The sequence below is a fragment of the Bartonella sp. AD24XZML genome (genome assembly GCF_042196485.1).
Taxonomy (GTDB): domain Bacteria; phylum Pseudomonadota; class Alphaproteobacteria; order Rhizobiales; family Rhizobiaceae; genus Bartonella.
On sequence record NZ_JBHIQH010000113.1, the window covers coordinates 1 to 42,263 of the forward strand.

Annotated in this window: 31 protein-coding genes, 3 pseudogenes and 1 riboswitch; of the genes and pseudogenes, 14 read left to right on the top strand and 20 right to left on the bottom strand. The window is 37.5% G+C overall.

The features are described 5' to 3' along the window. Both ACFIMX_RS10090 and ACFIMX_RS10095 read left to right on the top strand, forming a co-directional pair. Window positions 1-406: autotransporter outer membrane beta-barrel domain-containing protein (locus ACFIMX_RS10090; protein WP_375694429.1), on the top strand; the 406-nt coding region annotated here is incomplete at its 5' end. 169 nt (window positions 407-575) lie between these two features. Continuing rightward, window positions 576-3,956 carry an autotransporter outer membrane beta-barrel domain-containing protein gene (locus tag ACFIMX_RS10095; RefSeq protein ID WP_375694430.1) on the top strand — a complete coding sequence of 1,127 codons (3,381 nt, stop codon included), beginning with the start codon at window positions 576-578 and terminating at the stop codon, window positions 3,954-3,956. 486 nt (window positions 3,957-4,442) lie between these two features. Here the strand turns inward: ACFIMX_RS10095 and ACFIMX_RS10100 are convergent, their stop codons facing one another. The 5 genes and pseudogenes from ACFIMX_RS10100 to ACFIMX_RS10120 form a co-directional block, all read right to left on the bottom strand. Continuing rightward, a complete protein-coding gene (locus tag ACFIMX_RS10100; RefSeq protein ID WP_375640774.1) occupies window positions 4,443-4,625 on the bottom strand; it encodes a hypothetical protein in 183 nt (60 codons plus the stop codon). Window positions 4,626-4,769: 144 nt separating this feature from the next. After that, window positions 4,770-5,603 (bottom strand): annotated as a pseudogene (locus ACFIMX_RS10105) (autotransporter outer membrane beta-barrel domain-containing protein); the annotation flags it as partial. A gap of 533 nt (window positions 5,604-6,136) precedes the next feature. Beyond that, window positions 6,137-7,108 carry a WD40 repeat domain-containing protein gene (locus tag ACFIMX_RS10110; protein ID WP_375694431.1) on the bottom strand — a complete coding sequence of 324 codons (972 nt, stop codon included), beginning with the start codon at window positions 7,106-7,108 and terminating at the stop codon, window positions 6,137-6,139. 10 nt (window positions 7,109-7,118) lie between these two features. Then, the gene (locus tag ACFIMX_RS10115; protein ID WP_375694432.1) at window positions 7,119-8,126 is read right to left on the bottom strand and encodes a CobW family GTP-binding protein; all 1,008 of its coding nucleotides are present in this window, start codon (window positions 8,124-8,126) and stop codon (window positions 7,119-7,121) included. Between the two features lie 21 nt (window positions 8,127-8,147). Beyond that, on the bottom strand, window positions 8,148-8,891 hold the full coding sequence (locus ACFIMX_RS10120) for a creatininase family protein (protein WP_375633823.1): 744 nt from the start codon (window positions 8,889-8,891) through the stop codon (window positions 8,148-8,150). A 1,479-nt stretch (window positions 8,892-10,370) separates the two neighbouring features. On the opposite strand from ACFIMX_RS10120, the gene ACFIMX_RS10125 reads away from it, so the two are divergent. Then, entirely contained in the window at window positions 10,371-10,727 is a 357-nt protein-coding gene (locus tag ACFIMX_RS10125) for a hypothetical protein (RefSeq protein WP_375694433.1), read from the top strand. Window positions 10,728-11,514: 787 nt separating this feature from the next. Here the strand turns inward: ACFIMX_RS10125 and ACFIMX_RS10130 are convergent. Continuing rightward, entirely contained in the window at window positions 11,515-12,849 is a 1,335-nt protein-coding gene (locus tag ACFIMX_RS10130; RefSeq protein WP_375618541.1) for an NAD(P)H-dependent oxidoreductase, read from the bottom strand. Between the two features lie 162 nt (window positions 12,850-13,011). Between ACFIMX_RS10130 and ACFIMX_RS10135 the strand changes: the two genes are divergently transcribed. Then, window positions 13,012-13,491 carry a MaoC family dehydratase gene (locus ACFIMX_RS10135; protein WP_375694434.1) on the top strand — a complete coding sequence of 160 codons (480 nt, stop codon included), beginning with the start codon at window positions 13,012-13,014 and terminating at the stop codon, window positions 13,489-13,491. 172 nt (window positions 13,492-13,663) lie between these two features. Here ACFIMX_RS10135 and ACFIMX_RS10140 read toward each other — a convergent pair. From ACFIMX_RS10140 to ACFIMX_RS10155, 4 genes and pseudogenes are all read right to left on the bottom strand, one after another. Further along, window positions 13,664-13,961, bottom strand: a pseudogene (locus tag ACFIMX_RS10140) (integrase); the annotation flags it as partial. A 442-nt stretch (window positions 13,962-14,403) separates the two neighbouring features. Beyond that, entirely contained in the window at window positions 14,404-15,063 is a 660-nt protein-coding gene (locus tag ACFIMX_RS10145; RefSeq protein ID WP_375609233.1) for a methionine ABC transporter permease, read from the bottom strand. Then, window positions 15,056-16,090 (bottom strand): methionine ABC transporter ATP-binding protein, encoded by a 1,035-nt coding sequence (locus ACFIMX_RS10150; RefSeq protein WP_375694435.1) that lies wholly within the window; start codon window positions 16,088-16,090, stop codon window positions 15,056-15,058. Before ACFIMX_RS10150 ends, ACFIMX_RS10145 begins: the two co-directional genes overlap by 8 nt. A gap of 48 nt (window positions 16,091-16,138) precedes the next feature. Beyond that, window positions 16,139-16,957: a MetQ/NlpA family ABC transporter substrate-binding protein gene (locus ACFIMX_RS10155; protein ID WP_375618539.1), complete on the bottom strand. Its 819-nt coding sequence runs from the start codon at window positions 16,955-16,957 to the stop codon at window positions 16,139-16,141. Between the two features lie 450 nt (window positions 16,958-17,407). On the opposite strand from ACFIMX_RS10155, the gene ACFIMX_RS10160 reads away from it, so the two are divergent. Further along, window positions 17,408-18,046 carry an SH3 domain-containing protein gene (locus ACFIMX_RS10160; RefSeq protein ID WP_375694436.1) on the top strand — a complete coding sequence of 213 codons (639 nt, stop codon included), beginning with the start codon at window positions 17,408-17,410 and terminating at the stop codon, window positions 18,044-18,046. Window positions 18,047-18,330: 284 nt separating this feature from the next. Here ACFIMX_RS10160 and ACFIMX_RS10165 read toward each other — a convergent pair whose 3' ends face one another. The 4 genes from ACFIMX_RS10165 to ACFIMX_RS10180 all read right to left on the bottom strand — a co-directional run bounded on the left by ACFIMX_RS10165 (window position 18,331) and on the right by ACFIMX_RS10180 (window position 22,724). Beyond that, window positions 18,331-19,362: an aspartate-semialdehyde dehydrogenase gene (locus ACFIMX_RS10165; RefSeq protein ID WP_375694437.1), complete on the bottom strand. Its 1,032-nt coding sequence runs from the start codon at window positions 19,360-19,362 to the stop codon at window positions 18,331-18,333. Between the two features lie 1,265 nt (window positions 19,363-20,627). Then, entirely contained in the window at window positions 20,628-21,008 is a 381-nt protein-coding gene (locus ACFIMX_RS10170; RefSeq protein WP_375612292.1) for a helix-turn-helix domain-containing protein, read from the bottom strand. An 833-nt stretch (window positions 21,009-21,841) separates the two neighbouring features. Then, window positions 21,842-22,048 (bottom strand): Trm112 family protein, encoded by a 207-nt coding sequence (locus tag ACFIMX_RS10175; RefSeq protein ID WP_273791466.1) that lies wholly within the window; start codon window positions 22,046-22,048, stop codon window positions 21,842-21,844. A gap of 13 nt (window positions 22,049-22,061) precedes the next feature. Then, window positions 22,062-22,724, bottom strand: coding sequence for an LON peptidase substrate-binding domain-containing protein (locus tag ACFIMX_RS10180; protein ID WP_375640764.1), 663 nt, complete (start codon window positions 22,722-22,724; stop codon window positions 22,062-22,064). Window positions 22,725-23,170: 446 nt separating this feature from the next. Beyond that, window positions 23,171-23,268, top strand: a riboswitch (glycine riboswitch). A 136-nt stretch (window positions 23,269-23,404) separates the two neighbouring features. On the opposite strand from ACFIMX_RS10180, the gene gcvT reads away from it, so the two are divergent. The 4 genes from gcvT to ACFIMX_RS10200 all read left to right on the top strand — a co-directional run bounded on the left by gcvT (window position 23,405) and on the right by ACFIMX_RS10200 (window position 28,564). After that, window positions 23,405-24,517, top strand: a complete 1,113-nt coding sequence (gene gcvT / locus ACFIMX_RS10185) for a glycine cleavage system aminomethyltransferase GcvT (RefSeq protein WP_375618536.1) — start codon at window positions 23,405-23,407, stop codon at window positions 24,515-24,517. Between the two features lie 6 nt (window positions 24,518-24,523). After that, complete coding sequence (gene gcvH / locus ACFIMX_RS10190) at window positions 24,524-24,892, top strand: glycine cleavage system protein GcvH (RefSeq protein ID WP_375618535.1); 369 nt, start codon at window positions 24,524-24,526, stop codon at window positions 24,890-24,892. Window positions 24,893-24,897: 5 nt separating this feature from the next. Continuing rightward, window positions 24,898-27,693: an aminomethyl-transferring glycine dehydrogenase gene (gene gcvP, locus ACFIMX_RS10195; RefSeq protein ID WP_375694443.1), complete on the top strand. Its 2,796-nt coding sequence runs from the start codon at window positions 24,898-24,900 to the stop codon at window positions 27,691-27,693. Between the two features lie 721 nt (window positions 27,694-28,414). After that, the gene (locus ACFIMX_RS10200) at window positions 28,415-28,564 is read left to right on the top strand and encodes a hypothetical protein (protein ID WP_375618534.1); all 150 of its coding nucleotides are present in this window, start codon (window positions 28,415-28,417) and stop codon (window positions 28,562-28,564) included. Between the two features lie 668 nt (window positions 28,565-29,232). Here the strand turns inward: ACFIMX_RS10200 and alr are convergent. Further along, window positions 29,233-30,348: an alanine racemase gene (gene alr, locus ACFIMX_RS10205; RefSeq protein WP_375694438.1), complete on the bottom strand. Its 1,116-nt coding sequence runs from the start codon at window positions 30,346-30,348 to the stop codon at window positions 29,233-29,235. Window positions 30,349-31,153: 805 nt separating this feature from the next. Between alr and ACFIMX_RS10210 the strand changes: the two genes are divergently transcribed. Together ACFIMX_RS10210 and ACFIMX_RS10215 are read left to right on the top strand one after the other, a co-directional pair. After that, window positions 31,154-31,981 (top strand): ferredoxin--NADP reductase, encoded by an 828-nt coding sequence (locus ACFIMX_RS10210; RefSeq protein ID WP_375618532.1) that lies wholly within the window; start codon window positions 31,154-31,156, stop codon window positions 31,979-31,981. A gap of 18 nt (window positions 31,982-31,999) precedes the next feature. Beyond that, window positions 32,000-32,438: pseudogene (locus ACFIMX_RS10215) on the top strand (ferredoxin--NADP reductase); the annotation flags it as partial. Here ACFIMX_RS10215 and eda read toward each other — a convergent pair. After that, complete coding sequence (eda, locus tag ACFIMX_RS10220; RefSeq protein WP_375640758.1) at window positions 32,423-33,103, bottom strand: bifunctional 4-hydroxy-2-oxoglutarate aldolase/2-dehydro-3-deoxy-phosphogluconate aldolase; 681 nt, start codon at window positions 33,101-33,103, stop codon at window positions 32,423-32,425. The pseudogene ACFIMX_RS10215 and the gene eda overlap by 16 nt on opposite strands. A 115-nt stretch (window positions 33,104-33,218) precedes the next feature. Between eda and ACFIMX_RS10225 the strand changes: the two genes are divergently transcribed. Further along, window positions 33,219-34,136 (top strand): rhodanese-related sulfurtransferase, encoded by a 918-nt coding sequence (locus ACFIMX_RS10225; protein WP_375618546.1) that lies wholly within the window; start codon window positions 33,219-33,221, stop codon window positions 34,134-34,136. A gap of 1,355 nt (window positions 34,137-35,491) precedes the next feature. Here ACFIMX_RS10225 and ACFIMX_RS10230 read toward each other — a convergent pair. Further along, the gene (locus ACFIMX_RS10230; protein WP_375694439.1) at window positions 35,492-35,803 is read right to left on the bottom strand and encodes a hypothetical protein; all 312 of its coding nucleotides are present in this window, start codon (window positions 35,801-35,803) and stop codon (window positions 35,492-35,494) included. 35 nt (window positions 35,804-35,838) lie between these two features. Between ACFIMX_RS10230 and ACFIMX_RS10235 the strand changes: the two genes are divergently transcribed. Together ACFIMX_RS10235 and ACFIMX_RS10240 are read left to right on the top strand one after the other, a co-directional pair. Further along, window positions 35,839-36,972, top strand: a complete 1,134-nt coding sequence (locus tag ACFIMX_RS10235; protein WP_375618529.1) for a type III PLP-dependent enzyme — start codon at window positions 35,839-35,841, stop codon at window positions 36,970-36,972. Between the two features lie 75 nt (window positions 36,973-37,047). Further along, complete coding sequence (locus ACFIMX_RS10240; protein ID WP_375694440.1) at window positions 37,048-37,632, top strand: GNAT family N-acetyltransferase; 585 nt, start codon at window positions 37,048-37,050, stop codon at window positions 37,630-37,632. A gap of 1,072 nt (window positions 37,633-38,704) precedes the next feature. Here ACFIMX_RS10240 and ACFIMX_RS10245 read toward each other — a convergent pair. The 3 genes from ACFIMX_RS10245 to ACFIMX_RS10255 all read right to left on the bottom strand — a co-directional run bounded on the left by ACFIMX_RS10245 (window position 38,705) and on the right by ACFIMX_RS10255 (window position 41,960). Beyond that, window positions 38,705-40,276: a DHA2 family efflux MFS transporter permease subunit gene (locus ACFIMX_RS10245; protein WP_375694441.1), complete on the bottom strand. Its 1,572-nt coding sequence runs from the start codon at window positions 40,274-40,276 to the stop codon at window positions 38,705-38,707. Window positions 40,277-40,300: 24 nt separating this feature from the next. After that, window positions 40,301-41,395: an HlyD family secretion protein gene (locus ACFIMX_RS10250; protein ID WP_375694442.1), complete on the bottom strand. Its 1,095-nt coding sequence runs from the start codon at window positions 41,393-41,395 to the stop codon at window positions 40,301-40,303. Window positions 41,396-41,567: 172 nt separating this feature from the next. Then, window positions 41,568-41,960: a Fur family transcriptional regulator gene (locus tag ACFIMX_RS10255; RefSeq protein ID WP_375612302.1), complete on the bottom strand. Its 393-nt coding sequence runs from the start codon at window positions 41,958-41,960 to the stop codon at window positions 41,568-41,570. Between the last annotated feature and the right edge of the window lie 303 nt (window positions 41,961-42,263).

Sequence of the window (42,263 nt, forward strand, 5' to 3'; positions counted from 1 at the left end):
AGGTGTTGTTTTTGATCCGCAGATTCAGGTTGTTTATCAGCATCTTCAGTTTAATCAGGCGCGTGATATTGATAACCTTGACGTGGATTTAGGAAAATTTCATCAATGGGTGGGGCGTGTTGGTGGGTGTTTAAGCAAGACGTTAGGTGTTGTGGAAGAGGGACGTGAAGTTTCTTTTTATAGTAAGCTTTCTTATTTGCATAGTTTTGAAGATAAGCAATTCGTTTCTTTTAAAAACGATTTTCAGTTAGGTTCCTTTGGTTCTTCTTTGGAAGCAGGGGTTGGGTTTAATGCCCGTCTCTCATCAAAACTTTCTTTTCATGGAGATGTTACTTATCAGCATAGATTTAAGAAAACTGGTTTTTCTGGAGCCAGTTTCTCTGCTGGATTGCATTATCATTTTTAGCTATATATAAACTATATAGTAACTTATATATAAGTATATATAGTGTTATATTAAGTATTAAAGTAGCTCTTTAGTTTTATATTTATTGTATTTTGAGAAATTGATTAGCTTAAATATAGATATTATTCTTCAATGAATAGAAGTAGGGGAATAGGAGGCGGCAAGAGTTATGATTTATGTATTTCATAAATATGTATTTTTATGCAACGTTACAACAGCTATTCTTTATTTTTTGCAGGTTACGTATGTTAATGCTGCAGGATCTTCAAGTGATGCAGGAGGGGCATTTTATAAATGCGATGATAGAAAAACACACTTTCTTGCAGATAAAGTCTATTACTTAAAAAGCTCTCAAGAGACGTCTGCTCATATTGCACCTATTGCAGCTATATATGTAGAAAAAGCAGGCACTATTGTTAATGCCTCTCAGATAACAGTTTTTGGCGATGATCCAGATAAAATATCTGCGTATGGGGCGTATGTAAGAAATGGTGGAAAAATTAATCTAATGGCTTCAGATTTTAAGAATATACCTGCTCTTCGTGCTCAGAATGCAGTTATTAGCATGGCAGTAGGGGAAATTAAGGGGACTTCACATGCTATTTATGCATGGGGGAGAGGAACGGATATTGCTTTAGTGAGTGTGAATATCAATATTGAGCCAGATAATTTGAATGTAAAAGGGATCGGTATTATGAGTGGTTTTGATGCAATGGTTAAAATGACAGACGGTACCGTTAATTTTAACCAGATTGGCTCATTTTCAACTCGATTTGGGGGGCGCTATCTTCTTGATACTATGGGGATTACGGGGCAAGGAAGGAGGGAGGAAACTTTAACAGATGGTGATGGAGCTATGGGGGTATTGCCAGAAGCTTTTGAGGTTTTTCAAGGTGGTGACGTTCATTTGAAAAACAATTTTATTCAGCTGAACCATATGCATGCATTCTTGATGAAAAACTTTTCAGGTTATGTAAATGATAATGGTAAGTTAATTCAAAAATATATTTCACCAGATGGCTTTAAGAATACAAGTATTAAGATAGAAAAAAACAATATTTCTGTTCAGGGTGAGGGAGTATATGGACTGTGCTTTAATGTTTTAGCTCCAGAAGAACTTGCTAAAATGTTGAGGCAACGAGATGATGAAAAAATTTTAGAAACCAAAAAAGTTATCACGGGGAGGGCATTTGTTTATTTATCAGAGACAAATATGACAGTTCCAGACGGGATTGCGATTTATGCGAAGGGGAATAAAGACTATGAAGTAAAAGGCACTCTAGAATTATCGGATGAAACAAAAATCTCTGGTGATTTGTTGCTAAAAGCTGAAAATAATGCTTCTCTATTGGTGAAAGCAAATGCTTCCTCTCTTACAGGAGGTACGCGTGTTGAGGATAGATCGGTTATTGATTTAGAGTTAATTCGTTATTCAAAATGGTATCTTACTAAAAGTAAATACAACGGTTTACAGGAATCTGTTTCATCGCTTTCTTCTCTAAGTCTTTCCAATAGCACATTGATCTTTGATGAAGATAGTGGTTATCAAACGCTACGCATTGGAAAAAAAGCAGATATAGGTGCAGGAGATAAAATTCTCGCATCAAAAGATAAAAAAGTCTATAGTGCTGAGGGAAACGCTCAGATTAGGTTGAATACATTTTTGAATGATGAGGGTTTGTTTGATCCCCAAAAGACGGATCGCATATTGATCTATGGGGATGTTTCTGGAACGACATTCATTCATATGCGAAATTTTCCAAAATATTCAAGTAAAGAAGTCTATGAGGGAAGAGATCAAAGCATTTCAATCGTTCAAGTTGCAGGAACAGCGCAGGCAGGTTCTTTTCGACTCGCCAATGGTTATGATGGTTATACTACGGTGAAAGGTTTTCCTTATCAATATCGTATTCGTGGTTATGGTCCGGGTTCGCCTTTTGGAGAAGCGAATGCTAAGCAAAGATTAGTGGAAGGTGAGGGGGATTTTTGGGATTTCCGACTCGAAGGGATTTATATTTCTTCTAGAATAGGTTCTTATAATGGTCCATTTGGTAAACCTTCTTCGTTTTCATTATCTCATCCTGTTAATCCTCCATCTTCTCCCCCCAATTCACTTTCTACGTCGTTGATATCTGACTCTCCTTCTTCTACGTTCTCTGGTCCTGTTGATCCTCCCCCTCCCGATCCACTTTCTACGTCGTTTATGTCTGACCCTCCTTCTTTTACGTCCTCTGATCCTGTCGATCCTCCTCCTCCCAATCCACTTTCTACGTCGTTTGTGTCTGACCCTCCTTCTTCTACGTCCTCTGATCCTGTTGATCCTCCCCCTCCCGATCCACTTTCTACGTCGTTTGTGTCTGATCCTCCTTCTTCTACGTCCTCTGATCCTGTTGATCCTCCACGCCCCAATCCACTTTCTATGTCGTTGCCATCTGAGCCTTCTGCTCCGGAGGACACTTCATCTCCGGATTCTGTTCCTTCTCCTTCTGCCCCTGTTGAACCAAAGCCTTCTGAGTCCTCTGAGGCTTTGGAACCTTCATCTAATCTTCCTATGTCGCTTGATGTTCCGCTTGAGCTAGGTATTAGAGCTGTTGTTCCTCAATTGCCAACTTATCTCCTTTTACCAAATACTTTGTTCTATGTTGGTTTGATGGATACGACCACGCAAAATAAGACGTTGGAGACAATGCGGAATGCTTTTCATTCTTCTTGGAAAGAGGATGAAAACACAGCCTTTTTTCTGCGTGCTTATGGGGGGAGCCACCATTATGCTTCCAATTTATCTGCTTTTGAATATGGTTATGGCGCTGAGCTCGATTATAATGCACTTGAAGCAGGTGTTTTATTGAACGAGATTGAGAATTTATATACTCGTATATTCTTTGGTGCTTTGGGGAACTATGGAAACCTTTCTCTACACCCTCAGGATGTTGAACAAAGCAAAAAAAGCGCATTTAATAAATGGTCTGTTGGGGCTTATGGAAGTTTGCAGCATGATACCGGTTTTTATATGGATGGGGTGTTATCGTATGGTCTTTTTAAGGGTGATGTTTTGACCCTTGCACGAGGCAAAGTTGTTGCATTAAAGGGTAAACAGTTTAGCGGTTCTTTAACGAGTGGTAGAACGTTTGCAACAGGGTATAAAGGTGTTGTTTTTGATCCGCAGATTCAGGTTGTTTATCAGCATCTTCAGTTTAATCAGGCGCGTGATATTGATAACCTTGATGTTGATTTGGGCAAATTTCATCAATGGGTGGGGCGTGTTGGTGGGTGTTTAAGCAAGACGTTTAATGTTGCTGAAGAGGGACGAGTCGTTTCATTTTATAGTAAGCTTTCTTATTTGCATAGTTTTGAAGATAAGCAATTTGTTTCTTTTAAAAAAGATTTTCAGTTAGGTTCCTTTGGTTCTTCTTTGGAAGCAGGAGTTGGGTTTAATGCCCGTCTCTCATCAAAACTTTCTCTTCATGGAGATGTCACTTATCAGCATAGATTTAAGAAAATTGGTTTTTCTGGAGCCAGTTTCTCTGCTGGATTGCGCCACCTTTTTTGAAGAGCTGCAATATGTATTTTTAGTTGAAAGGCAGAAGATTTTCGGCCTTTTAATGTATTGAAATTTATTTTGCTTCATCAATATGGTTATTTTTTTGATATAAAAGATTACAATAGATGCCTTCTTCTATGCGATGAGGAATTTTTCTAAAATTTTTGATATTAAGATATGAGGACAGATTTCATTGTGAATGTGAGAAGATTAAACGCTAAATGCTTTCGGTATAATCTTTCAAAAGAGACGATATTGATGATTGTTTTTGTCCGTTTCTTTATTAATTTTTATAGATCATAAGTTTAGTCTTTATGAGCTTTATGCATTGTTTTGAATTTTGTTTTAGAACTTTATTGACGTTTATATCATTTAATACGCATATTATTTGTTCCCTTTTTTAGGATATTTACTTAAGAATTTTGGATAAAATATTTATTTTTAGAACAAACAGAGGGAGTTTGAGGTCAAATTATAATAAAAGTAAAGTATGTTTTATCGTGTTGTTATGGTTGTTGTTTTGTAAATGATAGGTACCAGAGAAATTTCGATAAGATACAGGATATTATTTTTATTGCGGTCATGCGCGGATATCACCATTCTTTTTTCAGCATTCAATATTTGCGCAGATTTTAGCACTCGAGAATGTTCATAAGAAGCTAATTCACCTTTTTTCAAAAGTCCTTCTTTGCATGCCAGCTTCGTTTGTGATGGACAAGGGGTTAATTGATTAAATATAAACAGGTTTGAAATGAAAGAAATTTATAATATTCAGTTTTTATTCAATATGTAAAATGATGAATGAGCATTCTGAATTATTGCATGAAATTTTCCTAAATCAATATCACGCGCCTGATTAAACTGAAGATGCTGATAAACAACCTGAATCTGCGGATCAAAAACAACACCTTTATACCCTGTTGCAAACGTTCTACCACTCGTTAAAGAACTGCTAAACTGTTTACCCTTTAACGCCACAACCTTGCCCCGTGAAAGGGTCAAAACATCACCCTTAAAAAGACCATACGATACCACCCCATCTATATAAAAACCGGTATCATGCTGCAAATTTCCATAAGCCCCAACAGACCATTTATCAAATGCGCTTTTTTTGCTTTGTTCAACATCCTGAGGGTGTAGAGAAAGGTTTCCATAGTTTCCCAAAACTCCAAAGAATGTACGACCATATAAACTCTCAATCTCGTTTAACAAAACACCTGCTTGAAATGCATTATAATCGAGCTCAGCACCATAGCCATATTCAAAAGCAGATAAATTGGAAGCATAATGATGGCTCCCCCCATAAGCACGCAGAAAAAAGGCTGTCTTTTTATCATCTTTCTAAGAGGAATGAAAAGCATTCCGTATTGTCTCAAACGACTTATTTTGCGTGGTCATATCCACTAAACCAGCATGAAATAAGGCATTTGGCAAAAGAAGATAAGTTGGAACCTGTGGAACANCATTTGGCAAAAGAAGATAAGTTGGAACCTGTGGAACAACCGCTCTAATTTGGAGATTAGACTGAACATCAAGCGGTATAGAGAGATTAGATGAAGGATCTAAAGGATCAGAGGACTCAGAAGGCTTTGGTTCGACAGGGACAGAAGGAGAAGGAACAGAATCCGGAGATGAAGGAGATACCATAACAGAGGGCGGTAATAGAAGCTCCATGAAATGATTATTAGATGGAATTTTCTAGGTAAGAAACTGAAGTGTAGAAGGCTGCTCGTAGGAAACTTTGCTCTTTAGAAGGGGAAATCAAAAAATTTTTTATTTAGGAAAATAGTGTTGAATTCCCTTCTTCTGATCGTAGGAATAAATCGTTGTTTTAATGATGATATCAGCTATTTTTTGCCGAATTTTTAAGAAAAATGCTTTTGTGGAAGTATGTAGCCTATATAGATGTTTATAGGGAGATGGGGGACGGTCTTGAGGGTGATGTTTTTATTCTTGTATGGGGGTAGCAATGTTAAAAGATCAAAAAACATGTTTAAGGTATTTTCTTGTCTAAAGGGGGGGAGAAAAGGAAGAGGGAAGATTTAATGATTACGAAGATTTTAGGAGATTTTTGGGGGGGAGATTAGGGAGATAGGATTTCTGAGAGCTCTGGAGATGCACGGGGATAAGATTTCTGGAGGATTGTGTGGGCATTTTTTATCGGCGATAATTGCGCTTGTCGGTGTAATTTAATCAGTGATATTGATTATACCACATTCACCATTTTCGCTACCGAAGGAGAGGTTTTGCCCTGCTTGATCCCAGTTAAGTGCTGAGATAGCGCTTTTCCCACAACCTTTTAGAAGGACTTCTTTTCCATCATGAAAATGTGCCGCTAAAATCATTCCATCATTGAAGCCTATTGCTACAATTTCTTTGTTTGGGTGGCATGAAACGGTGCTAACAAGTGCATTTGCTCGTGTGCCTAGTTCTAGTGGTGTTTTTCTTATGGGGCCATCTTTTGTATGAAAGGGCCAAACAATTGCGGCAGAGGCACCTGATGTTGCTAGCCATTTTCCTTTTGCGCTCCAAGACCAGCTTTTTACTTTGCTTGGGTAGCCACTCATGTGGAGATGCTGATTATCAGTGAGACGCCAGCCATGCAAGGCGTTTTCTTGCATGGTGGAAATGACATAGCGGTTGTCTGGTGAAAAGGTGACACCACAATGAGCTCCTTTCCATACCAATGTGGTAGGAGATATTTGCGTTGATAGCCAATGAAGAGTGACTCCATTGTAATGGGCAACGGCAAGTCGCAAACCTTTTGGGGCAAAAGCAAGGCCTTCTACACTGTGTTCATGTGTGAGCTCTTGTCGTTTTTTTCCACTATGCGCAAATGCGAGGCGTGAAGAGGAAAAAGCAAAAGCTTTTTGTGGACCAAAAGCAACGTTGTTTATCCATTTGCGTTCTTTTTGGCTTAACAATTCCGTGTGATCTGCTGCGGTTGTTTGACAGACTTTTCCATCTTCTCCACCGGTGATGATCGCGGTATTGTCATGGGAAAAATGGCTTGAAATTATTCCTTGGTGAACTTCAACGATTTGTGGGGTTGGATTAAAAAAAACAATGAGACCTTCTACGGAAACAAAGGCTGGTTTATTGCCTATAAAACCGCAGGAAAGGCAGTAACTTTTGAGATCATAATGGGTAATGTTTGGCATTATCACTCACTTATGCGCAATTTTCAAAACCAGTTTTTAATTTTTCAGCATCAAGAGAGCGTCCTATAAAGACAAGGCGGCTTTCTCGTTTTTCATCTTCACGCCATGGGCGTTGATGTTGTCCTTCAAGAAGCATATGTATCCCTTGAATGACGTAACGATCATCGTCTCCTTGAAAGGCGATAATGCCTTTAAGACGCAAGATATCAGGCCCTTGTTGCTGTGTAACCTGCTGGATCCAAGGGAAAAACTTTTCTGGTTGCAGAGCATCTGTTTTTAAACTTACAGAAGTGATGGTAATATCATGAATGGTGGATGCGTGATGATGGTCATGATGACAATCGGGACCGCACACATGGTTGGCATGTTGGTGTGTATGTTCATGATCGAGAGTCCGTTGGAGATCAAAAAAACCACGATTAAGAAGTGTCTCAAGAGGGATATTGGTGCGCTGTGTTGTATAGAGTATAGCGCGAGGATTAATGGCCAGAATAAGGGATTCAGCATGGCTGCGTTCTTGTGGGGTGACAAGATCAATCTTATTTAAAAGAATAATATCCGCGAAAGCAATTTGGTCTTCAGCTTCACGACTTGTTTTTAATTGAGAGGGAAAATGCTTTGCATCAACGACTGCTATGACACTGTCGAGAGCTGTTTTTTCATGGATAGTATCATCCATGAAAAAGGTCTGTGCTACGGGAACGGGATCAGCAAGCCCTGTCGTTTCTATAATGATCGCATCAAATCGATGAGAACGTTGCATCAGACTTTCCAGAATGCGAATGAGATCACCACGCACGGTGCAGCAAACACAGCCATTATTCATTTCATAAATTTCTTCGTCTGATTCAATGATCAGGTCATTATCAATACCAATTTCACCAAATTCATTGACAATGACGGTATAACGTTTGCCATGATTTTCATTGAGAATGCGGTTGAGAAGGGTGGTTTTCCCAGCACCAAGATAGCCTGTGAGAACCGTAACGGGAAGTTTTTTGGGGTGTATCGTTTCCATGGAGAGACCTTTTATTGTTCTTTATTGCCATGTGTTTATGTTAAATCGATTGATATCATCAAGTAAATCACGAAGCTGAGACAGAACATGAGAAAAGATTGCTTCACCGGCTTGTGGTGTTGCTTTGCTTGCATTTCCTGCTGCACCTTGCGTGTTCAGATCTCGCATTGTCCAACCAAAGGCATGAGGACCATAAGCACGTAAATACCGATAATTGGCAATCATATCCGCTTGTTTATTATGAAAATTTTCTGCCTTTTCCATATGGACTTTTTCTGGTGCTAAATAGAGCATGAGAGAGGTTTCGATAAAGCCTCCATGGATATCAAGATGTTGTTGAGATGGCTCCATGAGACCTTGTGGTAAACCAAAACGGCTCCAGCTTGTTGCTACAGCGAGCATGGAAAGGCGCCTTCGTAATTCGGTGATAACAATGCTCATTAAAGGTGAATTTCCTCCGTGAGCATTGAGAAGAAGAAGACGGTTGATCCCTTTGTGATAACAGTTTTCACCAATCTTTATCCATCGCTTAATCGCATCAGAAAAGGTAAGGGTTTGTGTACCTGTAACATCCATATGTTCTATAGAATAGCCAATCTTTTCAACCGGTAAAAGTGCGATATGAAACTGCTCTTTTGTTTGTAAAGTGAGGGCTTTTGCAAAAGCTTCAGCTATAATCCAGTCGGTTTCGAAAGGAAGGTGCTCTCCGTGATATTCGTGTGCGCCCAAAGGTAAAAGAGCGAGAAAAGGCCTGTTAGATACCATAAATTATTGCCTAAAAGAGAAGTTAACATAGACAAAGTGATCGAAGGTGCTGTCACTATTTAATCTATCTATAAGAGAAACGCAAATAGGCGTCTTTTTACATCACATATGGATGCATAAAAATGAGAGCTTTGTTAAAAATAGAGAAACTTTTATTGAGCAAAGCCAACGCAATTTTTCTGTAATATTAGGCAAACTTTCTCAAGATAGTTATCTTTTGTAATTATTTCTGATGTATATTCTCATTTTTAATAAGTAAATATTCATACATATTAAATTCTTATACATCAAATAATGAAAAATATTTTCATTATTTATTGAAATATAATTTTTTAGTGAGTTTATCTATTACTTTTATTTAAAGCATTTGATTAATTCTTTATTATTATTATTTATTTTGCACAAATTGCAGACAGTTATGTGAATATTGCCAAAAATTTCTTTCAAAGAGAATTATTTTTTACTAATACAGAGTAAATATAATTACTCAAAATATAAATAAGGCTGCGCTCTACAATATTGACGAAAAATATGGAATAACTTTTATGAAAATTAAGAAAGAAAGTTGTTTTTCAGTATTTTTGGGATCATTTCATTTTTCATGACTCTCTTTTTATTTAATTTTAGGTAGTTTGTTGGAGCTCTAGTATTGCTTATAATGTTTTTGTAAATCTGATAGATTTACTTATTTTATGCGTTTGTTTTGTTAGGTTTGAAAGTCAATATTTTGTGTTCTTTATGCTGTATGAGATAAAGGGGGCTGAATTACCTCTTTGAAGATGCTATGCGATATTTTTTTCTTTATATATCAGTAAAAGTTGAGAATCATTTTATTAATGTCTTTTCCATTTTAAAATAGAGATCTTAATTGCTTTTTTACATTTTTATACCTATTTTATAGAAAATGAGTACACTATTTTAAGGTTGTTTTATTAGGATAAATTTGTTTTAGATCAAGTTTTTATTCGCTACCAATTTTATTTTTCAATATTACTGATAAGTGTTATAATAAAAATCCATTAAGTACTATTTCATTTTTATGTTTATTGAAATAATAGACAATCATATATCATTATATTGGCAGTTTTAAATTTTATAGTTCTTTAAAATTAATTACATTTTAAATTATTTATAAAAGCTCTACTATATAATTTTTTTAAATTAATTTGTTTCGTAATATTTCTTATAATAAGAAATTTAACAAATTCTTATTATTTTTAATTATAGCAATAAAAATGACAAAATAATATTACTGTTAGTATCTTGATTTATTATGGTTTAAAAGTAATAAATTATTTTATCATTTATTGTTTTTTTATCTTTACATGTAATACATAATGTGTTATGTTATAATAACAAAATTACATATAATATTTTATTATGTGTAATTATATAAATGATTAAATATAAGTTTTGGTTTTTATATATGTGAATATTCTTTCATTTTTTCAGTGAAGAAAAAGAGGAGCAAAGAAAGCTATGTTTAAAATATTTAAAAATCGTGTATGTTCATTTACTTTTACACTATTTATTCTTTTTTTTGTACAAACTATAGAGGGAAATGCAAGTTTTGTAAAAAATAAAGTTCAAGAGAGAATAGCAATTACTATTCCTACACTAGAAAAAAATGTAGCTATTAAAGCTGTGGATAGAGTTATTATTCAAGGCGTTGAGAAACAAGATGTTATTGCTTTAGGGAAAGCTGAAAAAGCTGCTGCCTTTTCAGGTTCAGCCTTTTGGGGGGGGATAGGTATTTTATCACTTCTTGCTTCTTTATGTATTGGGGATGTATTAGGTGCTGTTGTATCTCTTTTGGGAATATTCATTACACTTTAGTAGAAAGCTCATCGACAGAGTCGAGGATTTTTTGTTCACTTCATTATTTAAAAAAATAAATATTTTAAATTATTTATACTGCAATAGATAATAAAATCACTACTATTAATACTAAATGTAGCTTTTATTAACATTATTAAAGTTCAAGATCCTACATTTATGTTTTTTTTACAAATTAGTGTAACCTGATTTTTTTACAGTTTATGATTATTATTCTAGTAATAAGGTTAGTATAATTACTATTTTTATCAGTCTTTTAATATTGTCTGCCTTTTCTCATATGAAGATTATTCATCAAAGGTATATTTTATCCTTCATAAGGGGATAAAATAAAAAATATCCCTATATCCATGGCTCTCATGCAATAAGAAAAATGAGAAATTATTATTTATCATTTTAAATTTGTTTATGTTAAATCCATCAAAAGTATTTTTATGTATAACAAGTTGTGTTCGTGTATGGACAAAATTATTAAAAAAAGAGTAAAAATTCTTCTTATGAATTATCTCTAAGGTTCAAGGACTGTTGTACTATTGGCAAATAAATGATGGTGCTGGTTTGTATCTTCATAGAGTAAAGATAGTAATACACAATGAATCTTATGCCATCTCATGGGGTGGTTTATACTGTCGCATTTACCGGACATATTGTGAGAGGGAAGTGGTGATGTGCATCGTTGGAAAATGCTTTTATTAAAACATAAACCTGTATTTGCGATAGAAGTGTATTCTGGGTTATTCTGTTGCCTAAGGGAAGGATACTGTTAAGTAAGGTAATTCAGGAGTGTTTATAGTTTAGCGGAAGAAGGGCAATGAAGTAAAAGGTCTTGTTTAGCACGAAGACGTGCAATCCATTGATCTTCACGAATAGCAGTATTATGTACTGTAATGAGTTCGTTTTTTTTAATTGCAGCTGTTACTGTTGCTTTTTCTAAAAGACCACAAGGAATGGCGTGGTGAGCGCGTGCTTCTGAAATGTTCATTATCCAAGCACGATAAGTATAAAGACCGATAAAGTCTAGCTGATCACCTGGATGTAAATCTTTTTTAGCAACAGCACAGACTTCTACTACGGGATGGCTAAGAGGGACCATATCTTTTTTGCCATAAAGCATAATACGTGCGCAGGTGAGGGGAACTTCCATTGCTGTTAAATGATAGGGGCGATGAAAGGTGAAGTAAGGCCCCTGACCAATTTTTAAATCTTCCATACGTTCGCGTAAACGTGGGTGTGCTATTTCGGCAATGACAAAGACACCTGGTGAAACACCTTGACCTATTGAATAATCTACAACACCATATTGCTGTAAAATGCCCCCATCTTGTTTTGGAATAAGCACTTTGTTTAAATCTTGTAGTGCTGCTCGTGGTCCATGCATTCCTGGGCAATCGGGGAGAAGTCCGGTGGCATTGGAAATGGCTGCCATTTCAACCATCGTTTTAGAACCATCAATAAATTCAACCAACATGCGCACATTCATATTACGCCGAAATGCTTCTTCTTCGTAAGCGTCAGGTGTAGCATCAAAGAGTAGAGGATTATTTTTTCCTTTACCCGCTGCAACAATCTTATGTCCAAGGGCTGAAACAAATTCTATGAGTTCCATACAAGAAGTAGGTTCATCGCCGGCACCAAGTGTATAAATGAGCCCTCGTTTTTCTGCTTCATGTTTGAGATAAGCGCCAATTGTAACATCTGCTTCAACATTCATCATGACAAGATGTTTGTTATTCTTAAGCGCTTTGATACCAATTTCTGCTCCTGCTTCGGGATAGCCTGTTGCATCAACGATAATATCAATTTGTTCATGACGCAAAACAAGGTTAATATCATCTGTTGCTGCAATCAAATTTTTTTCAATGCTTTGCGTGAGAGCATAAGTATTTTCAACTTCACAGACATGTCCATCCTCGCCATAGGCTAGTGTAGCGGCATCAAAAATACGTGACGGTGTCCTCGTGGCTACAGCAGCGACTGTTATACCATCCATATGCGCAATACTTGATAATAAATCTGTGCCCATTTCACCACAACCAATCAGTCCAATACGGATGGGGGGATGGTTTTCTGCACGTTGTTTCAAATCATGCGCTAAACCTGTTAGGTTCACATTGCTTGCCATTCTTTTTTCCTATTTGAAAACTATTCTGCTAAAGAACTTTTCTCATTCATAAGGTGCATTTGTTTTTAAGACAATTAATCTTTTATTCTTGATGCTCTAATCAATGGATTTTATAAAAGCAAGAGGGGTGGTTTTTTTATCAAATAAAATAGGAATAGCGTTATGCAGCAAAAAATAACAGTACAAGATGTCACCAGTTTTATTGGGAAAGAAGTGGGATTATCGGAGTGGCGTCTTGTTACACAGGATATGATTAATCAGTTTGCATGTGCTACAGATGATCATCAATGGATACACGTTGATGAGGAAAAGGCTAAAAAAACACCTTTTGGCGGCACGATTGCTCATGGTTTTTTAACATTATCGCTTTTGTCTACGCTCGCTTATGAAGCTCTTCCAGAGTTGGAAGGGAGCACAATGGGGATTAATTATGGTTTCGATAAAGTACGCTTCATGAGTCCTGTGAAAACAGGGGTACGGATACGTGCGCGTTTTGTGTTAAAAGACGTAGAAATTCGCCCTTCTGGTCGAGTGGTTTTCCATTATGGGGTTACGGTGGAAATTGAAAAGTTAAAAAAACCAGCTCTTACAGCTCAATGGCTTATTGTTGCTGTTGTGGAAGAAAAACCTTCCAATATCTAGATTATTTGAGTGCTTTATTTTATAAAATTTTTATACTAATTCTATTAGAAGTTTCTTCAATGATGATATTGAGAATAATCTATAGAATGATAGATATGCTGGAGCTATCATAGCGTTGATAGCCATAGCGGGTTGCTATCTTTCCTAGATCATTTTGAAGAGGAGTTTCCTAATGAAGATAGTGCATTGCTTCACGCTTTTGTTTATAGCGTTCTTTAATGGGATCATACCCATCACGTAAAACAGAACGCTTCAAATGGAATATACTTGCGTTGCCAATTCACGGGCTTATTTTAAAGCAACATCTTCAACGCTCGTCACACCTATTTCGCAATGGCGCCTGTGAATAGTATAACGATAAAGCCATTGAGCACCCCTATCTTGATGCTTGTGAAGAAGAAAGTCGACACCATCATATTATATGCTAGCCGCCAATGTTAAGACAGGTCTTGGCGCTTGAGATAATTCATAAGAGGCATGCCTTTCTTTCTTGTATAGTTTTTACTCACACGGCTCTTCCCGCTTGTAACGTGCAAGCGAGAGGTTTTGGTTGATTCTATATGGAACAAATTGGGAATAAGAGGATCTTACGGTATTTAGAGTTCTCATTCAATATGAATAACGCCATATTATTATTATAAATTCAATGTGTTATCTAAGGTTGGGAAAGGTCGTGACCAATGTCTTAATTTAAAGAGAGTCTCACATACTGTGAGATCTCTTATTTTATCCCCTTTTATATTAAAGCCATTAAAACTATTTTCTTTCATGTTACAAACGGATGGGGAGAGATAAAAACTGTTTAAGAAAAAAGTTCCTAATCTCTTATGAGTGTTTTTGATAGGCAAGGGTTGTTGCACTTGGAAAGTGGCAAAGAGGATGATGGTATTGGCATGTGAAATTCTAAGTCTTTTAATGTTTTGTTTTATCAAGTTTTTGTACGATTTTATCAGAAGTCCATTGGGTTGTAATATTAAGCACGATCAAAAGGATGATGACGATGGTCATGATGAAGGTATTGTAGCGTTGGTAGCCATAGCGGATTGCCATATCCCCTAAACCGCCTCCACCAAGATATCCAGCAAGTGAGGTGGCTCCTATAAGAGAAATGACCATGACTGTAAAACCTGTAATCAGGCTAGGGAGAGCTTCAGGAATAAGGACATGTCTGATAATTTGAAGACGACTTGCACCCATCGAGCGGATCGCTTCAATGAGACCGTTTTCAACGGTTTTAAAAGAGAGTTCCGCCATGCGAGCATAAAAAGGGATAGCTGAAATGGTTAGTATAAAAATTACAGCAGGCATTCCTATCCCTCTTCCTACAACGATACGCGTAACGGGAAGAAGATAAAATGCAAGAATGATAAAGGGAATGGCACGAATACTGTCAATGATCATGCTTAAAGGGCGATTGATGAGAGATGAGGAAAAAATCCCTCCGCGTGCTGTTGTGTGAAGAAGAAGACCAAGGGGAAGCCCTATAATAAATGCCATAACAGAAGCACTAAGTGTCATCAATATTGTATCAATAACAGCTTGGGGAAGTTCATGAGACAGAACATTAAACATAGCCTAAGACCTCACAATATCGTCCTTTTTTCGTTAACCATTGAACAGCTTTTTCTAAAGCTTCTTTATCTTCTCCAGGAAGAGCCAAGAAGAGTCTCCCGATGGTTTCATCTTGAACTGTATCAATGCCACCATGCAAAATACGTGCTTTTAAACCACTCTCATTTTCTAGAAGATGAAGAAAAGGCTGCTGGGCAATTTCACCGGCAATATTAATTTCAATGACAGCTTCTCGTCCGATTGGTTTGAGATTTTTCGCAAATTTTTCAGGAAGTTGCGGGGTTACAAGCTTGAGCATGGCTATGGTTGTATCGTCTTGCGGTGATGTAAAGATGTCTTTCACACGTCCTTCCTCTACAATGTTTCCCTGATTAAGAACAACAACGCGATGCGCTATGGTGCGCACAACTTCCATTTCATGGGTGATGAGCACAATCGTGAGATTGAGGTGTTTATTAATATCAGCAAGGAGCTCTAGAATAGATTGTGTTGTTTCAGGGTCAAGAGCAGAGGTGGCTTCATCTGATAACAATATTTTAGGATTAGCAGCAAGAGCGCGTGCAATGCCAACGCGTTGTTTTTGCCCTCCTGACAATTGTGCCGGATAGCAATATTCTTTCCCAGATAACCCAACCAATTCAATCAGTTCAAGGGCACGTTTGTGGCGTTGTTTTTTACTTACACCACTTAATTTAAGCGGCAATGCAATGTTATCAAGAATATTCTGCGATGAGAGAAGATTGAAATGTTGAAAAATCATCCCAATTCGTTGACGGTAAGGCGCCCATTCTATCTCTGATAGATTGGAAATATCAACACCTTCAAAAAAAATGGACCCTGCATCAATCTTCTCTAACCCATTTAAACAGCGAATAAGTGTTGATTTTCCTGCTCCACTGCGCCCAATAATGCCAAGGATTTCACCAGCATGGATATTTAAAGAGAGATTATTAATTACCGGAACACCAGCCGTTTTGTTAAAACAACGGCTGATGTTTTTTAAGGAGATAAGAGTAGGTTTTTTCATTCACAATTACTCGGATATTTGGCACAGTTACTCAGATATTTGGCACAATTACCAAGATGTTTGGGCGGTATTGCCAAAAATCTCTTTGATTTTTGCACGGATAAGATCGTTATTGTAAGCGGCAACTAATTTTTTAACCCATGGCTCATCTTTTTCGCTCGTGCGTACAACGATGATATTATCATAAGGATTATTTTTTGCGCTCTCCCATGCGACTACATCTTTTTCGAAGTTTAATCCGGAAACAATAGCCCAGTTTGTGTTTATAATTGCAAGGTCAAAATCGTCAATAGCTCGTCCTAACATACCAGCATCGAGCTCACGAATTTGCAGGTTTTTAGGATTTTCGATAATATCAAGTGGAGATGCAAGAATATTATGAGGATCTTTTAACTTAATGAGACCTAAAGAATTGAGAAGAAGTAAGGCTCTTCCACCATTAGATGGGTCGTTCGGAATACCAACATGAGCACCATCACGAAGATCTTTTAAGTCTTTTATTTTGTGTGAGTAAACACCGATTGGAGCAATAAATGTATAGCCGACAATTGAAAGTTTATAGCCACGTTGTTTCATTTGTTCATTAAGATAAGGGGCGTGCTGAAAAGCATTCGCATCGATCTCTCCTGCGTTAACAGCATCATTAGGCAAAGCGTAATCAGAAAAATAAACGAGTTCAATATCTAAACCGGCTTGTTTAGCCTGTTCAGCAGCAGTTTTCCAAATAATCGCATCCCGCCCTTCCATAATACCAAGTTTGATTTTTGTTTTGTCTGCGGCCATGGAAAAAGCAGTAGACAAAAAAAGTGCAAAGAGAGAGAGGAATAATCCTATAATCCGACTACGAGAAAAATTTTTTAATGTCATATGCTTTTAACTTTCTTTTTCGAGAAATTTTTTGAGGGAAGTTTCAATATACTCTGTATCTTTTTAGGCAGATTTAAAGTTATACAAGCTTTAGAGAATATTCAATCACTTTTATTTTTAAAAGAGTATTATTTTTCCTTCTATTTTAGTTGTTTTGGGGGCTGATCATCATTTGTTGAGGGAACCAATGCCCCTTTAAAAACTTCTGTAAGGGACAATTGGTTGAAGAACCGGACAATCAGATGATGCTTTAGCCGTAAATTCATGAAGAACATACTGCGCAATCAAGATCAAAAGGCCGTGTTCGTGTAGGCGATAAAGAGAAATTTTGTTGCAATGTTGTGGGTTTTTGGGGGGAATAAAGGTTGCTGATCATTGGATTTAAACGCGGCAAATTTTTGCAAAGGCGAATTTTTGCCCTTCATACGTTTTAAGAGAGGAAAAAAAATAATGTTAAGAAAGAAATTTTTATCAACAATGATGACTTTATGGGCTTTAGGAGCGTCAGGGGTGGCTATGACTGCTTTTCACGCACAAGCTGGAACCATTACAGGAACAGTTGCTCGTGTTGCATCAGGTCAGGTGTCTTTACGCACAGGCCCTGCGACAGCTTATAAAGTTATCGCAATGGTTCCAATGGGAGCAAAAGTGCAAATTTATGGCTGCCTATCCAATAAAACTTGGTGTTCTCTTGGTTATCATGGAAAAGTTGGTTGGGCATCTGCACGTTACGTCAATGTTAACGATGTTCCTACCATTGCTTTTAAAAAGATGCCAGCAAAATCAAAATCCATGGTAAAATCGCCAAAAGAAAAAGTAAAACAGGCTGTTTTCGACTTTAAAGCTCTTCCGGCGATTCAAAAAACACGGAAAAATATGCAAAAACTATACAGAACAGATATGATTATCGATTCTACAGGTGTTAAAAAAAGGGATGAACGAACAATTTTAAATCCGTCGCAAAAAGCACAAGGCGTTTCTGTAAATCACGTGAGTGCTTATAATCCATCCTTTCCTGATAATGTCAATTACAAAAATTTTGAACGTAATGAAACGCGTTACCGTGTCGTGACCTATCCTGTTCGATAAGGGTAAAGTTAATTTCATAACCGGAATGACAAATAGGATCAGCAGCATGAAGCAAACAATGCTTATGCTGCTGATCCTATTGTAGCGTAAAATGGTCATTAAGGCGGCAATGCTTAACTTAAGGTGGCGAGGCATTCAAGGATATTCAGAGTAAAATTTGATAATACCTTGGATTACAGTTCTTTAGGATGGTGATATGAATCCTCAGTTGGGGAAGGTTATACTGAAGAGAAGCCGGATTTTTGACAGACCGGCTAGGGGCTCTTTGTCCTTCGGATAGGGCGTTAATTTGCGGACTTAGGCTTTATCAAATTACGAGAAATGAGCAATTCAGCAATTTGAACGGCATTCAATGCTGCTCCTTTTCTTAAATTATCGGCGACAACCCAGAAAGCTAAACCATTTTCAACGGTGATATCTTCACGAACACGGCTAATAAAGGTATCATCTTCTCCGGTACCTTCATAAGGTGTGGTATAACCACCATCTTCGTGTTTATCGATAAGCTGACAGCCTGGTGCATCGCGGAAGAGCGCTTGTGCTTCAGATGCGCTTAGTGGTTTTTCAAATTCAACATGGACGGCTTCGGCATGACCGATAAAGACAGGGACCCGAACAGCAGTGGCTGTTAATTTAATTTTCGGATCGAGAATTTTCTTCGTCTCAACCGTTATTTTCCATTCTTCTTTTGTATAACCATCTTCCATGAAAACATCAATATGAGGAATGACATTAAAGGCAATGCGTTTAGTGAATTTTTTTGATGTAATTGGGTCTGCAACAAAAACTGCGCGTGATTGTTCGAAAAGTTCGTCCATTCCTTCTTTACCAGCTCCAGAAACAGACTGATATGTAGAGACAACAACACGTTTAATGATTGCAGCATCATGGAGAGGTTTTAAAGCTAAGACCAGTTGAATTGTTGAACAATTAGGATTTGCTATAATATTACGCTTAGAAAAGGCATTTATAGCTTCGCCATTGACTTCAGGGACTATCAACGGAACATTGGCATCATAGCGCCACGTGGAGGAATTATCGATGACGACACAGCCGGCAGCAGCAATTTTAGGGGCGTATTCTTTGGAAATGCTCCCTCCCGCAGACATAAGACAAAAATCTGTGTCAGAAAAATCGTAAGTATCCAGTGCTTTTACTTTTAAAGTTTTGTCTCCATAAGAAACTTCTTGTCCTAATGAGCGTCGTGATGCTAGAGGGACAATTTCATGCGCAGGAAAACCACGTTCTTCTAAAATTGTAAGCATTTCACGACCAACATTTCCTGTTGCGCCGACAATTGCAACTTTATAACTCATTTTCTATATACTCCTCATGTCTCTCCATGTTTATTCCCCGTGCTATACTCAGGAGAGAGTGAGTTGGTCAAGGAACATCATTAAATTATATTTTTGATTTTCAACAACTCAATTTTGTGCACACCAATCATCATTGTTAGCACAATAAATTGTTTTATTTCAAATAATACGTCTCTTTTAATCTTTCAGAATTGAAAAAATTGAATATTTTACGCTAAGCTATTATCTCTTTAGAAAACACTTTAATTAAGTGAATTTCTTATCTTCTGTCAATTGTTTACCTTCTCACTTTTGAATTTTTTAAGGATGGTATTACGTATCGCGTTGGTGGAATCTTTTAATACTTTATCTGTTAATTGTTGAATTATTTAATTTTCTCCCTATACCTTTAAAAGCGAAGCTTTCTATTACAGTCTGTAAACAGCTAGATTCTAGCGGCTTCCCATTTTTCACTTAAACTAAAGGCTCAACAAGCAGGCCTAAAAATATTTAAAAAGATATTGGGCATCTAAAAAACATTTGAATGTTTCAAGGAGGTATGCGTGCTTCATATCCTCATACCTTAAATGATAGAATTTATGGCACAACAAGATAAACTTAAGTATCCATATATAGATAAATTCTTATGAAAGTTATATATATTTTTTTTCGTGTCTATTTTTTACTTTATATTTCTTATTTTTACTTTAATCCTGTTATGCTATAAAATATCATTATTTGGAGTATGGTGGTATAAGATCTTTGATTTTTCTCGATATATTTAAGTGTTTTTTTAGTGTGTTGGAATATTTTTAGGCTTGTTTGGAGAGCCTTTTGTTTAAGTAACTCATATGAGTGGAAAGTCGTTGAACACCCCCATATTTACGTTTAATAAAAGAGCAAGTTAGCACCATCATCCATTTTTTCAGCGCCCAATGTCGTTACAGCTCTTGGTATGTGAGACGATTCAATAAGAGGTATGCCTTTTTGTACATTTTTACTCATACGCCAACTTTGCTTGTAATGTGCAAACAAGAGATTTTGATTGATTCAATATAGAACAAATTTGAAATGAAAGAAATTTACGATATTCGAAACACTTATTCAATATCAATAACGTTAAATTATCATTATAAATCAATGCACTATTTCTAAGTTAAACTCGTTAGAATTCGGATTATTTACAAATCAGATTAGATTAAGCATTTTCATTCTCATGAAGTGTGGGGAGACAGTCACAATTCTTGTCAAGATTATTAAGGACTTTGATTATCTTTGCAATGAACTTATGAAAATAAGGGGTTATTTTTTTCATCAGAAATCAACTGCAAAATTGCTCTTTGTTTTTTGCGGGTCAGTATTCTGAAATTTTTTAAAAGTAAATATTCTGCTTTGCTTGCTATTCTGTCATCACAATGATAGAGGTTCTCTTCTTTTTTTGCGCCATCAGCATAAAAGAAGGAAACGGGAACATCTAATATATGAGCAATTTCCTGTAAACGTCTTGCACTTACGCGATTTAAGCCTTTTTCATACTTTTGGATTTGTTGGAATGTTACGCCTAAATGACTTCCTAATTGTTTTTGAGAAAACCCCATGACGTTTCTTCTGAAGCGAATTTTTTTGCCTAAAGAAATATCGTAAAAATGTAGATTTTTGGCTTTCACTTGATGTCCCCTCCGGTTGCGAGCGCCCTCGCATTAGTATCCGGGGTCTGGAAGTGCTGACTCAAAACAGCCTCTTGCTTTTAGTGCTGAGAGCACTTGGACATAACAAGAATCCCCGGAACTCAGAGATGTTTGCAAAGCGGGTTCATTTTTCGTGTTTGAGTTTTTCGGACATCTAGGACCTATTGATCGTTGTGTATATAACCAAAACACAAGTTTCATTCATAAGGAAATTATTTTCAATCGTCAATTGAAATTCAAATTGCTTATTCCAAGAAAATAAAGCTTATTTTTTAGCCTATAAGCTTATAGGAATGTCATGAAAACATAAATGTCCAGTTGTACTTATGTTCCCCTCCTGATTTAGTGTAAGTGCTTTTATATTGTACTTTCGCGATAGATCAACAAATTGATTTGTTATGATAAATCATTCTTTTTAACTAAAAATACAAAGCGGAATATCTTAAAACCTCTCATCACAAATCTTTTCATGTTGGATTAATTAAAATCCCTTGCTTGTACATCATAAGCGGGTGGGCCGTGTGGGTAAAAACAAGGGCTGTTTGAATCCTTTTTTCAGTTATTTTTATTCAGATATTTGTGTTGTGCAAGCGAATGTTTTTTATTGCTTCAGAATGAATAGACTGAAACGAGAAAAGCTGTGCTATTTGGGGCTTTGATTGCAAGGGGTAAAGCGATATAAATATCTTTTAAATCAGTGTATTTCTCTATTGTAAAATGCCTTTTCTCAGAACACGTGAATATTGAGAGACCATATGGATATAGAGGCTTGATAACAGTGGGCTTGTAGAAGGAAATTGCATGAGGATTTTTTATTTTTTATGCGTTATTTCTTCATTGTTTTGCAAAGGGCGCGCTTCTGAGGCAAGCATAATGGGAACGCCATCACGAATAGGGTAGGCAAGTTTGGCTTTGAGAGAAATGAGCTCTTGTGTTTTTCGGTTGAAAGAGAGAGTACCTTTCGTCATTGGGCAGACGAGCAATTCGAGCATTTTGGGATCTGTGGTCATTTTTTTCATGTTTGGACATTCATTAGTTTAAGCGGTAATCTGTTCCTGTTTGTTTCATGAGCGAGCGTTCTGTTAATGCAAGAAGAGTTTGGGCACGGCTTTCGATATCTGGAGCTTCAAGGAGAGCTTGTTTTTCTGCTGGTGTAAAGGGGATAAGGGCTGAAAAAGCATTAACCAATATAGGTGTAGGGGCTTCTATGATGCTGCTCCAATTATATTCCATTTCATGTATGGTTAGATATTTTTCTACAACGTCGAGTAAGTTCTCTCGGTTAATGCTTTCTTCAATATCAAATTCTTGCAAGTCTTTTATGTTTGATTGGATGAGAGCTGTTCGATAGGATTTTGTGTTTTTCAATTCTTGTTCTAAAGTGAAGCGGCAAACACCTTGTAAGATAATGAACAGTTGTCCATTTCCTGTTTCACTGTAGTTTGTAATGCGCCCTATACAGCCTGTTTTATAAAGTTGTGTAGAGAAGCGATCTGTATTCGATGAAAGTGGTTGAATAATGCCCAATAGACGATCAGTTACCATAACATTTTCAATCATTTCAAGTGATTCTGGTTCAAAAATATTGAGTGATAAAAAACCACCGGGTAGTAAGAGTGCACCTTCTAAAGGAAAAAGAGCAATTTGCTTTGGAAGATCATTTTCGCAATTGTAAGAGATATTACCAGCTTTCATGAGTATTTTGTCACCTTTGTTCGGTAGTTTTAGTCTGTAAATAGTCGCTATTTATGACACTATTGAGAAAGCAGAAAACCTACTTCTTGTGCATTAAAATCATACTTATAAAATATTTGAAGTCCTTATTCTCAAAAAGAATATGAAACCTTATCTTTAAGGTTGAACTGCGCGCGAAAGAATATTGCTTTGCGATCTTTTTAGTGTGTGACGTTTTGCATGATTTTCAAGAGGTATTTTTGTTTATAGCTTTTGATTTTTGTCTTAAATTTCCTAAAATGTGTTCCTTGCAATTTTTGTAAGGTTCAAAAGGATAATATTATAAATCTTTTGAAGCAGCTTATGCAAGTTTTAAAATGAGAACATTTTCATCACTTTACTAATGACAGTGTGATAAAGATAGGCTATAGGTTTAAATATGCTGGAAAGAGCGTTATCGTTTCTTTCATTCTTTTGCGGGAGAGTGCAGATTGCAAATTTTCGCATTGCCGCCGAAGGGGAAATAGCCCATAATCTCTCAGGCTTTAAGGACCGTAAAAGGAAGAAGGCAGATCTGGAAAGTCGGGAGAACCCGCGCCGAAGGTGTAAGCGAAAAATCTTTTCGCGAGTCTCTCAGGTTGATGACAGAGGGGGCAGAGACGACCATATTCTGTGGGCGTTAGCGCAGCTTTGGAGTTATTATGGGCACAGCACAAGAAACATCTTTTTTAAAAACACTTCCTTTATATGATTTGCATGAAAAAGCAGGAGCAAAATTTGGTGCTTTTGCGGGCTGGAACATGCCTTTAACTTATCCTCTTGGCGTTTTAAAAGAGCATCTTCATACGCGTGCACATGCAGGACTTTTTGATATTTCTCATATGAAATTGATTGCGGTTGAAGGGGCACAAGCTGTGGAATTTTTGTCCTATGCTTTTCCCATTGATGCAGCAGCTTTAAAGATTGGGCATTCACGGTATAATTATTTGCTTAATGAGCAGGCTGGTATTCTTGATGATCTTATCATTACCCGTTTGGAAGAGGGTCGTTTTATGTTGGTCGCCAATGCTGGGAATGCACAGGCTGATTTTGTAGAATTGGAAAAGCGTGCGGTTGATTTTGAATGTCAAATGATTGCCCTTGAAAGGGTATTGCTTGCGCTTCAAGGTCCTGAAGCGGCAGCTGTTCTTGCTGATGCCGATTTACCAGGGAATGAATTGTTCTTTATGCAAGGATTCGAACCACAACAGGATTGGTTTATAACGCGTTCTGGTTATACGGGAGAGGATGGTTTTGAAATTGCTTTGCCTATAGGGCATGCGCATATGTTGGCTGAAAAATTGCTGAGTGATTCTCGTGTTGAGTGGATTGGACTTGCAGCACGCGATAGCTTGCGGTTGGAAGCAGGGCTGTGTTTGCATGGAAATGATATTACCCCTGATACGACACCTATTGATGCGGCTCTAACATGGGCTGTTCCTAAAAGTGTTCGAGAAAAAGCACAATTTTATGGTGCGAAGGCTTTTCTTGAAGCACTGCAAAAAGGACCGGCTCGTTGTCGTGTTGGATTAAAACCGCAAACGCGCCAACCTATTCGTGCCGGTGCGCTGCTTCTTGATGATCAAGGTAATGAGATTGGCATTGTAACATCAGGTGGTTTTGGTCCTTCTTTTGATGGTCCTGTCGCGATGGGTTACGTTCCTGTTGATTTTAAAGTTGAAGGGACACAAGTCTTTACAGAACTGCGAGGCAAAAAGATTGTATTATCAGTTCATTCTCTTCCCTTTGTTGAACAACGTTATTTTAAAGGATGATTTTTTATGTCTAAAACTTATTTTACACATGACCATGAATGGCTTAGCGTTGAAGGGCAAGTGGTGACTGTTGGGGTTACGCATTATGCGCAAGAGCAATTAGGGGATTTGGTTTTTGTTGATTTACCACAAAGTGGAACAAAACTTTCCAAAGGAGAGGCGGCGGCTGTTGTGGAATCAGTGAAGGCGGCTTCAGATGTTTATGCTCCTCTTGATGGTGAAGTGGTCGAAATAAATGAAGCATTGGCTGATAATCCTGAATTGGTAAATCAGAAAGCCGAAACAGAAGGCTGGTTATGGAAAATGACATTGCAGGATGAGACACAACTGGAAGGGTTATTGGATAAAGATGCTTATAAGGCTTTGATTGGATGAGTGGCATGATCGAGCGTTCTTTTTCTTCTCGACATATTGGGCTGCGTCCTGATGAAACACAAAAAATGCTTGATGTTTTAGAGCTTGATTGTGTTGAGACACTCATTTCTCAAGCTGTTCCACACTCTATCCATTTGGGACGTTCATTGAATCTTCCAGAGGCCGCTAGTGAAGGACAAGCCTTGGAAGAACTCTCCAAGATGATGGAGCGTAATTGTGTGCACAAAAGTTTTATTGGGCAAGGATATCATGGAACTTATGTGCCTCCGGTTATTTTACGAAATCTTTTTGAAAATCCTGCTTGGTATACTGCTTATACGCCTTATCAAGCAGAAATTAGCCAGGGTCGTCTAGAACTTTTGTTTTATTTTCAGACATTGGTTAGTGAACTAACAGGTTTGCCTGTTTCTGCTGCTTCCCTTCTTGATGAAGCAACTGCTTTAGCTGAAGCCAATGCCCTTGCTTTTCGCTTTTTCCGTGAGAAAAAAACAAAAATTTCTCTTCAGAGTCTTTTACATCCTCAGACTTTGAGTGTTGCGCAAACGCGTGCTGAAACACAAGGGATTCAGATTAGCCAAAATGGCGCAATTGATTCTGATACAGCGGCAATTGTTTTATCTTGGCCAGATACAAAAGGTTCTTTTCATGATTACAGTGAGATCATAAAAGAGGCAAAGGAAAAGGGAACTTTAGTTATCGTTGTAGCTGATCCTTTAGCGCTTACCCTTCAGGAGCCACCGGCTCAATGGGGGGCAGATATCGTTGTTGGCTCTATGCAGCGTTATGGCGTTCCGATGGGATTTGGTGGTCCACATGCTGGTTACCTTGCCGTGAGTGATGCGTTAACGCGTCTTATTCCAGGGCGTATTGTTGGTCAATCCGTGGATACCAAAGGACGCGTTGGTTTTCGTTTAGCTTTGCAAACACGTGAACAACATATTCGGCGCGATAAAGCGACGTCAAATATTTGTACAGCGCAGGCTTTGTTGGCTAATATGGCAACCGCTTATGCTGTTTGGCATGGGCCAAAAGGCTTACAAGAAATTGCGCAGCGAATTCATCATTTAACATGTCGTTTTGTTGCTGGTTTAGAAGCAGCAGGGGTTCATGTTGAAGGGAAAAGCTTTTTTGATTGTGTGAGTATTTCTGTTAAGGGAAAAGCGCGAGAGATTGCGCATCAAGCCAAAATAGGTGGGCGCCTTATTCGTGTTCTCGATGATGACACTATTGTAATCAATTTTGATGAATTATCAACAGAAGAAGATGCAGGTGCTTTAGCGCAGCTTTTTGGGGCACAATTAGGCGATCAGGTTTCTCCACGATTCTTTGGAAAAAAACGGGATGCTGCTTTTCTTTCTCAGCCTTTTTTTCATGCGGTTCATTCAGAGACAGATATGATGCGTTTTTTGCGTCGTTTAGCGGATAAGGATTTGGCGCTGGATCGCGCTATGATCCCTCTTGGTTCTTGTACAATGAAGCTTAATGCCGCGGCCGAATTAATGCCTGTAAGTTGGGTTAGCATGGCCAATATACACCCCTTTGTTTCACAAGAGGATGCAGCGGGATATTTGGAGATGATCAACCAGTTAAATGCGTGGTTGTGCGAAATTACAGGATTTGCGCAAGTTTCTTTTCAGCCAAATTCTGGTGCTCAAGGAGAATATGCTGGTCTTTTGGCTATCCGACGATATTACCAATCACGGGGTGAACATCAACGTACAGTTTGTCTTATTCCTGCATCTGCGCATGGTACCAATCCAGCCTCAGCCCATATGGCAGGTATGGAAGTCGTTGTGGTAAAATGTTTAAGCGATGGTGATGTTGATGTAGACGATCTCAAGATGAAAGCGCAATTGCATAAAGATAAATTGGCTGCTCTTATGATTACTTATCCTTCAACCCATGGTGTTTACGAGGAAAGCATTAAGGAAATTTGTTCTATTATTCATGAAAATGGCGGACAAGTTTATTTTGATGGTGCTAATCTCAATGCCCTTGTGGGGCTTGCTCGTCCTGCGGATATTGGCGCTGATGTTTGTCATATGAATCTTCATAAAACATTTGCCATTCCTCATGGTGGTGGTGGTCCTGGTATGGGACCAATTGGAGTTGCAGCGCATCTCAAACCATTCTTACCAGGTCATGAACAAGATGGGACAACACATGCGGTTTCGGCTGCTCCTTATGGAAGTGCGTCTATTCTTGCGATTACATGGATGTATATTCGAATGATGGGGGCTGATGGCTTAAAATATGCAACACAAATAGCCATTTTAAATGCCAATTATATTGCTGAACGTCTTTCAGCCGCTTATTCCATTCTTTATCGGGGCAAGCATGGACGTGTTGCGCACGAATGTATTGTGGATACACGCGTGTTGAAAGAGCAGTATGGGGTGAGTGTTGATGATATTGCAAAACGTCTCATTGATTATGGATTCCATGCGCCCACGATGTCGTTTCCTGTTCCGGGAACTTTGATGATTGAGCCAACGGAATCGGAACCAAAAGCAGAGATTGATCGTTTTTGTGATGCTTTACTCTCTATTGCTGAAGAAGCTAAGAAAGTTGGTAGCGGGGTTTGGCCAAAAGACAATAATCCATTGGTGAATGCCCCTCATACAGTGGCAGATACTTTAGATGATGCTTGGGCACGACCCTATTCGCGACAAGAAGCTGCTTTTCCCAAAAGTTTTCTTGATCCAGCCAATAAATATTGGCCTCCTGTATCGCGTATTGATAATGTTGCGGGAGACAGAATACTCATTTGTTCGTGCCCGCCATTGGGAAATACCTATTAAATAACAAATATGTATTTAATTTGTTTATTTGCATAAACAAAAAAGCCCACACATTTTGTGTGGGTTTTATACTTGTTGATCATGTTACTATGGAATTATTTGTCTATTTTCTAGAATTTTGCATTGTTTTTTTATAACATGAGCAAAATCGAAAAAGTCGACAAAAAGTTGTATTTTGTCGGCAATAGGCATGCTCTCCTTTGCCTTCTACCGTATGGTATGGTTTTAGTGACTAGGCGGCATCGTTCTAGCCAGCTGGTTCACGTAAACGAGAGCGAAACCTACGGAGGATAGGATCCCGTCTGTTGCATGTGTTGTGACATACTCCTTCTCACTAAGGTGACGACGGCCGGTTGTAGAAGAATAAAATCAATTTTAGTGTTTTTGATGATAAAGACACGAGAAACTCTGTTGTTGCATCTTTTCGAGTCAAGAATTGTCTAAATATTTCTCTTTAATCTGCTTTTTGTAAATATGACGCAAAAATATGTAAGAACACTTGTTAGAATGAGTAAACGCAAAGCCAAGTGTATTATGGTTGTTTTTTACAAGGTGTCTTATAAAAAGCCAGCACATTTTTCCACTTCATTGCAGGTCAGTTTGTGACTTTACGGCGCTGTTTTCCTAAGAGCTCGTGTGCTTTAGCTGTTGCCTGTAAATCAACATCCAAACTTAATGCAGCAACATGTTTTGAGCCAGAGATTGAGAAAAAAAGAGCTTTATGAGTAGTTCCTGCTTTTGTCTGTCAGGTGAGGGCGGGGGATTGCGTATTTCTGTTGACGTAATCTTTGAAACTGGAAAACAATCTCATTTTGGAAAATGTAAAGCCGTAAAGGTGAAAATCAATCATCAGTTTGTCATCTCCTCTTAATTCAGCTTTGCGGCTTTCAAAAGTATTTAAAGCAATATTTTTTTAATAATGGGGATTACATATTGCTCCATACTTTATATTTATTGTGTTCTTTAGTGGGGGAATGATCCTCATGTAAAACAGAACGCTTCAAAAAGAATATATTTGGGTTGTTAATTCACATGTTTTTTTTAAAGAGATATTTCGCTCCTAATCCCATTTCGCGACGGCGCTTGTGAATGGTGTAAGGGGGTAAATCCATTGATCCCCCAATCTTTACGCTTCATAACGGAGTAAGCCGGCACTATCATACACTTTGCCAGCGCCTAATGTTATAGCTCTTGGCACTATGGTTCATAAGAGGCATTATTCTTTTCTTAAATCATTTTTATCTACACATAGTCCAGCTTGTGGTATGCAAGCGAATGATTTTAATTGGGAAATTAATTTTAAAAACTTTGTAGTAGATTCTTTTTTGTCAATTATGGGGAAAGGCTAAGTTTTTGTATTTTAGATGAAAGCTACTACCATAAAACAGTCCATCAACTTGCCTGTTTTGAGATTTCTGTGAATGTACGGTATCTATGACCATTCTATGTGGTTGATTGTTGTAAAATCTTTTGTAAAAGCCCCTCAATTTTCTAAAATGATGATTTTTATCAATTTATTTCTTTATGGCTAAAGAATTTTTATGTGTAAATGTATTTATAGCGGGAGCCAAGAGATGTTAGAATTTCATTGGGAAGGGTATCGGCATCTATAGATACTTTTTCAAGTGTTTGATGGGGACCAATGAGTTCTACCCAGTCACCAGTTTGAGGTTTTTGTTCAAGATCGGTCGTATCTACAATAATGGAATCCATAGAAACCCGCCCAACCATGGGAAGTTTGTGCCCGTTGAAATAAACAGTTCCTTTATTCGAAAGAGCACGGAGCCAGCCGTCTGCGTAGCCTATAGAAATGGTTGCAAGAGTGCTTGGTCTGTTGGTTATAAAGCTTTCTGCATAACCAACAGGTGCTCCTATATCAACAACGCGGCTTTGAATGACTTGGGCTTCAAGTTTTAAAACAGGTTTCAAAGGTGACGGGTGTTTTCCCCGCGGATCAACTCCGTAAAGTGCAATGCCTGGACGAACAAGATCAAAATAAAAATCTGATCCTAGAAAGATACCTCCAGAATTGGCAAAGGAAACTTTGCAAGCAGGCAATTGTGCAAGGATAGTTTTGAAAGAAGTCAATTGGGCATAATTTGATGGGTGGGTATCATCTTCTCCGTTAGAAAGATGACTAAGAATATATTTTATTTCTGCTTTTTCGAAAATTGTAGGGTGTTTGATGAGTTTTTGTAATTCTTTTTGATCCAGTCCTAATCGGTTCATATGGGTATCGATTTGAACAATTGCTGGAAATTTTTTATCTTTTTTTTGACAAATTTTTTGCCAATTTTCAATGGCATTCCAAGAGTTTAGAACAGGAACAATACCAGATTGTGCGACAAACTCTTCTGCTAAGTGTGGAAGTCCATTCAGAATGGCAATCGTGACATTTGATGGTAAAATGCTTTTTAATTGGAGTGCTTCTCTGATTTGTGCGACAAAAAAAGTGCGACAACCAGCTTGATAAAGGGCAGGAGCAATTTTGTGAGCTCCTAATCCATAGGCATTTGCTTTTACAACTGCTGAACATTGTGTTGGAGCTACACGTTTGGCTAAAGTGATATAATTGGCAACAATGGCACTGACATCGATGGTTGCTACAGCTGTATAGAGTGATGTATTTATTTCATCATTAACGGATTTGTTCATTTTAAAAGCTTATCTGTGTTCGTGAAATACGGAGTTTTTTTGGTTGTTTCATTGAGGTTCTTTACGATATAGGGAAAGACACTATTTGCTATGGTCAAAATCATAAGAAGCCTATGCTGCCATTAAAGTCATTTTTTATGTAAAATGGTACTCTGGATATAAGAGATACTTTAGTTTTATTTGTGTTGTTATCAACATGGTATCTTATAATGATTTGTAAAACATAGACTTTTTACTTATTTGCCCTCGTTTAGGCATATAAAAAAATAAACATAGTTTATTGTATTGTATCATTTTGAAGAGTGCAATGTTAGACTATTATTGCTGGTGTGATTGTTGTGATTAAATATTGCATTGGCTGCTTGTTTAGAGAAGGTAAAATGATTAAATTAACCACGTTAAATCAATGTATTACAAGTTTTCTACTATGAGGGGGAAGATCACTTATCTGTGCAATTTTGGATGTCGTCTCATGCACTTAAAATTATTTTTGTTAAATGGAAAACAGTGTGTAAACACTTTTTGATACATTAAAACTGTTGATTTAGAAAACTCGTTGATTTGGATATTATTTGTTTTCAAGATGGATTGGGTATCCAGTATTTACTTTCTAGTCTTTGATTGGTTTTAAGTGAAATCAATTTTATCGCTTATAGAGCGTGCTAGACTCATTTATTTAATTTTGACATAAAAGTGTTAACCTTGAGGCTTTTGTGTTGAGAAAATTGTTGGCAGATGGTTGTGCAAGTACTATATCACGTCAAGGATTCGAAATTTAACGTTCAATAAAGATATGGGGAAGAGTATGAATACGTCTGCTACCAATGTTCCGTCAAGCATCAGCAGCGTTGCAAATTTTCCGATTCCTGAGAATGTGTTCGCCCTTACTGTCCAAGAGGTTTGTCACTATACAGATCGGTTATTTAAATTCCGTCTGAATCGTCCGGAAAGTTTTCGTTTTCGTTCGGGTGAGTTTGTTATGATCGGTTTGCCAAATGCAGAAAAGCCGGTTTATCGCGCTTATTCGATTGCAAGTCCCTTTTGGGATGAACAGCTTGAGTTTTTTTCGATAAAAGTTCCAGGGGGACCTTTAACCGAGCATCTCCAAAAAATTAAAATTGGTGATACAGTTCTCATGCGTAAAAAATCTACAGGAACGCTGGTGCTTGATGCTCTTATTCCTGGAAAACGTCTTTATCTTCTTTCAACTGGGACGGGGATTGCTCCTTTTGCAAGCCTTATTCGTGATCCTGAAACTTATGAAAAATTTGCAGAAGTTGTCCTTATTCAAACAACGCGCGAAAAAAATGAGTTAATTTATGCAAAAGATCTTGTTTACTCTTTGCAACAAGATCCACTCATTGGAGAGTATGCACAACAGTTGAGATTTTATCCTATGACTACTCGTGAAGCTTCTGAGCATATGGGGCGTATTACAACTGTGATGGAAAGTGGGGACTTTTTTGAAACAACTGGCCTTCCTAAGATTCATCCTGATGAGGATCGGGTGATGATTTGTGGTTCCATGGCTATGTTAAAAGATTGCGCAAGGATGTGTGAAAGCTTTGGTCTTGTTGAAGGGGCTAATAATGCTCCTGCTACTTATGTTGTAGAGCGTGCTTTTGTGGAGTAATGAGTGGGAAAATTGGTGCTTTATCTTCTTTCAAACCGGTACGGTTTTTTTTCTTTTGCAAGCTTTATTTGTGAGCCTGACATTTATGAAAAATTTTCAGAAGTTGTTCTTATTTAAATAACGCGCGAAAAAAATGAGTTAATTTATGCAAAAGATCTTGTTTCCTCTTTGCAATAAAATCCACTCATTGTGGGGCATATGCACAACAGCTGAAATTTTATTCTATGACTACTTGTGAGCTTTCTGAGCATATGGGGCGTATTACGACTGTTATGGAGAGTGGGTGCTTTTTTGAAACAAGCGGCTTTGAAACAATAGCACTCGCAAAATTCATCTCGATGAAGATCGGGTGATGATTTATGGTTTTATGACGATGTTAAAAGATTGCGCAAAGATGTGTGAAAGCTTTGGTCTTGTTGAAGGGGCTGATATTCTTGCACTTTACATTATATTGTAGAATATTGTAGAAAGAGCTTTTTTCGAGGGAGAGGGAAGTTGTGATGCGGTATATGCTAATGCAGTAATCGAATCCCAATCACTTATTGCAATGAGTTTTTGGGGCGCTATCCAAGAACCTCCAACGCAGAAGACATTGGGCAGTTGGAGCCATTGTGTTGCACTTTTTTGTGTAATACCGCCTGTTGGGCAAAACCGGATATCAGAGAAGGGAGATGCTAAAGCTTCGATGAAGGAAATACCTCCAGCAGCTTCAGCAGGGAAAAATTTAAGATATGAATAGCCTTTGTTTAATGCTTGCATGAGTTCACTTGGGGTCATTGCAGCGGGAAGAAGGGGAATTTCACTATTTTTTGCACAATTGATTAGTTCATTGGATAATCCGGGGCTTACAATAAACTTGGCTCCAGCTTGTTCGGCTTTTTCGTAATGTGTTGTGTTGAGAATTGTGCCGGCTCCAACAATTGCTTCAGGAACTTCTTGTGTAATTTTCTGAATTGCTTTGAGGGCATTTGGTGTTCGCAAGGTGATCTCAATTGTTTTTAATCCACCTTTGACAAGAGCGCGTGTTAAGGGTACAGCACTTTGTAGATTGTCAATGAGTAAAATAGGTATGACAGTTTGTCCTTGGAGATATAATAAAAGCTTTTCTCTTTTTTGGCACATGATATTTTTTCTTCTTGGAGATGATATTATTTGTATCGTTTGATTAAGCACAATATGTTAAAGAGTACATGAATAAATCTTGAAATTGAATGAAACGCGCGTTATGGCAAAACACATGGAAAAGAATTTTAAAGTTGCTGCACTTTATTGCTTTGCAGATTTGAAGCATTATCATCAATTACAAAAACCTTTGCAGGATTTATGTCAAGCAAAGGATATCAAGGGCACTCTGCTTTTAGCACAAGAGGGCATTAATGGAACGGTTGCTGGTTCTTGTGCTGCGATTGAGGCATTGGTGGATTTTATTACGGCTGAGCCAGCGTTTCAAACGCCGGAGATTAAATATTCATGGGCATCAAAAATGCCTTTTCATCGCATGAAAGTGCGTTTGAAAAAAGAGATTGTGACAATGGGGGTTGAAGGGGTTGATCCGCTAAAAGTTGTTGGTACTTATGTTGATCCTGAAGATTGGAATGCTCTTATTCAAGATGAAGAGACAATTTTAATCGATACACGGAATGACTATGAATATGCGATAGGGAGTTTTCAAGGAGCGATTGATCCGCAGATTAAAACATTTCGCGAATTTCCTGAATGGGTGCGTAAACATGAGGCTGAGTTAAAGAAAAAAAAGAAAATTGCCATGTTTTGTACAGGTGGTATTCGGTGTGAAAAATCAACAGCTTATGTTCGTGATCTTGGTTATGAGCAAGTCTACCATCTAAAAGGAGGTATTCTAAAATATTTAGAAAAAATTCCAAAAGAGAAAAGTTTATGGTGGGGTGAGTGTTTTGTTTTTGATGAGCGTGTTTCTGTTCAACATGGTCTTGAAGAATGTGGACGCGAATTATGTCGCGCGTGTCGTTCTCCTCTTAATGCTGAAAGCAAACTATCGCCTCATTATGAGGAAGGTGTTTCCTGTGATGCTTGTTATAACACGCGTAGTGAAGCCGATAGAGAGCGCTTTCGTGAGCGCCATAGGCAATTTCAATTGTTGAAGTTGCGTGCAATTGATTCTCATCAAGGGACATAAGGATATCGCAGTGTAGAGTTTTAAGTTGTAGCGTTTTTCTCTTAAATTTAAGAGAGAAGAGTTTTTTAATATTGGTAGAAAAATATTTTATAAGACCGGATATTATTCGGTCTTTTTGTTTATGTTAAATTATTTGACTTATAAATAATCATTATAGATTATTCGCTCTCCTTGACTTTATAGGATTGAGTTTTCAGATACTTTTCATTTTAAAATAGAACAGCCGTTCACCAACAGCGCAGAGGAGGGAGATTTATAGATTAAGAGAAAAGCGTATGAATAAGATGTGATTAATAAGAGGAGATGAAAAAGCAGATGCTAGGTGGAAAAAATAAAATGATAATAGGAGTTTATAATTTCAGAACTTAATATAGTACATTAATTTATAATGATAATTTATTTTCATTTGAATAAAAGAGTTCAATATTGTGAACTTTATTGCTTTCAGATTAGATGAGAACGAATCGCGTAAAACTCATTCACTTGTACGTTGCAAATGGGAGCAACGTGTGGACAAAAATCATTTCAGATAAGGTGTTATGAAACATTTCAATATAGGAGTTTCTGCAATATTGGGAGTTGGCAGATAGAATGGGAGCGTTTGTTTTTAATTTCATAAGTATAAAGAGGGTGAGATGTAGTTGATCTATATCATACAAGCTATATTATACGGGGATTTCTTCATGATATTTTGCTTAAGCGATGCTGTGAAATGAATGTGGAAGCAGGGATGTTTTTTAGGATGTAAATGAGAAAGATGATGGCGTTTTGTTGGGCGGAAGGACACGTTATCTTTAAAGACGATGGTGCTTCAGTCGTTACTATCCTCAGTCTTCAATGTTGGTCATCTTTGCATTTGAGAGGATATATAAGAGGTACTCCTTTTTTCAATTGTTTTTTATTTGTGATGCGCAAAAGAATGATTTTAATTGATTCATTGTAAGAGGGGTGAAATAAGAGGATTTTATAATGGGATTTTTATTTAAGGGCACAATAATAAATTGTCATTATAAATTAATGTTTTGAGTAATTTATTTTGCGTTATTTTCTGCTGCGGATATTAGGAGATAGAATAGGGTAAAGAAACGAGGGGCTTTAAAAGCAAGACAGTGATTTATGTTGCACGGATAATGTAAGGGGTGTGATCTCATGAAAGCGGATGGATGGCTTTGTCTGGGGGAGAGTGTTGTTTTTTTGCACCATTTTATCTTTAAGAATTAAAAAATGTTTAAAATTAAAAAAATGATTGAAATGAGAAAGGATTCGTTTTATAGGATGCCTTGCCCAAAGTCGCACGTGCCTGTGGGTGTCCGCTGGTTCTCAAATGGTGAGATTAACCGGTACGGTACCTGGAACTAACCGCTCCAGTCATTCTTACAGCCAATTGCAAGAATGAGGGCATCTTGAAGCAACGACGGTGCGGGCCTTTCTGGTGTCTTCCAGCTTTTAAATGCTGGGATAACTATAGAGGCACACCTCATTGCCTTCAGTGCGGAAGTGGTTTTCTCAACTCCAATCAAAAAGGCAGATAAAATAGAATAACGCGGCTTTCGCGCTGTTCTTTCGCTGCATGCAATGCTAATTTCTGATTTTTTGTAATCAGAATGGGGATGGTTGTTGTGTGTTTTTTGTCCTTTAGCTTTTGGCAGCTTTGGCTGTCCAAGCATAGAGTGGGGGAGCTTTCCCTCAAGGAGAATTGCAGATGGCAACGCAACGTATTCGCGATTTTCTTGCAACACATCGTTCTGAAGGTCCATGCTTAATTGTTGACCTTGATGTTGTTCGTGACAACTATTTAAATTTTGAAAAAGCTCTGCCGCAGTCTCGTATTTTTTACGCAATAAAGGCAAATCCAGCTCCTGAAATCTTGCGTTTGCTGAGTTCTTTAGGATCTTCTTTTGATGCGGCTTCTGTTGCAGAAATTGAAATGGCTTTAAAAGCAGGAGCAACGTCAGAGCGTATTTCTTTTGGGAATACGATTAAAAAAGAGCGTGATATTGCACGGGCATATGCATTGGGAGTTTCACTTTATGCCGTTGATTGTGTTGAAGAAGTGGAAAAAATTGCGCGTGTTGCTCCAGGAACACGTGTTTTTTGCCGTGTTCTTACCGATGGCAAAGGTGCAGAGTGGCCATTGTCACGCAAATTCGGTTGTGTTCCAGCTATGGCGGTTGATGTTCTAAGACGGGCACATCAATTGGGTTTGCAAGCCTACGGTGTTTCTTTTCATGTTGGATCTCAGCAGGTTGATCTGAGTGCGTGGGATCGTGCTTTATCGGATGCTGCTACAGTGTTTAAGCGTTTGGAACAAGAAGGTATTTCACTGAAATTGGTGAATATGGGGGGTGGTTTTCCAACGCGTTATTTGAAAGATGTCCCTACAGAACAAGCTTATGGTACAGCAGTTTTTGATTCATTGAAAAAGCATTTTGGTAATCGTATCCCTGAGACGATTATTGAGCCAGGACGTGCGATGGTTGGCAATGCTGGTGTTATTCGTACAGAAGTTGTTCTAATATCTAAAAAAGCTGATAATGATAATGTACGATGGGTTTATCTTGATATTGGAAAATTTAATGGTCTTGCTGAGACTATGGATGAAGCCATTCGTTATCCTATTGAGACACCTCATGATGATAAGGTAATGGAGCCTTGTATTTTGGCTGGACCAACATGCGATTCGGCAGATGTTCTCTATGAAAAAACACCTTATCCGCTTCCTCTATCCCTAACGATAGGAGATGAAATATTGATTCATGGAACGGGTGCTTACACAACAACTTACGCATCGGTTGCTTTTAATGGTTTTGAGCCTTTACGATCATATGTGATCTGAGGTTTCCTTTTAACTATAGTTTTTTTAGACTTTTGGCTATGCTCGTCATGGCGCTATAAGAGGGCGGTCATTGAGATGAACATGATGAACTTTCAAACAAAAGATGGGGCATATTTTACACTTTTATTGGAGCAAGAAACCGATAAGCCTTATCGAGAAATTTTGCTTGATTCAACGATGGGGTATGGACGTAAACGTAAATCATCAGAGGCTTTACGTCGTGGTCGGTTAGCTGCTCAAGGACTTTCTTTTGTGGTTAAAAATGCGCTTGGAGAGCTTGTGGGAAGTGTCCGTCTTTGGCATGTTTCTTTTTTTAAAAGAAAAAATAAAACACAACATGCTTTACTTTTGGGCCCCTTGGCTGTTGCATCTGAATGTGCTGGTATGGGAATAGGATCAATTTTAGTCCGCCATGCAATTGAAACAGCAAAAAAATTGGGATATGGCGCCATTTTTCTGGTAGGGGATTTTGAATTTTATAAACGTTTTGGCTTTTCAAATAGTTTAACAGAAAATTTGGCAATGCCTGGTCCTTACGAAAAGCATCGCTTTCAAGCGTTGGAACTGATACCACATTATCTTTTTGGGTGTTATGGTACTTTGGTTCCTAGTGGAGAACGAGAAGTTTCAAATCGTTTTCAGCATCATAAAGTGGCTTGAAGATCGTGTTTATTTTGTTTTTCAACAGCTGGCTTTGAGGAGAGCATACTGTTTTGGCTAGAGCCAAAGTATTTAGCGGTACAAAGTTTTTGGGGAGTTGTATTGCGATTTTATTATATGGCTGGTTTCTTATTTTTGATAATTTCAGTTAAGTGAGTAGGAATATATTTTAAGCTCATTTTTTGAAATAGCGTCCTATTTTATAATATTAAAGGAACCGGATTTTTGAGTGGTTTTGTATTCTTTTAAAGCCAGTATCATCATACATTTTCCAGTTTTCAATATCGTTGGTAGATCTTGCATCGAAACGGTTGGATATTTTACTTTTTTCTTAAACAGTTTTTGTTTCTTTGCTTTTTATGTGCAAGGGAATGGTTTTGATTGATTCAATAGAGAGATATTTTGAGAAATTTTATACAATTTTAGCGCTTGTTGAAAGAGAAGGGGCTTAAGAAAGAAAAAACTGCAGCAGTAGAATCAAAATTATAGGTATCAGCTTTTTTAAAAGAGTGTAAAAAAATAAAATTACATGTTCAAAAGCAGCTTTTTTGAAAAAAAATATATCATTACTTTTTTGCTATAAAGGTAAATCGTTTTGCAATTGGCATGAGAGGATCAAATACAAAATGATTTTTTCATGTAAAATTTTGCATTCAGAATCAAAAAACGTTACTCTACACATTATAAGGGAAATAGGTGTGTGAATAAAAATCACAAGAATCATAAATCTTTTATGAATATTCTTGTAAGACTCAAAAGAGTAAAGGGCAAAGAATCTTTTAATCTTTTGTGCCCTATGGTGATAAATCAAAAATCTTATAGAAATAGCTGCTTTATCTTTATAGTGTGGAGCACGTTAGGTAAGATCTTTGTTTACCGATCATCTAAAACAATTTTTGTATGCGAGAAGTTATTTTAAAAGTGCGTAAAGAGCCCGCATTGAAAAGAATTTTTATCAGAAGAATCATTTAGAATCGCATATTTATTTATACTGTCTCTTGAGAAAAGATAAAGTGCATAGGAAGCGAGGAAAGTGATAAGGATAAAAAATATTTCTCAATTTTAATTAAGCTTAGTGATTTGGTGGTGAATCCATGAGAGGTGGTATTTTTTTGAGAAACATGGTCATAAATGTCAAAACACCAAAGATGATGGTTATGATAAAGAAAATATCACTAAAAGCCATAATCATTGCTTGTATGCGTACCATATTAAACAATTGAGAAAGAGCCAGGGTATAGGAATCAAAGGTTTCTGTTTTGAATAATAAAGTAAGCTTTGAAAGCATTTCAGTTGCTTGTCTGTTTGCGTGGTTAAGTGTTTCGGCTATTCGTTCATAATGGAAGTGCGTGCGTTTTGTCATGAGAGTGCTGATAATGGCAAGCCCTACAGCACCACCTAGATTCCGTGTGAGATTAAAGAGTCCAGAAGCATTTTGCATTCGTTCTGGTGGGAGTGTTCCCAAGGCAATATTATTAATAGGAACCATACATAACATTACAGAAGCACCACGGAAAACTTGCGGCCAAAAAAGCTGCCAAAAATCCCACTTATCTGTGATAGTGCTTGCCATCCAAGTGCCTATTGCAAAACCAAAAAGTCCTATTGCCATCATTAAACGTGCATCCATTCGTGCTGAAAGGAATCCTGCAAGGGGAGCCGTTAATAACATGACGAATCCTGAAAGAAACAATGTTTCTCCAATCATAAGGGCATCATAATGGCGGATTTGGCTCAAATAGACAGGATAAAGGTACGTGAGTCCATAAAGGCCTATCCCCAGTGAAAAGGAAAAAATGGATGCAGCTGAAAAATTAAAATTAGAAAAAGTAGAGAGATCTACAATGGGTTCTTTTGCTGTAAAAGCACGCCAGAAGAACAAGGCGGCAGCAAGAATCATGATAATGAACAAATTCCGAACCAGCTTATCATTCAGCCAATCATGACGTGCGCCTTCTTCTAGTACATACTCTAAAGTTCCTAGAAAAACAGCCATAGAAATGAGCCCCAACCAGTCAAATTTAGCCATGAGAGATGGATTTGCTTTATCAAAATCAATCAACTTCCAAGCGAGAATTGAAATAATAATCCCAAAAGGCACATTAATGAGAAAAAGCCAGTGCCATGATAAGATATGACAAAGATAACCTCCGACCGTTGGACCAATAGTAGGGGCTAATGTTGCGACTAGTCCAACAATAGGGGTAACAATTGGGCGTTTAGAAGGAGGAAAAAGAACATAAGAGGCGACAAAAACGCTTGGGATAATTCCTCCACCAATAAAACCTTGCAATGCACGGTAGATAATCATCTCTCCAATAGATGTTGCTGTTGCACAAAGAACAGAAGTAATCGTAAACCCGATCGCTGATATGGTGAAGAAAACACGTGTTGAAAGCAATCTTCCTAAGAATCCAGAAAGGGGCAACATGATGACTTCAGCGATGAGATAGGAGGTTTGAACCCATGAAATTTCTTCAGAGCTTGCAGAAAGACCAGCTTGAACTTCGGCTAAAGAGGAGGCAACGATTTGTATATCCAAAATCGCCATGAACATGCCAAAGGCCATAACTGTGAAAATCACAATGTTACGGATTTCTATGCGCTCTTGAGACTGTATGGGCTTTGGTATTGAAGATGTCATAATAATGAGGTCATTTGCTTGTTATTATAAGAGACTTTTATCTTGTGGTTTTGTACGTGTATCAACTTCTACTGAAACACTCATTCCTGCTCGGATATGTCCGGTCTTTAAGACTTCTTCTGGAATAGAAATACGTATGGGAATGCGTTGGACAATCTTTGTAAAGTTACCGGTTGCGTTTTGTGGAGGAAGAAGAGAAAAAACAGCACCTGTTGCGGGTGAAATAGAAAGCACTGTTCCTGTAAAGACTTGCTTTTTGAAGGCATCAACAGAAATATAAGCCTTTTGTCCCGCATGAATATTTTGCAACTGTGTTTCTTTATAGTTTGCTTCAATATAAAGTGCATGGATGGGGACTAACGCTGCAAGACGTTGGCCATTTACAACAAAATCTCCCGTTTTTGCTGTTAAATTTCCTATGATTCCATCAAATGGCGCGCGTATAATGGTTGAATCAAGATCACGTTGTGCTTTTTCACGCGAAAGTTCTAAACTCTTTGTTTGGCTTTCTGTTTCACTTCGTTGTGCTTCTAGTACTCGGATATTTGCACGTGCTGCAGCGATTTGTGCATCTGCTCTGTTAATATTTGCAATGGCTTGTTCATAAGCTGATTTGGCATCATCGACATCAGATTGAGGAGCATAACGATTGGCTTTCAGTTCTGTTACACGTTTTAAGGTGAGTTGTGCATTGGTTGCTATGGCTGAAGCGGCTGTTTTTTGCGCTTTTGCATCATCTAAAGCACTATGAGCGGCTGTGATTTGTGCATCAATGCGTAGAAGTGTTTTTTTCTGTGTGTCAAGATGCGCTTTTGTTTGATCCAAGGCTATTTGATAATCACCATTGTCTAAGTAAAATAAAACATCGTCCTTTTTTACAACTTGGTTGGCTTTAATGGCAATTTTTTCAATATATCCATTTAATTTAGTCGCAATAGCGGCTATATCTCCTTGTACATAGGCATCTTCAGTGGATAGCATATAACGCCATTGCGTTATCCATTTGTAGCTAAACCAAAGCACAAAGAGTGCAAAGACAATAAGAAGAGCCTTGATTACTTTCTTTTTTTGCGTTTTATTGAAATTTTTGGTTGAAAAAATTGTCTCAGCTACGGACATGATTTTATACTTTCAATATTTATGTTCCAATGAGTATAATAAACCCATCACTAAGATCGGTGATATACATGCACGGACGATAAGAGCTTTTCAAACAATAAGGTGATCCCTGGTACATAATGCTAAATATATAAACTTGCAAGTTAGAGATCTTGTTTTCAAGTTAGCGGTCTTATTTTATTGCGCATTTTTTACAAAGACCTCGTACTTCTAGGGTGCTTTTATGTGCTTGGAAGTCAACAGCTTGAACCATCTGTTTTAAACTCGATACAATCGTTTGATTTTGTATTTCGTTGACTGTGCCACAGTTTTCGCAAATTATAAACGTTGTAAGTTCATGTTGACAGTTTTCAGGGTGTAAACAGACCATAAAGGCATTTACACTTTCAAGACGATGAATACACTTTAACTGTACGAGTTTTTCTAACGCACGATAAACTTGGAGAGGTGCACGAAAACCTTCTTCGCGTAAGTGATTGAGAATCGCATAAGCACTTAAAGGCCCTTTTGCATTTTTTAAAGTGTTTAAAACCAATGTTTGGTTACGCGTCAGTTTAGATGACATTGACATCTTCCTTTTGCTCCCATGGAAAAGCATAAAGCGTGTAAGATATTTATGCAATGGTGATTATAGAATATGTACTCTATCTTTAGCCTTTTACATGACATCCTTGCGATATATAAGAAAAGTTGCAATCGTTGTGAGGGGAGGGGTATTATAATCTGAAAGCCGCCGCTATCGGGCATGAAAGTTTTATACGCTTCTTATTTTGCCTATAATTGCTTGTTGCCAATAATATCTTGAAATAGGATTTTTTGTTTAATATTTTATTGGTATTGTTTGGGGCATTTTATTTAAAAAAAATAA

Coding starts and splice junctions, on each gene's coding strand:
- ACFIMX_RS10095 (WP_375694430.1), top strand. CDS start 576: ATGATTTATGTATTTCATAAATATGTATTTTTATGCAACGTTACAACA.
- ACFIMX_RS10110 (WP_375694431.1), bottom strand. CDS start 7,108: ATGCCAAACATTACCCATTATGATCTCAAAAGTTACTGCCTTTCCTGC.
- ACFIMX_RS10115 (WP_375694432.1), bottom strand. CDS start 8,126: ATGGAAACGATACACCCCAAAAAACTTCCCGTTACGGTTCTCACAGGC.
- ACFIMX_RS10120 (WP_375633823.1), bottom strand. CDS start 8,891: ATGGTATCTAACAGGCCTTTTCTCGCTCTTTTACCTTTGGGCGCACAC.
- ACFIMX_RS10125 (WP_375694433.1), top strand. CDS start 10,371: ATGTTTAAAATATTTAAAAATCGTGTATGTTCATTTACTTTTACACTA.
- ACFIMX_RS10130 (WP_375618541.1), bottom strand. CDS start 12,849: ATGGCAAGCAATGTGAACCTAACAGGTTTAGCGCATGATTTGAAACAA.
- ACFIMX_RS10135 (WP_375694434.1), top strand. CDS start 13,012: ATGCAGCAAAAAATAACAGTACAAGATGTCACCAGTTTTATTGGGAAA.
- ACFIMX_RS10145 (WP_375609233.1), bottom strand. CDS start 15,063: ATGTTTAATGTTCTGTCTCATGAACTTCCCCAAGCTGTTATTGATACA.
- ACFIMX_RS10150 (WP_375694435.1), bottom strand. CDS start 16,090: ATGAAAAAACCTACTCTTATCTCCTTAAAAAACATCAGCCGTTGTTTT.
- ACFIMX_RS10155 (WP_375618539.1), bottom strand. CDS start 16,957: ATGACATTAAAAAATTTTTCTCGTAGTCGGATTATAGGATTATTCCTC.
- ACFIMX_RS10160 (WP_375694436.1), top strand. CDS start 17,408: ATGTTAAGAAAGAAATTTTTATCAACAATGATGACTTTATGGGCTTTA.
- ACFIMX_RS10165 (WP_375694437.1), bottom strand. CDS start 19,362: ATGAGTTATAAAGTTGCAATTGTCGGCGCAACAGGAAATGTTGGTCGT.
- ACFIMX_RS10175 (WP_273791466.1), bottom strand. CDS start 22,048: ATGAAAAAAATGACCACAGATCCCAAAATGCTCGAATTGCTCGTCTGC.
- ACFIMX_RS10180 (WP_375640764.1), bottom strand. CDS start 22,724: ATGAAAGCTGGTAATATCTCTTACAATTGCGAAAATGATCTTCCAAAG.
- gcvT (WP_375618536.1), top strand. CDS start 23,405: ATGGGCACAGCACAAGAAACATCTTTTTTAAAAACACTTCCTTTATAT.
- gcvH (WP_375618535.1), top strand. CDS start 24,524: ATGTCTAAAACTTATTTTACACATGACCATGAATGGCTTAGCGTTGAA.
- gcvP (WP_375694443.1), top strand. CDS start 24,898: ATGATCGAGCGTTCTTTTTCTTCTCGACATATTGGGCTGCGTCCTGAT.
- ACFIMX_RS10200 (WP_375618534.1), top strand. CDS start 28,415: ATGAGTAGTTCCTGCTTTTGTCTGTCAGGTGAGGGCGGGGGATTGCGT.
- alr (WP_375694438.1), bottom strand. CDS start 30,348: ATGAACAAATCCGTTAATGATGAAATAAATACATCACTCTATACAGCT.
- ACFIMX_RS10210 (WP_375618532.1), top strand. CDS start 31,154: ATGAATACGTCTGCTACCAATGTTCCGTCAAGCATCAGCAGCGTTGCA.
- eda (WP_375640758.1), bottom strand. CDS start 33,103: ATGTGCCAAAAAAGAGAAAAGCTTTTATTATATCTCCAAGGACAAACT.
- ACFIMX_RS10225 (WP_375618546.1), top strand. CDS start 33,219: ATGGAAAAGAATTTTAAAGTTGCTGCACTTTATTGCTTTGCAGATTTG.
- ACFIMX_RS10230 (WP_375694439.1), bottom strand. CDS start 35,803: ATGCTTGGACAGCCAAAGCTGCCAAAAGCTAAAGGACAAAAAACACAC.
- ACFIMX_RS10235 (WP_375618529.1), top strand. CDS start 35,839: ATGGCAACGCAACGTATTCGCGATTTTCTTGCAACACATCGTTCTGAA.
- ACFIMX_RS10240 (WP_375694440.1), top strand. CDS start 37,048: ATGAACATGATGAACTTTCAAACAAAAGATGGGGCATATTTTACACTT.
- ACFIMX_RS10245 (WP_375694441.1), bottom strand. CDS start 40,276: ATGACATCTTCAATACCAAAGCCCATACAGTCTCAAGAGCGCATAGAA.
- ACFIMX_RS10250 (WP_375694442.1), bottom strand. CDS start 41,395: ATGTCCGTAGCTGAGACAATTTTTTCAACCAAAAATTTCAATAAAACG.
- ACFIMX_RS10255 (WP_375612302.1), bottom strand. CDS start 41,960: ATGTCATCTAAACTGACGCGTAACCAAACATTGGTTTTAAACACTTTA.